Here is a 57671-nt window from a genome sequence, read left to right as displayed (position 1 = left end):
GCCGACATTTTTCATCAAAACTGCTTTAAAAACGGGATGCTGCCGATCCGCCTTCCTTATGACACGTGGAAGGAGCTTGCTGCACATTATGAACATCAGTCGCTGCCTTTGACAGTCGACCTCGAAAAGCAGACGATTACGGATCACGGCGGGAAGCAGATTGCATTCGACGTTGATCCGCACTGGAAGGAAATGCTTTTGAACGGCTATGACGAAATCTCATTAACGCTGCTATTGGAAGATGAGATTGAACAATTTGAAAAACAGAGAAGCCCCTGGCTGCAAGTTTAAAAAAGCTGTCCGATTTTTTCGGAAGCTTTTTTTGCTGAAAGGGGCAGAAACGGTTCTTTCTTGTGTTTAGCGGGCCGGGTTGGTACACTTGATAAAAATAAGTGCCTGAAAGGAACTTAAGCATGAAGCGTGACAAGAAAAATTCAAAGATCATCCCGTTCCCTAACGTGAAAGAGCGGTTAGTGCATAAAGGGATGTCCGCCCTAAAAGAAAAAAATTACCATGAAGCACTGCGGCTGTTTTCAGAGGCGAGGAATTACGATGAAGAGGAATCTGACATTTATCTCGGAATGGCAATATGCTTTCTGGAAATCGGCGAGCTTGAAGAAGCGAGGGGCATCTGTGAAAAAATGCTCAAGGAGGGCCAGGGTCACTATTTTACGGTTTTACAGGTCTATATGACGATTTTAATTCAGCTTAGACAGTATGATAAAGTAAAGGAAACGATCGAAGCCGTTCTTGAGGAAAACAAGCTGCCCCCCGAAAGCGCTGAACAGTTTTATAAACTGCTCGAATTCAGCCGCAAGATGACCGAAGAGCCGGAGGCGGAGGACATCATAGAGGATCCGTCAGACGCCGAGGGCTACGACCGTGAGAAAGTTTTAAACGACACCGGCGAGCAGGTGAAGCTGATCCATGCGCTGAAAGACCGGAATCTCTCGAAATACGCCGGTTTATTGAAAACGATTCTGCAGCATCCGAACGGGCATCCGGTCGTAAAGACGATGATCCTTCAGCTCCTGGCCGAGTCGGACTATGAAAAACCGACGCTCGTCACAAAATTTGGCGAATCGATGACAATCAATCCGAAAGAAACGGTCAAGCCTGATGACATGCCGATTTTAAAACACGTCCTGAACGTCCTTGACGATACGCTCGGAAATGAGAATCCCTCGCTGTATCAGGCGGTTGAAGAATTGTGGCGCAGGCATCTCTATGTGCTGTATCCGTTTCAGCCGAAATACTCGAACCGCGAGCTTTGGGCCGCCGCGCTTCATAAGGTCGGATATGAAATGCACGGCATCGACATTGACAAAAGCGAGCTTCACATTCTCTATGATTTCAATGACGGACAGCTTGAAGAAGCGTGCGCGATGATCAAAGACATAGAAGAAATTTCTTACTTGTAAATGTTGAAAGCAGCAGGCATTGTGTTATAATAAAGTGGTTGCATTTATGAAACGGAAGGCGATTGTTCCGTTTGCCGCTAAAGATTCATTATTTATCTTTGCATACATAATGATGGCTCATGAGGAAGAACTAAGCTGACGGCAGGATCAATGTTTTGATGGACGAAGCCGCGTGCTTGTTTTAAAATGGAAAACCGACACAACCTGAATAGATTTTGGAGGGAAACACATGTCAGTAAAATGGGAAAAGCAAGAAGGAAACGAAGGCGTTTTAACGGTTGAGGTTGATGCTGATACCTTTAATAAAGCCCTTGATGATGCATTCAAAAAAGTAGTGAAGCAAGTATCCATTCCTGGATTCCGTAAAGGAAAAGTGCCGCGCGGCTTGTTTGAGCAGCGTTTCGGTGTTGAAGCGCTTTATCAGGACGCACTGGACATCCTGCTTCCTGTCGAATATCCGAAAGCGGTTGAAGAAGCGGGTATTGAGCCTGTTGACCGTCCGGAAATCGATGTTGAAAAAATCGAAAAAGGCGAGAACCTGATCTTCACTGCGAAAGTAACGGTTAAACCTGAAGTGAAGCTTGGCGAATACAAAGGGCTCGGCGTTGAAAAAGACGATACTGCCGTAACGGATGAAGACGTACAAAACGAACTGAAGTCTCTTCAAGAGCGCCAGGCAGAGCTTGTCGTCAAAGAAGACGGAAAAGTGGAAGAAGGAGACACCGTTGTTCTTGATTTCGAAGGATTCGTTGACGGCGAAGCTTTCGAAGGCGGAAAAGCGGAGAACTATTCTCTGGAAGTCGGTTCAGGCTCTTTCATTCCGGGCTTTGAAGACCAGCTTGTCGGACTGGAAGCCGGCGCTGAAAAAGACGTTGAAGTCACATTCCCTGAAGAATATCATGCTGAAGAATTGGCCGGCAAACCAGCCGTCTTCAAAGTGAAAATTCATGAAATCAAGGCGAAAGAGCTTCCTGAGCTTGATGACGAGTTCGCGAAAGACGTCGATGAAGAAGTCGAAACGCTTGCCGAACTGACTGAGAAAACGAAAAAACGCCTTGAAGAAGCGAAAGAAAACGAAGCGGATGCAAAATTGCGCGAGGAGCTTGTTTTGAAGGCTTCTGAAAATGCTGAGATCGACATTCCTCAAGCGATGATCGATACAGAGCTTGACCGCATGATGAAAGAATTCGAACAGCGTCTGCAAATGCAAGGCATGAACCTTGATCTTTACTTCCAATTCTCAGGCCAGGATGAAAACGCGCTGAAAGAGCAAATGAAAGAAGATGCCGAAAAACGCGTAAAATCAAACTTGACGCTTGAAGCCATCGCAAAAGCCGAAGACCTTCAAGTTTCTGACGAGGAAGTCGAAGAAGAGCTTTCTAAAATGGCTGAAGCGTATAACATGCCTGTTGAAAACATCAAACAAGCGATCGGTTCTACAGACGGCATGAAAGAGGATTTAAAAATTCGCAAAGCAATTGATTTTCTTGTAGAAAACCGTTAATATGTTTCATAATCATAGTTTATATAAAACAGGGCGCGAGTGTTTCGTGCCTTGTTTTATACAATTTTGACTTATCGGCCCTTCTTTTGGAAAGGATAGATAATGTCAAGCGGATCAACATACATATTGAATATGCCGGAAAGGCAAACACAATGTTATCGCCTTTTTGGAAAGTGTGGTAAAATGCAATACATAATGGAACGAATGTTTTACAGCGTATGTTTCTTTTAACGAAGAAACGGATATGACAAGGATATAAGGGGTGAAAGAATGTTTAAATTCAACGAGGAAAAAGGACAATTGAAATGCTCGTTTTGCGGAAAAACCCAAGATCAGGTACGCAAGCTTGTCGCCGGACCAGGCGTATATATATGTGATGAGTGCATCGAACTTTGCACTGAGATCGTCGAAGAGGAGCTCGGCAATGAAGAAGAAGTGGAGTTTAAAGATGTTCCGAAGCCGCAGGAAATCCGTGAAATTCTTGATGAATACGTAATCGGCCAGGACCAGGCGAAAAAATCCCTTGCCGTAGCCGTTTACAATCACTATAAACGGATTAACTCCAACAGCAAAGTCGACGATGTCGAGCTGTCGAAGAGCAACATTTCCATGATCGGACCGACAGGAAGCGGAAAAACGCTTCTTGCCCAAACGCTTGCACGCATCTTAAATGTGCCGTTTGCGATCGCTGACGCTACCTCCCTGACGGAGGCGGGCTATGTCGGTGAAGACGTGGAAAACATTTTGCTGAAGCTGATCCAGGCGGCTGACTATGACGTGGAAAAAGCCGAAAAAGGCATTATCTACATCGATGAAATTGACAAAGTCGCGAGAAAGTCGGAGAACCCTTCGATTACGCGCGATGTTTCAGGTGAAGGCGTCCAGCAGGCGCTTCTGAAAATTCTTGAAGGCACGGTTGCCAGCGTTCCGCCTCAAGGCGGAAGAAAGCACCCGCATCAAGAATTCATCCAAATTGACACGACCAATATCCTGTTCATCTGCGGCGGGGCTTTTGACGGAATCGAGCAGATTATCAAACGCCGTCTCGGTCAGAAAGTCATCGGTTTCGGCGCCGACAACAAGCACGAAGACCTTGAGAAAGAAGCGCTGTTGTCCAAAGTGCTTCCTGAAGATTTGCTTCGCTTCGGCTTAATTCCGGAATTCATCGGCCGGCTTCCGATTATCGCCAGCCTTGAACCGCTTGATGAAAAAGCGCTGGTTGAAATTTTGACAAAACCGAAAAATGCACTTGTAAAACAATACGCGAAAATGCTTGAACTGGATAATGTGGAGCTTGTCTTCGAAGAAGAAGCTCTCAAAGCAATCGCCAAAAAAGCGATCGAACGCAAAACAGGTGCGCGCGGACTTCGTTCCATTATCGAAGGAATCATGCTTGACGTGATGTTTGACCTGCCGTCACGCGACGATATCGAAAAATGCGTGATTACGGCAGAAACCGTCACTGACGGCGAGCCGCCGCGTCTGATTATGAAAGACGGCACCGTCGCCACCGAAGACAAAAAAACGTCGGCATAATGCTTACATCCCCCTGAAGCTTCAGGGGGTTTTTGTTTGGCCAAAATTATCCCTTCCGAAACGTTTATTCCCTCTCCCAACAGGAAATACTAACAGACATAGATCAGATACGGGAGGGACCATCAGTTGAGCTGGACGAGCATTGCACTTTTTGTACAATTATTTTTCGGGATTATCATCGGATTATATTTTTGGAATCTGCTTAAAAACCAAAGAACGCAAAAGGTTACGATAGACAGAGAATCCAAAAAAGAGATGGAACAGCTCCGGAAAATGAGATCAATCCATTTATCAGAACCTTTATCAGAAAAAGTCCGGCCGACAAGCTTTCATGACATTGTCGGCCAGGAAGACGGAATCAAAGCGCTGAAAGCCGCTCTTTGCGGACCGAATCCTCAGCACGTGATCATCTACGGCCCTCCGGGGGTCGGAAAAACGGCAGCCGCCCGGCTCGTCCTGGAAGAAGCAAAAAAAAATAAACGTTCTCCTTTTCGGGATTCTTCCGTTTTTGTGGAGCTTGACGCAACGACGGCCCGATTTGATGAGCGGGGAATTGCCGACCCTTTAATCGGTTCGGTTCATGACCCGATTTACCAGGGAGCCGGCGCGATGGGACAGGCGGGAATTCCGCAGCCGAAACAAGGGGCCGTCACACATGCCCATGGAGGCGTTTTATTTATCGATGAAATCGGAGAGCTTCATCCGATTCAAATGAATAAAATGCTGAAAGTGCTGGAAGATCGGAAAGTCTTTCTGGAAAGCGCCTATTACAGCGAAGAAAACACGCAAATCCCGAAGCATATTCACGATATTTTTCAAAACGGGCTGCCGGCGGACTTCAGACTGATCGGCGCGACGACGAGAATGCCCGAGGAAATTCCTCCCGCCATCCGCTCGCGCTGCCTTGAAGTGTTTTTCCGCGACCTTGAAAGGCACGAATTGAAAACCGTCGCGAAAAAAGCGGCTGAAAAAATTAAAAAACACGTAACAGACGAAGGGCTCGACCTTTTGACATGCTATGCGAGGAACGGGCGCGAAGTCGTCAATATGATGCAGATCGCCGCCGGGATGGCGCTTACTGAAGACCGCGACCACGTCACTCTCGAGGATATCGAATGGGTGATCCATTCCAGCCAGCTGACGCCGAAATATGAGCAAAAAATCGGAGGTAAGCCGCAGATCGGCATCGTCAACGGTCTTGCGGTACACGGTCCGAACAGCGGCTCTTTGCTAGAGATCGAAGTTACTGTCAATCAAGCCGCTGATAAAGGATCGATCAATATTACCGGCATTGCCGAAGAAGAAAATATCGGCAATCAGTCAAAATCGATCCGCCGGAAAAGCATGGCGAAAGGGTCTGTTGAAAACGTCATGACCGTCCTCAGGACAATGGGGGTAAAAGCTTCAGATTATGACATCCACATTAATTTCCCGGGCGGAATCCCGGTTGACGGGCCGTCGGCTGGAATTGCGATGGCCGCGGGCATTTTTTCGGCAATCCACAAAATCCCGATCGACCATACGATCGCGATGACTGGTGAAATCAGCCTGCACGGCCGGGTTAAACCGATCGGCGGCGTGATTCCGAAAATTAAAGCTGCCAAGCATGCGGGCGCGAAGACGGTCATTATCCCGCATGAAAATGTCCAGTCCATCTTAAAGCAGATCGAAGGCATTCGCATCGTTCCCGTCAAAACGCTTCAGGAAGTGCTTGACCTTTCATTGGTCAATCCGCCTTCAGAAATGCCGGACGGCGTAAAGATCAAAAAAGAATCCGTATAATCCTCATCACTTTTCGGTGAGGATTTTTTAACGGGGCCGTATCCGGGCAAGTTTTCTTTGCGGAGGACATCTTTTCCTTTTTCAGAAGTGAAAGAAAGGGTATACTACAGGAGACCCTTTTAATTCGCGGGACTTACCATTGTACATCGATAAAAAAAGTGTATTATAATGTTTCTTACTAAAGTTACGGAGGTGTCAGTCAAAATGGCAGATGAAACGAAACGAAGCATCCCGCTCCTCCCTTTAAGAGGTTTACTCGTCTATCCGACCATGGTGTTGCACCTTGATGTAGGACGCGAAAAGTCGGTGCAGGCGCTTGAACAGTCTATGATGAATGACCATATGATTTTTCTTGCAACACAAAAGGACATATCGATAGACGAACCGGATGAAGAAGAAATCTTCCCATTCGGGACCTACACGAAAATCAAGCAGATGCTGAAGCTTCCGAACGGAACGATCCGCGTTTTAGTGGAAGGCATTCAGCGCGCCCGAATCGTTGAATACCATGATTTGGATGATTATACATCGGTTACGATCGAGCGAATCGAAGAGGATACTGAAAAAGATGTTGAAGATGAAGCACTAATGCGCACCCTGCTCGACCACTTTGATCAATACATAAAGATTTCCAAAAAAATATCGGCTGAAACGTTTGCCGCGGTAACAGACATTGAAGAGCCCGGGAGAATGGCCGATATCGTCGCTTCCCACCTTCCGCTTAAGTTAAAGGACAAGCAGGAAGTGCTGGAAACAATCGATGTGAAAGCAAGGCTGAATAAAGTGATCGACCTGATTCACAATGAAAAAGAAGTCTTGGAGATTGAGAAAAAAATCGGGCAGCGCGTGAAGCGTTCAATGGAAAGAACGCAAAAGGAATACTACCTCCGCGAGCAAATGAAAGCCATCCAAAAAGAGCTTGGAGACAAAGAAGGAAAAGCGGGCGAGGTTCAAAAGCTTACGGATAAAATCGAAGAGGCCGGTATGCCGGACCATGTGAAAGAAACGGCATTCAAAGAGCTGAACCGGTACGAAAAAATCCCGTCAAGCTCTGCAGAAAGTTCGGTGATCCGCAATTACATCGAATGGCTGATTTCGCTGCCGTGGAATGATGCAACAGAAGACAGGCTTGATATTCACCTTGCCGGCAAAATTCTTGATGAAGAGCATCACGGCCTTGAGAAAGTCAAGGAGCGGGTTCTTGAGTACTTAGCCGTCCAAAAGCTGACAAAGTCATTAAAAGGACCGATTTTGTGTTTGGCCGGACCTCCCGGCGTCGGAAAAACTTCCCTTGCAAAATCGATCGCTAAATCGCTCGGGCGGAAATTCGTCCGCATTTCGCTTGGCGGCGTCAGGGATGAATCCGAAATCCGCGGCCACCGCCGGACGTATGTCGGGGCGATGCCCGGCCGGATCATTCAGGGAATGAAAAAAGCGGGCAAAATCAATCCAGTATTTCTGCTGGATGAAATTGATAAGATGGCCTCAGATTTCAGGGGCGACCCTGCTTCAGCGATGCTTGAAGTGCTCGATCCTGAGCAAAATCACACGTTCAGCGACCATTATATAGAAGAAACGTTTGACTTATCGAAGGTTTTGTTTATCGCGACAGCGAATAATCTGGCGACAATTCCTGCTCCGCTTAGAGATAGAATGGAAATCATTACGATCGCGGGCTATACCGAAGTGGAGAAGGTGGAAATCGTCAAAGACCATCTTCTGCCGAAGCAGATCAAGGAGCATGGGCTGAAAAAATCAAACCTGCAAATGCGGGACCAGGCCGTACTTGATGTCATCCGCTATTATACGAGGGAAGCCGGGGTGCGGAACCTTGAGCGCCAAATTACCGCGATCTGCAGAAAAGCGGCAAAGCTGATCGTCTCAGGAGAAAGAAAAAGAATCACGGTCACAGAGAAAAATCTCGAGGACTATCTAGGAAAACGGATCTTCAGATACGGGCAAGCGGAGCTGGATGACCAAATCGGCGTCGTGACGGGGCTTGCTTATACAACAGCCGGGGGTGATACGCTTTCTATTGAAGTGTCGCTTTCACCGGGTAAAGGCAAGCTGATCTTAACCGGAAAACTCGGCGATGTCATGAGGGAATCGGCGCAGGCTGCATTCAGCTATGTCCGTTCAAAAGCGGAAGAATTAAAGATCAGTCCGGATTTTCATGAAAAGCATGACATTCACATCCATGTTCCCGAAGGCGCGGTTCCGAAGGACGGCCCGTCCGCCGGCATCACGATGGCGACCGCTCTCGTTTCTGCACTGACGGGCCGCCCGGTTTCCCGCAATGTCGGCATGACCGGGGAAATTACGCTGAGAGGCCGGGTGCTTCCGATCGGCGGCCTGAAAGAAAAAGCGCTCGCCGCGCATCGGGCCGGACTGAAAAACATCATCATACCGAAAGATAATGAAAAAGACATTGAGGACATTCCGGAGAGCGTGCGGGAAGGATTGAATTTTATACCCGTCTCTCATCTGGATGAAGTCCTTAAGCAAGCGCTAGTGGGAGTAGAGAAATGAAAGTAACAAAATCAGAAATCGTCATCAGCGCGGTGAAACCCGAGCAGTACCCTGAAGGGGGGCTGCCGGAGATCGCGCTTGCCGGGAGATCCAATGTCGGGAAATCATCATTCATTAATACAATGATCAACCGGAAAAATTTAGCGAGAACGTCTTCAAAGCCCGGCAAAACACAGACGCTCAACTTCTATATCATCAATGATGTGCTCCATTTCGTCGACGTTCCGGGCTACGGGTTTGCAAAAGTGTCCAAGACCGAGCGCGAAGCGTGGGGCCGGATGATCGAGACGTATTTGACGTCGCGAGAAGAACTGAAAGCAGTCGTACAAATCGTCGACCTCAGACACGCGCCTTCGCAGGATGATGTCATGATGTATGACTTTTTAAAGCATTATGATATTCCGGTGATTGTCATTGCGACAAAGGCTGATAAGATCCCTAAGGGAAAATGGGATAAGCATGCAAAAGTCGTCAGGCAGACGCTGGATATTGAAGATGGAGACAAACTGATTCTGTTTTCCTCGGAAACGAAAAAAGGAAAGCAGGAAGCATGGGCCGCAATTGAACAAATGATCAGCGGCTGAAAAAAAGCACTTGCGTCAAGGATGCAGGTGCTTTTTTGCGGAATAAATTATTTTCTTTTTAAGAATAATAAGAGCAGACTGACTGCAATCAGTGCGGCCGGCCAGTATGCTTCTACATAGGATGTTTCAATTTTAAGCGATTGGAGCCAGGCGATGATCCGGTTGAAAAAATAAAGATACAGCGCAAAGGCGATCATCAAAAAACTTTCAAATTGATATTCTTTCGTGCGAAGCGATCTGATGAACAGGGCGCATCCGGCAATCAGGACGACTGCGGTGAAATCGTCGGCTTGTCCGAAAAGCTCCTGTTTAAAGGCGAAATAACTGCCGATTGCGGCAAGCAGCAAGCCGGCAAAAAAATGAACGTTATCGGCTTCTTTGTGCCCCTGATATAAAAATGCCAGGCCGACGAGAGCGGCTAAAACAGACCATTCCCCTTGTCCGTCAAAGAGGCTGATTTGTCCGGAACGCAATATTGCGTAAATCGATACGGCGAGGAACAGGCACGGGAGCAAAATCGATTTCTTTTTCAAAATATCACCTTCTCGTTGTAAAGAAAATAGGAAAGCAATTTCTACTATAACACAACATTTTTTTAAAATCTGTTCACATTTTGTGAAGAGAAAATAGTGAATATATGTTATAATCGTTATGAATAATAAATTCTATATTATAATAATTCTAATCTAGATAGATGTTGGGGGTGCAAGCAGGAATTATGCATATACTTGTTGTGGGATTGGATTACAAATCGGCCCCTGTTCATATACGCGAAAAATTAACGTTTCAGCCCAGCGATTTGGGGCGTGCCATGTCGCAGTTAAAAGAAGAGAAAAGCATACTCGAAAACATCATCGTGTCGACATGCAACCGAACAGAACTGTATGCTGTCGTAGATCAGTTGCACACCGGACGCTATTATATGAAAAGGTTTTTGGCGGATTGGTTCGGCATGGACAAAGAAGACATGTCGCCTTACTTGAAATATTATGAAAATGACGGAGCGGTTGAACATCTGTTCCGTGTATCGTGCGGCCTTGATTCAATGATCATCGGCGAAACGCAGATTTTGGGCCAAGTGCGCACAAGCTTCAAGCTCGCTCAGGAAGAGAAGACGATTGGTACCGTTTTCAACTATTTGTTTAAACAGGCTGTCACCGTTGCCAAACGCTGCCACGCTGAGACGGACATCGCATCAAATGCGGTATCTGTCAGCTATGCCGCCGTTGAGCTGGCGAAAAAAATCTTCGGCAGCCTTGCGGATAAGCACGTTCTCATTCTCGGAGCGGGCAAAATGGGAGAGCTTGCCGTACAAAACCTTCACGGGCAAGGAATCGGACAGGTTACGGTCATCAACAGAACATTTTCAAAGGCAAAAGAGCTGGCCGGCCGCTTTTCAGGCGAGGCAAAGAGCCTGAACGAGCTGCAATGCGCTCTGACGGAAGCTGACATTCTCATCAGCTCGACCGGTGCAAACGGCTACGTCATTACAAAAGGAATGATCGAACAGGTCAACAAGCTTCGGAAAGGCTGTCCGCTTTTCATGGTGGATATCGCTGTGCCGCGCGACCTTGATCCTGCGCTTCAAGACGTGGAAGGCGTCTTTTTGTATGACATCGACGATCTTGAAGGCATCGTCGAGGAAAACTTGAAAGAGCGCCAGGCCGTGGCTGAAGAAGTCGAGCTCATCATCGAGGCTGAAATCGTTGCCTTTAAGCAATGGCTCAATACGCTCGGAGTCGTTCCGGTCATCTCGGCATTGAGGGAGAAGGCCCTCGCGATCCAGTCTGAAACGATGCAGAGCATTGAGCGCAAGCTGCCTCATTTAAGTACGAGGGAAAAGAAGCTTTTAAATAAACATACGAAAAGCATCATCAACCAGCTTTTGCGCGATCCGATTTTAAAAGCGAAAGAGTTTGCCTCAGAATCGGATGCAGAGGAAAAGCTCAGCCTGTTCACACAGATTTTTGATATTGAAGAAGCGGCTTTCGCGAATGAAAAGAAACAAGATGAGCGCCAGCTGGTTCAAGGCTTTACAAAACAGCATCAGCAGGGCTTCACCTCTATCGCGAGTGAGTGACGTCATGACGGATACACTGCTAGCAAGGCTTAATGAAGGCACGATCGTGTTATATGCGCTCAGCGTTCTCTTTTATTTTATAGATTTTCTACAGCACAACCGGAAGGCAGGCAGAGCGGCCTTCTGGTTGCTTTCTATTGTCTGGATTCTTCAGACGGTGTATCTTTTTTATTTTATGTGGTATACCGAGGCGTTTCCTGTGCTGAATAATGTGCAGGGTCTTTATTTTTATGCCTGGGTGCTTGTCACGCTGTCCCTTGTATTGACAAAGCTCTTGAAGGTGGATTTTCTCGTCTTTTTCACAAACGTGATCGGCTTTTCCATGGTTGCGATTCATACGTTTACACCGACTGCACAGCAGTCGGCGGAGCTTTCGGGCAGGCTGGTGTCAGAGCTTCTGATCATTCATATTACGATGGCGATTCTCTCATACGGAGCATTTTCTTTGTCATTTGTCTTTTCAATGCTTTATCTTTTTCAGTACAATTTATTGAAAAAGAAAAAGTGGGGAAAATGGCTTTTGAGAATCGAGGATTTGGCAAAGCTTGATTACATGGCGTACGTCCTTAATATCATCGGCGTGCCCATGCTCCTCTTGAGCCTGATACTCGGAATCATCTGGTCATATGTGTCGCTTGAGACCCTGTACTGGACGGACCCGAAAGTGCTCGGCTCCATCGTGCTTCTCTTTTTATATGGTTATTATTTATTTATCAGGATCGTCAAAGAGCTGCAGGGGAGGATCGCGGCTATGTGGAATACCGCGTCTTTTCTTGTTCTCTTAATCAATTTCTTTTTACTAGGCAGCTTTTCACAATTTCATTGGTTTAGTTAAAACGGTTGCCCGTACGGAAATGGGAGGAAGAACATATGAGAAATATCATCGTAGGCTCAAGAAGAAGCAAATTGGCGATGACCCAGACGAAATGGGTAATCAAAAAACTGGAGGAACTGCATCCGAATGTTACATTTGAAATAAAGGAAATCGTGACGAAAGGCGACCGGATTCTTGACGTCACCTTGTCAAAGGTCGGCGGAAAAGGCCTTTTCGTTAAAGAAATCGAGCAGGCCATGCTTTCGGGAGAAATTGATATGGCCGTTCACAGTATGAAAGACATGCCGTCCGCGCTTCCGGAGGGCCTTGTGATCGGATGCGTTCCGAAGCGGGAGGATGTCCGCGACGCGCTGATTTCAAAAAAACGTCAAACACTCGCAGAGCTTCCGCAGGGGGCGGTTGTCGGCACAAGCAGCCTGCGGAGAAGCGCCCAGCTTTTGCAGATCCGTCCCGACCTTGAGATTAAATGGATCAGAGGGAATATCGACACAAGGCTCAAAAAGCTTGAGACAGAGGAGTATGACGCGATTATTTTAGCGGCTGCCGGCCTTTCGAGAATGGGATGGAAAGACGATGTCGTGACGGAGTTTCTTGAGCCTGAGAGCTGCCTGCCTGCAGTCGGGCAAGGCGCGTTGGCGATTGAGTGCAGAGCTGCGGACGAAGAGCTGCTAGGCCTGTTATCCGGGCTGAATGACCGTTACACAGAACAGACTGTCACCGCTGAACGCGCTTTTCTTCATGCGATGGAAGGCGGCTGTCAAATTCCGATTGCGGGTTTTGCCGTGATGAATAAAGAAGATATCATCGAACTGACCGGTCTTGTCGCCTCTCCGGACGGCAAAACGGTATACAGGGAAAAGACGGGCGGGACAGATCCCGCAGCCGTCGGCAAAGAGTGCGCCGGACGGATGGCGCAAAAAGGAGCCAAGGCTTTAATTGACCGGGTCAAACAGGAGCTGGACGATCATGAATCGTGATCTTCCTCTGCAGGGAAAGAAGGTGCTCGTCACCCGCAATAAAGCGCAAGCCCGGTCATTTGGAAAAAAGGTGAAGGATTTGGGAGGAGAAGCGGTATTAACCTCTTTGATCTCGTTCCGGCCTGCTCTCTTTTCTGATCGGGCCCCGCAATTTCAAGCGGACATCGGCCGGGCGGACTGGCTTGTCTTTACGAGCGTAAACGGAGCGAAATTCTTTTTTTCTTACATGGAAGATCACGGAATCAGGATTTCGGCCGCATCCAAGGCGAAGGTTGCCGCTGTCGGCGAAAAGACCGCCCGATATTTAGAAGACAGGAATGTCGGGGTTGACCTTATTCCGGAACGTTACGTCGCTGAAGAGCTGGCTGAAGCGCTGCGGCAAAAAATCGGGCCGAGTGACAAGGTAGCGGTTTTGAAAGGGAATTTATCGCGCGATGTTATAAAAGAAACCCTTACTCCGCTCGGCATTGACATTTCGGAGTGGGTTTTGTATGAAACCGTCCCTGATACGGATGGAATGCGTCTGCTCAAAAGTGCGGCGTCGCGTGAAGCGTTTGATTTCGTGACGTTTACGAGCTCTTCGACCGTACATGCGTTTATGAGCATGTTGAAAGAGGAGAGCAAAAGGTGGGCTGAAAAAGGCACATCCTTTATCAGCATCGGGCCTTTGACGAAAAAGGCGCTCTCGGAATACGGGATCCCTTCAACTATGCCGGAGGTTTATACAATTGACGGAATGCTGGATGCGATGTGCAGCATTTCAAGAAAAGGAGAATGACAAATGAAAGCATCATTTCACAGACACCGCCGTCTGCGGACAACGGCAGGCATGCGGAAGCTTGTCAGAGAAACCGAATTAAAAGCGTCAGACTTTATTTATCCGATTTTTGCAATCGAAGGAGAGAACATTAAAAGTGAAGTGCCTTCAATGCCCGGCGTGTATCAGCTGTCACTGGACAGACTGAACGAAGAACTTGAAGAAGTCGCAAGCCTCGGCATTCAATCGGTTATCGTTTTCGGCGTGCCGGAACATAAAGATGCTGTCGGAAGTGGAGCATATCATGACCATGGTATCGTCCAAAAAGCGATCGCAAAAATAAAAGAGGACTTCCCGGAGCTTGTCGTAGTCGCCGATACGTGCCTTTGCGAATATACGGATCACGGCCACTGCGGCCTCGTCGAGAACGGCGAAATCTTAAACGACGAATCGCTCGCTCTCTTGGCGAAGACGGCGGTCAGCCAGGCCAGGGCCGGCGCTGACATCATCGCGCCGTCCAACATGATGGACGGGTTCGTTGCCGCCATCAGGGAGGCGCTTGATGAAGAAGGATTTACGAACGTGCCGATTATGTCTTACGCTGTAAAATATGCGAGTGCGTTTTACGGGCCGTTCCGCGATGCAGCGGGAAGCAGCCCGCAGTTCGGAGACCGGAAAACGTATCAAATGGATTACGCCAACCGTCTGGAAGCCATCAGAGAAGCAAAATCCGATGTTGAAGAAGGCGCCGATTTTCTGATCGTCAAACCGACTCTCTCCTATTTGGATATCGTCCGCGACGTGAAAAACGAGTTCAATCTGCCTGTCGTAGGATATAATGTGAGCGGAGAATATTCGATCGTAAAAGCGGGAGGCCAAAACGGCTGGATCGATGAAAAAGCGCTTGTCCTTGAAATGCTGACAAGCATGAAACGGGCAGGCTGTGATTTGATCATCACGTATTTTGCAAAAGATGCAGCAAAATGGATTGCAGAATAACGAAAATCGACTGGAGGTTTTAGCGAATGCGGAGCTATGAAAAATCTAAAGCGGCTTTCAAAAAAGCCCAGCAAGTGCTGCCGGGCGGAGTAAACAGTCCGGTCCGCGCGTTTAAATCGGTAAACATGGATCCGATTTTCATGGAACGGGGCAAAGGTTCGAAGATCTATGATATCGACGGAAACGAATATATTGATTACGTCTTATCATGGGGTCCGCTCATTTTGGGACACAGCAACGAACAAGTTGTGAAAAGCATTCAAGAGACTGCGCAAAACGGGACAAGCTTCGGTGCGCCGACCGAGCTGGAAACAGAGCTCGCTGAGCTTGTCATTGAACGCGTCCCTTCCATAGAAATCGTCCGGATGGTCAGCTCGGGAACCGAAGCGACGATGAGCGCATTAAGGCTTGCACGGGGATACACGGGCCGGAATAAAATCGTGAAATTTGAAGGCTGTTACCACGGGCACGGCGATTCGCTGCTCATCAAGGCGGGCTCCGGAGTCGCGACGCTCGGCTTGCCTGACAGCCCGGGTGTTCCTGAAAGCATTGCCAAAAATACGATTACAGTTCCTTACAATGATCTCGAAACGATGAAGCTTGTCTTCCAAGAGTTCGGAGACGACATCGCCGGTGTTATCGTTGAGCCTGTAGCAGGCAACATGGGTGTCGTTCCGCCTGTTAAAGGGTTCCTTGAAGGGCTCCGCGAGCTTACCGAAACATATGGTGCGCTGTTGATCTTTGACGAGGTTATGACGGGCTTCAGGGTCGATTATAATTGCGCCCAAGGCTATTTCGGCGTGACGCCTGATTTGACGTGTCTCGGAAAAGTGATCGGCGGCGGGCTTCCAGTCGGCGCGTACGGAGGAAAAGCTGAAATCATGGAGAAAATCGCGCCGAGCGGACCGATTTATCAGGCCGGCACATTGTCCGGCAACCCGCTTGCCATGACAGCCGGGCTCGAAACATTGAAGCAGCTGACGCCTGATTCTTATCGGGAATTTTCACGGAAAGCGGATCTTCTTGAAAAAGGAATTTCTGAAGCCGCCCGGAAAAACGGCATCCCGCATACGTTTAACCGGGCGGGATCGATGATCGGCTTCTTTTTCACAGACGGGCCTGTCATCAATTATGAAACCGCCAGACAGTCTGACCTCAGCCTGTTTGCCGACTATTACAAAGGCATGGCGGATGAAGGCGTGTTCCTGCCGCCGTCACAGTTTGAAGGGCTGTTTTTGTCAACCGCCCACACGGATGAAGACATTGAACATACGATCAGAGCGGTTGAACGGGTGTTCAGCGCGATCAGCCGCAAAAAGTAAAGAACGAAGGAGGCTGCCGGCATTGCCGGCGGCCCTTTTTTTTATGTTCATATTTTGCCGTTTTTTTTCATACATCTTTACTGACATCTAATTTTAAAAATTAGGTGAAGGGAGGATATCAGTTTGCCGCAAAACCACCGTTTGCAATTTTCTGTGGAAGAGTCGATCTGTTTTCAAAAAGGACAGGAAGTATCGGAATTGTTATCGATATCATTGGATCCTGACATTTCCGTTCAGGAAGTGAATGATTACGTATCAATACGCGGGTCATTAGAGCTGACAGGCGAATACAACATAGATCAAACCCGGGAGTATGCTGAGCTGCCTGCGACAAGCCGATTTGTGGAAGACGTAAAATTGAAAGGGGACGGAAGCGCCGAGCTGACGCATTGCTTTCCCGTAGATATTACGATTCCGAAAAACAAGGTGAATCATTTAAACGATGTATTTGTGTTTATTGATGCTTTCGATTATCAGCTGACAGATGCCCGCATGCTGACGATTCAGGCGGACTTGGCGATTGAAGGCCTGCTGAATGTGAGCGGGGAAGAAGAGGAGAAAAACGGGGCGCACACCCCGCCGGTCCTGGGGGAAATTCCTCAGTATGAAGAAGAACCTGAACCTGCGTACCGGTCTTATCCGGATGAAGAAGACGATCCTGAAGAAAAGACGTTTTCCATTAGCCTAGACGCTCCGTACGATGACCAGGAAGTAGAAGAAGAAACATACGAAGATGAAGATGAAACCGATGAACAAACGGTTCCGATTTATCAATCGTTTCTCGGAGAATCCGGAAACGAAGCAAAACCGTTTTTTGCCGCTTCATTGTCCGCTGCGGAAAGAACGAAGCGCGAGCTGGAAACGCAAAAGGAAACTGAGGAAGTAAGAGAAGAGGTAAAAACAGAACGGAATATGGAAGAAAGCAGCAGGGATGCAAAAGCGGAACTGAGAATGGAGGAAAGCAGCAGGGACGCAAAAGCAGAACCGAGAATGGAAGAAAGCAGCGGGGACGCAAAAGCGGAACCGAGAATGGAAGAAAGCGAGGCGGCGGAAGAGACGGCGGAACCGTTATACAGGTCTTATTCCGATTCTGAAGAAACAAAGGAAACACCGTTTTTCGGCGTTCCTCCTATTCTGCATGATGAAGAAGAGCAGGAGGAAAGGGAGTCCTTTGAAATTGAAGTAAAACAGGAAACAGCAGAAGAAGAACCGGAGCCGAGCCATTCCATCGTAATTCCGGAATACTCTTTTCATGAGCAGGAAGAGCCTGAAGAAGAACGGGATGACAACGCGGAAGAAGAAACGAAAGAGAACGATAACGCGCTCTATTTAACGAAACTGTTTACAAAACAAGGGGAGGAGGAGTTTGCGCGAATGAGGATGTGCATCGTTCAGCAAAATGATACAATCGACCTTCTGTGCGAACGTTACGGCATTAATGCCCAGCAGCTCATCCGGATGAATTCCCTTTCTCTTGATGAAGAATTAAAGGAAGGACAAATCCTTTATATTCCCGATTATCAAAACAGCCATGCCTGATGCGTGGTGAGCAGAAATGGAAGATATCCAGTCTGTTTTGCATGAATACGGGCTTGCCGCTCAATATGTTGAGCCCGTCAGTCGAAAAGTGTGGAAAGTATATACGAACCACGGCGTATTCGCCCTGAAAAAACTGGTCGCTTCAAGGAATGCCCGTTTTACGGAGCAGATGATCATCCTTGAGGAGAAGGGCTACAGAAATTTCGTTCCCGTTTACAGAAACCGATCAGGGGAATTTTTGACCGGTGCGGGTGCTGATGTCTGCTATTTAATGCCGTGGCTTTCGCTTCAAAAAGAGGAAGAGCGCGATCAAAAGCACGAATATTTATTTCAGGAAATCGCTCTTATTCATCAGAAAACGGAAAAAGAAACCGATATAAGGCAAGAGGATACGCTCGGGCACTATGAACGGACAAAACGAAAATGGGAAGCGCAAAAACAAAGATATGAAGAGTTTCTCACAGTGGCGGAAAAAGAATGGTACATGTCGCCATTTCAGCTTCAGGCCGCGATGTATTACAAAGAGACGCTGTCCGCCGTCGATTTTGCGCTTGAACGTCTTGATGAGTGGTACGAAGCCATCAAAGGTAAGGAGTCTTCCAGACTCGTCTTAAACCACGGGCAATTGTCCGTCCGCCACTTTCTGTATAATGATATGGGCACGGGCTACTTTACCAACTTTGAGAAGGCGGGATACGGGCCGCCTGCAAATGACCTGATCGTATTTTTTACGAGAATGTTTAAGACAAATCCCGTCATGTGCCCGGAATGTGTAAGCTGGTTTTATACGTATCACAAAGTCTACCCTTTGCGCGATGAAGAAATCAGCTTGTTTTTAAGCTATATGGCTTATCCGGCAGCCGTATTTGACGAGCTGAAACGCTATCAGACGGGAAAACGCTCCGGAGAGAAAGAAGAATGCACAAGACTGCTGAAGGCGTATTGGCAAATGAAAAATGCGGAGCCGCTCGTAATGGGCATCCATCAAACAGAAGAAAACCGAAAACTCCAGGCAGAAACAGAGTCCCCATCATCATGATGCGGACTTTTCTGCTTGCAGCAGGCCTTGCCTGTTTTATATCCAGTCAAGGTGAAAGGCGCATGCAAGGAATATGAGAATACCCAACAGGAGAACATCAAACGTCGTTGGAAAGAAAAGGGTTCGAATGCCTTGAAAGATCGTAAGCGGGAGGATGACTTGAACACCGACAAGCTTTATCTGTTTCAGCCACGGCTGGAGCGAGTGAATGTTGAACTTTTTCCGCACCTTATGCCTCCTCTCCTTTTCGTTACAGCATCATATGAGAAAACGAAGCTTGTGTGCATGGCCCAATCTTGTATAAAACGGGAGAAAAACGGCAAAGATGATTGACGAAAATGAAAAAGATTTAGTAATATAAGAACAAGAAAAAAGTACGTGCTGAAAAATCAATGATCACCCGCTTTGAATGGGAAGAGTACAAAAACAGACGCTTACAGAGAGGGACTCCTAGAGCTGAAAGGTTTCCCAGCCAGTCTTTTTTGGAAGGTCGCCCAGGAGCGCAATTTCTTGAACATAAAAGTAGAGAAATTCGGGAAAGGCCCGTTATCCCATTAAGTGCGTGAATGCCTCATTCGGCGTTCATGAAAAAAGGTGGTACCGCGAGAGAGTTCTCTTCGTCCTTTTAACAGGATAAAGAGGACTCTTTTTCTATTGATCAGCCGTTTATATTGCTGGAGGTTTGAAAATGGATAAACAAGAACTGACGATGCCGACAAAATACGATCCGGCCAAAGTCGAAAAAGACAGATACGAATATTGGGTGAACGGCAAGTTTTTTGAAGCTGCAAACGACTCTGACAAAGAGCCGTATACCGTTGTCATTCCACCGCCGAATGTGACAGGGAAGCTGCATTTGGGACACGCGTGGGATTCGACGCTGCAGGATATCGTCACGAGAATGAAGCGGATGCAGGGGTATGACGTGCTGTGGCTTCCGGGAATGGACCACGCCGGAATTGCGACACAGGCAAAGGTTGAAGCCAAGCTGCGCGAGGAAGGAAAAACCCGCTATGATCTGGGGCGTGAAAAATTTCTCGAGGAAACGTGGAAATGGAAAGAGGAATACGCCGATTTCATTCGCAGCCAATGGGCAAAGCTCGGTCTTGGCCTCGATTACTCAAGAGAGCGGTTCACTCTTGATGAAGGGCTCTCAAAAGCGGTTCGCGAAGTCTTTGTGAAGCTTTATGAAAAAGGGCTGATTTACCGGGGAGAATATATCATCAACTGGGACCCGGCCACAAAAACGGCTCTGAGCGACATCGAAGTCATCTATAAAGACGTTCAAGGTGCATTCTACCATATGCGCTATCCGCTGAAAGACGGCTCAGGCTCGATTGAGATCGCGACGACCCGTCCGGAAACGATGCTCGGAGATACGGCGGTTGCGGTTCATCCGGAAGATGAACGGTACAAACACCTAATCGGAAAAACGGTCGTTCTGCCGATCACGGGAAGAGAAATTCCGATTGTCGCTGATGATTACGTCGACATGGAATTTGGTTCAGGTGCGGTGAAAATCACGCCGGCTCATGATCCGAACGACTTTGAGATCGGAAACCGCCACAATCTGGAGCGGATTCTCGTTATGAATGAAGACGGAACGATGAACGATAATGCCCTTCAATATAAAGGCATGGACCGTTTTGAATGCCGCAAAGCGATTGTGAAAGACCTACAGGAACAGGGCGTTCTTTTCAAAATCGAAGAGCATATGCATTCCGTCGGTCACAGCGAGCGCAGCGGCGCAGTCGTTGAACCGTACCTTTCAACGCAATGGTTCGTCCAAATGCAGCCGCTGGCCGATGCGGCAATCGAATTGCAAAAAAGCGAAGGCAAAGTCAATTTCGTACCGGAGCGGTTTGAAAAAACATACCTTCACTGGATGGAAAATATCCGCGACTGGTGTATTTCACGCCAGCTTTGGTGGGGCCACCGGATTCCGGCCTGGTATCATAAAGAAACGGGTGAAGTCTACGTCGGCGTTGAAGCGCCTGAGGATGCCGAAAACTGGGAGCAGGACAAAGATGTTCTTGACACGTGGTTCAGTTCGGCTCTGTGGCCGTTTTCGACGATGGGCTGGCCTGATGTCGATGAGGAAGATTTCAAGCGCTACTATCCGACTAACGTTCTTGTTACAGGATATGACATCATTTTCTTCTGGGTGTCCAGAATGATTTTCCAAGGCATCGAGTTTACGGGCGAGCGTCCGTTCAAAGACGTCTTGATTCACGGATTGATCCGAGACGACCTAGGCCGCAAGATGAGCAAATCGCTCGGAAACGGGGTCGATCCTATGGAAGTCATCGAAAAGTATGGAGCCGATTCACTCCGCTATTTCCTGGCGACCGGAAGCTCGCCTGGACAGGATTTGCGCTTCAGCTTTGAAAAGGTCGAATCTACATGGAACTTCGCAAACAAGATTTGGAATGCCTCAAGGTTTGCGTTGATGAACATGGACGGTATGACGTATGAAGAACTCGATTTATCAGGTGAAAAATCGGTTGCAGATAAATGGATTTTAACGAGATTAAACGAAACGATCGAAACGGTGACACATCTTGCAGAAAAATACGAATTCGGCGAAGTCGGCCGCCATCTCTACAACTTTATTTGGGACGATTTCTGCGACTGGTACATCGAAATGGCCAAACTTCCGCTTTACGGCGATGATGAAGCGGCCAAAAAGACGACACGCTCCGTTTTGGCGTATGTACTGGATCAGACGATGCGCCTCCTGCATCCGTTCATGCCATTTTTAACAGAGGAGATTTGGCAGCACCTTCCTCATGAAGGTGAATCGATTACGGTTGCGAAGTGGCCTGAAGTCGTCAAAGCATATTCCGACGAAGAGGCTGCGGCAAATATGAAGCTTCTCGTTGAAGTGATCCGTGCAGTGCGGAATATCCGCAGTGAAGTCAATACACCGCTCAGCAAACAGATCGAGCTTTATATCAAAACGAGCTCGCCTGAAGTCGCCGGGCGCCTTGAAGAAAACCGCTCTTACGTGGAACGCTTTACAAACCCGAGCGTGCTTGAAATCGGAACGGACGTCAAGACGATTGATAAAGCGATGACTGCCGTTGTATCAGGGGCAGAGTTGATTTTGCCGCTTGAAGGGCTGATCAACATTGACGAAGAAATCAGCCGCCTTGAAAAAGAGCTCGGTAAATTGAACAAAGAAGTCGAACGGGTTCAGAAGAAATTAAGCAATTTAGGCTTTATGAAAAAAGCGCCGCAGCACGTCATCGACGAAGAGCGGGCGAAAGAAGCCGATTATACAGCAAAACGCGAAGCCGTCGAAAAAAGGATCGCCGAATTGAAAAACTAAAAAAGGAAAAGCGAGGTGTTTTTCGGTCTTCACAAGGCCGGAAAACACCTTCATCATTGAAGGGAGGGAACAGGCTTGTTCAACACGTTTGAAGAAGCGCTAAGCTGGTTGAACGGAAGGCTGAAATTCGGCATCAAGCCGGGGCTGGAACGAATGGAGTGGCTGCTTGATGCGCTCGGGCACCCGGAGAAAAAAATGAAAGCTGTGCACGTTGCCGGAACAAACGGAAAAGGGTCGACGATCGCCTTTATCCGCTCGATAATGCAGGAAGCCGGATATACGGCGGGCACGTTCACTTCCCCTTATATCGTAACCTTCAACGAACGGATCAGCGTGGACGGCATTCCGATTTCAGATGAGGAGTGGACGGCGCTTTTCAATGAAATCGCACCGCTCGTCCTGGAGCTGGAAAAAACCGAACTTGGGGCGGCCACCGAATTTGAAATCATCACCGCTTGTGCATTTTTATATTTTGCTGCATACCGCAAGACCGATTTTGTTATTTTTGAAACGGGCCTTGGCGGCCGCCTTGATTCGACGAATGTCGTCGAACCGATATTGACGGTCATCACCTCGATCGGCCGCGACCACACCGCGATCTTGGGAGATACACTGGAAGAGATCGCGGCTGAAAAAGCGGGAATCATCAAGCAGGGCGTGCCCGTGTTAACAGCTGTTCATCAGCGTGAAGCTGCCGGTGTGATCAAACGCAAAGCTGCGGAAAAATGCGCTCCGTATATATCCCTTCAGGAGACTTGCGACATATACGGGGAGCTCTCTCTGCCGGATGGCGAACGGTTTTCGCTAAAGACGCCTGAGCAGCAGTACGAACAGCTTGAAACCGGCCTGATCGGCACCCATCAGCGGCAAAATGCTTCTTTGGCGGTTCTTGCAGCTGAATGGCTCGCCGCGGAAAATTACGCCGATATCAGCCGGGAAGCGCTTCGTGCCGGTTTGAAAAAAGCGGAATGGGCCGGCCGCTTTGAAAAAGTGCTGGAACAGCCGCTTACATATATTGACGGCGCTCATAACAAAGAAGGCGTCGGCCGTCTGACCGAGACGATAGCCGCTCACTTTGGGGATCGGAACATCCACGTTTGTTTCAGCGCCTTAAAAGACAAGCCCTATCAGGATATGATCCGCGAAATAGAGGCGTTTGCATCTTCGGTTCATTTTACATCGTTTGATTTTCCGAGAGCCGAATCCGCTCAAAAACTGTACGAGCAAAGCCGGGCCCGCTATAAAACCTGCGGCGAAAACATCGACTCCGTGTTTCGGTTTATCGAAGAAAAAGCTGCGGATGAAAAAGCCGTCGTGATCATTACGGGCTCGCTCTACTTTATTTCCGCCGTCAGAGCGGCATTGAAACGATAAAAGGCAAAAATGCGTTTTTAGCTTAGGCTGAAGGCGCATTTTTATATTTTCGCGAACAGCGGCCCTCTCCAAGGTTTGCTAAAATGGAAGCCCCTGGCCTGCCGGAAGATCCGGGCCGGGAAATCCTGCGAGAGGCTGATGTTCGTTGATGTACTTTTTCATAACCGGTTTGGTGCTAGGCTCTTTTTTTAATGCGGCAGGCCGCCGCATCCCTCAAAAAACCTCATTGCTCGCTCCGCGTTCCGCCTGCCCCGTCTGCCGCCGCCCATTGACTTTTCTTGAGCTGATACCGGTGCTGTCCTACGTCTTGCAGAGAGGAAAGTGCAGAGGGTGCAAGTGCTCCATTTCGATCGTCTATCCGGCCGTTGAGCTGACGGCGGCTTTTCTGTTTCCCTTTGCATGGCTGCAGATGGGCGGAGAGGGAGAGCTTGTCATGGCGCTTTTGCTCATTTCTTTGCTGCTGATCGCTTTTGTCTCAGATGTGACGTATATGGTCATACCCGATGCCGTACTTTGTGTTTTTCTGCCTATTTTCGTTGCCGGGCGTTTATTGATTCCGCTTGACCCTTGGCATTCGAGCATAACGGGGGCGGCTTGCGGATGCCTGCTGCCGCTCTTTACGGCTGCTGTGACGAAAGGGGGCATCGGCGGGGGCGATGTGAAGCTGTTTGCCGTCCTTGGCGTCGTCCTGGGAGCCAAGCTGATCGTGCTCGTGTTTTTCCTGTCCGCCGCCTGCGGAACGGTGATCGGGCTTACAGCCATGGCTTGCGGAAAGCTCAAGCGAAGGGATCCCTTTCCGTTTGCGCCCGCCATTTTGATCGGAACGCTGACAGGCTATTTTTACGGCGATCAGCTGATCGATTTGTACGTCCAAATGACGGCATAAAAAATTTGACGAAACCTTTTTGAACGAGACGACAAAAGTCTTGTTCTTTTTTTTTCGGGCTGTGATACAGTGTGGACAATAAGAGGGACAAGCCTTCAGGAGATCTCCTCCTTCCTTTTGGCTCCCTCTGTTTCTAACGGGATACTGCTATGCTCATCATACAATCAAAAACAGAAAGCGAGGGATGTACATTGAAAAAACGGAAAAGCAAGAAAATTTCGGCCGGGAACACGCCTAAAGAAGATCCGCTCAAAGTGATGATCAACGGAAAGGAAGAGACGATATACGGCACGGCGAAAGCAGAGGCGCAGGAAAAACATAAGGAAAAGAAACTGACCTTTTCGAATTGGGAAGAAAAGCGGAAGGCGGAGCAGGAGATATCCGCTTCAAAGGAGGACAGAAAACCCGAAACGGACGAATTTACATGGGCTGAGCCGGATGAGGAAGAGGCCGTTTTTAAAGACGATCCAAAAGTGGTGACGCCTTATCAAAAGAAACATGAAGCCAAAGGCAGTCAAAAGGCGAAACGAACGTTTTCTTACCCCGTTAAGCGTTTCGCGATGACGATTATTTTCGCTGTTTTGCTCGGCACAGGCCTCGGCGTTTTTGCTCTCAACCTTGCATCAGATAAAGGAGAAGTGCCGGCATCGGGCAGTCTTGGCGCGAATGCGGAAGACGGCGGGGCGGTCAAAGCCGGGGACAGCGATGGCGAAAAACAGGCGGCTGGCAAAGCCGGTGCGGATTTTAAAGGCTTTGCCGTGCAGGCGGGCAAATTCTCTTCAAAAGAAGGGGCGGAAACGATGGCTTCTCAAATCGTTGAAAAAGGATATGCCGCTGTTCCGCTGGCAAAAGATGACGGATATTACGTGATCGCCGGCATAACCGGTGAAAAGCAGATGACTTCTCAGCTCGGACAGATTTTGATCGATCACGATCTTGATGCGTGGGGCGGAAAAGAGCTGTCGGTTTCGCTTGATTCCGATTTGTCCCCGGCTTTTAAAGAAGCGGCAGAGCTGTCGGCAAAAGCGATTCTCGGCGCCGAGGTAACCGCGAAAAACGTCGCCGATCTCAAAGCGGAAATTGATGGAATAAAGCCAAATGGAGACTCGGAAAAGATAAAAGAGGGCATACTAAAGGCCGTGAATCTGCTGGAAAAACCGACAGCGGCAAACGGCTGGAAAAGCCAGCAGCTATTGCTCAGCCAAATGAAATAATCATTTGAACCAGCCGATGGGCTGGTTTTTTTGATTTATCGATTTTTGTCATCAAAAAGTTATTTTTCTGAAATTGTGGCTGAGGCTTTCTTTTGGTAGGATAAAACAAGTATCTTTATTTCTTAAGCAAAAAACCCGTGAAAGGATGGCTTCCCATGACACAGCCGCTTATTTTAGCTTCACAATCACCCCGCAGAAAGGAACTCCTCGACCTCCTGCACATTCCATACCGCGTCGTGGCGAGCAACGCAGAAGAAAAATTAAACCGAAACTTTTCGCCGGAAGAGAACGTCAAATGGTTGGCGGAACAAAAAGTGCGAAAAGTAGCCGAGCAATATCCTGATGCTGTCGTGCTTGGCGCCGACACCATAGTTTGTTTTGAAGGCGTTTGTCTGGGCAAGCCGAAAGATGCCGGGGAAGCCGGAAGGATGCTGAAAATGCTTTCCGGACAAACCCATTCGGTGCTGACGGGTGTCTGCATCAAGTCAAACAGCAAATGCGAAACATTTTTTGAGGAAACCGAAGTCACCTTTTGGCCTCTCGAAGATAAAGAAATCAGCGCCTATATTGATACGGGCGAACCGTTTGATAAAGCAGGTTCATACGGAATACAGGGAAAGGGCGCGCTCTTCGTCAAACATATTAAGGGCGATTACTACACGGTTGTGGGGCTGCCTATTTCCAAAACGATGAGAATGCTGAAGCGGTTTGGTCTGCACTCCTATTGATGAACCGAACGGGAAGGGGAATCACAGGGAGGGTTTTATCATTAGCGATCAGCCATTAAAATTAAGAGATTTTCCGGAAGATGAAAGGCCTCGCGAACGGCTCTTGAACATGGGCGCCGAAAGCCTGTCAAATCATGAATTGCTGGCGGTTCTTTTAAGAACCGGAACAAAAAAAGAATCGGTTCTCCAGCTTTCAAGCCGCCTTCTTCAGACGTTCGACGGCCTGCGTTTATTAAAAGAAGCATCTGTTGAAGAGCTTTCAAGCATCTCGGGCATCGGCCGCGCGAAAGCCGTTCAAATATTGGCGGCTCTCGAACTCGGCCGGCGCATTCATAAGCTTGTGTACGAAGAGCGGCATGTGATCCGCTTTCCTGAGGATGCAGCGAATTTGCTGATGGAAGATATGCGTTTTTTGTCTCAGGAACACTTCGTCTGTCTCTACCTGAATTCTAAAAATCAGGTAATCCACAAACGCACCGTCTTTATCGGCAGCCTGAACTCTTCCATTGTCCATCCGCGGGAAGTGTTTAAGGAGGCTTTGAAGCGGTCAGCCGCTTCTTTTATCTGCGTGCACAACCATCCTTCGGGAGACCCGGCACCGAGCAGCGAAGATATCGATGTTACAAGGCGTCTCAATGAATGCGGACAGCTCATCGGAATCGAATTGCTCGACCATATTATCATCGGCGATCAAAAATTTGTGAGCTTAAAAGAAAAAGGATATTTGTAACACTTTTTTTTTCATTAAATTAAGCTATAATAGAATTTATGGTTTTTGCTTAGGAATTTGTTTTAAGAAAGGAAGATACATACAAATGTTTGGAATTGGTGCGAGAGACCTTGGAATAGATTTGGGAACAGCGAATACGCTTGTCTTTGTCAAAGGAAAAGGAATTGTCGTTAGGGAGCCTTCTGTCGTTGCGCTTCAAACGGACACAAAGCAAATTGTCGCAGTCGGTAATGACGCGAAAAATATGATCGGACGGACTCCGGGAAATGTCGTTGCGCTCCGCCCGATGAAAGACGGAGTCATCGCTGATTATGAAACAACGGCAACGATGATGAAGCATTATATTAGCAAAGCTGTGAAAAACAAAGGATTGTTTGCAAGAAAACCTTATGTAATGGTCTGTGTTCCATCCGGAATTACAGCGGTAGAACAGCGCGCGGTTATCGATGCCACACGCCAGGCGGGCGCAAGAGACGCCTATCCGATTGAAGAACCGTTTGCCGCGGCGATCGGCGCAAACCTGCCTGTTTGGGAGCCGACCGGAAGCATGGTTGTTGACATCGGCGGAGGAACGACCGAAGTCGCGATTATTTCCCTTGGAGGAATTGTCACTTCCCAATCCATCCGTGTAGCCGGGGATGAGATGGACGAGGCGATTATCTCTTATATCAGAAAAACGTACAATCTGATGATCGGGGATCGCACTGCCGAAGCTATCAAACTCGAAATCGGCTCGGCCGAAGCAAGTGAAAACGGAGAAAGCATGGAAATCCGCGGCCGCGATCTTTTAACAGGACTGCCGAAAACGATTGAAATCACCGAGAAAGAAATTACGGCGGCGCTTCGCGATACTGTGTCTGCAATCGTAGACGCCGTGAAAAATACGCTGGAAAAAACACCGCCTGAACTTGCGGCTGACATTATGGACCGCGGAATCGTCCTGACGGGCGGAGGCGCGCTTCTTCGCCATTTGGATAAAGTCATCAGCGAAGAAACGAAAATGCCGGTTATCATTGCGGAAGACCCTCTTGACTGTGTAGCGATCGGAACAGGTAAAGCACTCGAACAAATTCATCTATTTAAAGGGAAAAATTAAGGACACAGTGAAATAGAAGAGGTGTATAATCATGCCGCAGTTTTTTACGAATAAACGGTTGATGCTTTTACTCCTTTGTATCATCATTTTGGTGGCAATGATTGGATTTTCGTTGAAGAACGACCGTAATGCAACTTGGCCCGAAAAATTCATTGGCGATACAACTGGTGTATTCCAAACCATTTTTCATACGCCCGCTCAGTTTTTTTCGGGCTTCTTTGAAAATGTAGAAGACTTAAAAAACACTTATGATGAAAACGAGCGCCTGCGGAAGAAGCTTGACGGCCAGACTCAGTATGAAGCAAAGCTTCAGGAACTCGAAAACGAAAACAAGTCCCTTCGCAAGGAGCTAGGCCATTTGAAGTCGATCAGAGACTATAATCCGATACTGGCGACTGTCATCGCCAGAAACCCGGATAAATATGAATGGTGGAACATGATCACGATTAACAAAGGCTCCAAGCATGGCGTGAAAAAAGACATGGCGGTCACAGACGAAAACGGCAACCTGATCGGTAAAATCGACAGCACAAAAGTGAATAGCTTCACTTCCACTGTCCAGCTTTTAAGCGCGACGGACAGAAACAACCGAATTTCGACCATCGTTTCGGCTAATAAAGGCAAAAAAACGGTAAACGGCATTATCAACGGATATGATTCTGACAAAAAGGCGCTGTCCATGGAAATTATTGATCCTGATAAAGAAAGGGATATCAAAAAAGGCGACCTGGTTGAAACCTCCGGGGCAGGCGGAGTATTTCCAAAAGGCTTAACGGTCGGAAAGGTGACAGAGGTCGAACCCGATTCTTACGGTTTGACAAAAATCGCTTACGTGAAGCCGGCTGCTGATTTGTATAATCTTGATAATGTCATTGTCGTTGATCGTACACTCGACACGGTGAATGAGGAGGAGGGAGGATCGTGAAGCGGTTCCTTCTTCCTGTCATCATGATGTTTGTCCTGGCGTCTGAAAGCGTTTATGCAGATTTTGTCAGATTGCCTTTTATCGGCGATGATCTGCAGCTGATTCCGCGTTTTCTGCTGCTCGTCTTAGTTTTTATGACGGCTTACGTCAATCAGTCGTTTGCCATTACATATGGATTTATATTCGGACTGCTATACGATATTAACTATACCGACCTTTTAGGGGTATACATGTTTGGTTTTGCCGGTATTTGTTATTTAACGTCAAAGGCGTTTAAAGTGCTGCAGACGAACGCGCTTGTCGTGATCTTCATATCGGTTCTTGCCGTCTGTGTCCTTGAGTTTTATCAATACGGCGTACAGATGTTAATACGGCCGGAGATCATGCCGTTCCATCAATTTGTGCTGGAAAGGCTGCTTCCTACTCTCGGATTAAACGCGGTTGCGGGAATTTTGCTCATTTACCCGTTCAAAGCGTTTTTTACCAGTCTTAAGAAAGAGCTTCGGGAAGAGTAAAAAAAGGATTTTATCAGCCGATGTCGAAATGAGTATGATGTTGAGGTGAACACCGTGAAGACCCAAAAGCAGCAATACGTAACAATTAAAGGAACGAAAAATGGATTGACGCTTCATCTTGATGACACATGCTCTTTTGAAGAATTACTGAACGGTCTTCAGGATATGCTGTCACTCGAACATTATATGGATGGAAAAGGCCAGAAAATCAGTGTTCTCGTAAAGCTTGGCCACCGCTATGTGACGAAGGAACAAGAAGCCAGGCTGACCGAAGTGATCACTGAGAAGCAAAATCTGTTTATCCAGTCCATCGAAAGTGAAGTCATGACCAAAACAGAAGCCGACCGCTTAAAAAAAGAAAGCGAGGTCATTTCGGTCGCCAAAATCGTTCGCTCGGGACAAGTCCTGGAAACAGATGGCGATTTGCTTCTCATCGGGGATGTGAACCCGGGAGGAATGGTGAAGGCCGGAGGAAATATTTTTGTCCTCGGCTCTTTAAGAGGGATTGCCCACGCTGGTTTTAACGGAAATAAACGAGCTGTTATTGCGGCTTCCGATATGAGACCGACTCAATTACGCATAAATCATGTGCTCAATCGCTCCCCAGACCACATCCAAGAAGGGAACGACATGGAATGTGCTTATTTAGACGAAGAAGAGAATATGGTCATTGACCGCCTTCAACAATTGGCTCATTTGAGACCTAGTTTAACAAGGCTTGAGGGAGGAATGTAAAGTTGGGTGAAGCTATCGTAATAACCTCGGGGAAAGGCGGAGTAGGCAAAACGACGACATCCGCGAATCTTGGCACCGCTTTGGCCATCTTGGGAAAGCGGGTATGTCTTGTTGACACAGACATCGGCCTGCGCAATCTCGATGTCGTCATGGGCCTTGAGAATCGAATTATCTATGATCTGGTGGATGTCGTTGAAGAAAGATGCAAGATCCATCAGGCGCTTGTAAAGGATAAACGCTTTGATGACCTGCTTTATTTGCTTCCGGCGGCACAGACAAGCGACAAATCGGCGGTTCTGCCGGAGCAGATGGTCAAATTAATCCAGCAGTTAAAACAGGATTTTGACTATATCGTTATTGACTGTCCGGCAGGAATTGAGCAGGGATATAAAAATGCGGTTTCCGGCGCTGACAAAGCCATTGTCGTGACGACACCGGAAATTTCAGCCGTTCGTGACGCCGATCGGATTATCGGACTTCTCGAGAAAGAGGAGAACATTGAGCCGCCCCGTCTGATCATCAACCGGATCCGCAATCACTTAATGAAAAACGGCGATACGCTTGACGTTGACGAAGTGATTCAGCATTTATCCATCGAATTGATCGGCATCGTCGCCGATGATGATGAAGTCATTAAGGCATCCAACAACGGAGAGCCGGTTGTCATGGACCCCAACAACAAGGCTTCCATCGCATACCGGAACATCGCCCGCCGCGTTCTCGGCGAATCCGTGCCTTTACAGTCATTTGAAGAAGAGCATAAAGGCGTGTTTGCCAGAATTAAATCGTTCTTCGGCGTGCGCGCATAATGCCAAAAAGCAATCTCAAGTTATGAGATTGCTTTTTTCATAGCATTTATTCTCTACCTTCATGTTCCACATAATGTTTCAGTATGGAGAGCTTGTTGTCCCAATACCGGTCGAAATAGGAGAGCCACTCCTGCAATTCGATCAGCGGTTCGGGATGAAGCCTGTACAGCTTCTCCCTTCCCGCTTTTCGTTCGCTCACAAGCCGCGCATCAGACAAAATCCGCAAATGCTTGGAGACGGCCGTCCTTGTTATCGGAAAATGGCTGCTGATATCGGTAATGGGCATTTCCCGATCAGCGAGAAGCTTCAGCAGCTTCCTCCTCGTCGGATCGGCGACCGCCCGAAACACATCATGTTTTTGCGCTGATGAAGACACTAGCCTTCAACTGCCATGCGAAGCCTTTGATTGACGAGCCCTTCCCAGCCGCCGTTCATCCTGTCGCGGACGTCCGAATTGTTTGCTCCCGCTTTTGGAACGATTTCTTCCGGCTCTCCCCAGCCGGAGTGAATCAAAGTAAACTCAGTGCCGCCGCCGGCTGTCTCTTTTAATTCAAAGGTCACGATCCAGCCTGACGTGTCCCAGGTGAAAGAGAGGCGATGCGGAGCTTCAAGCTCAATCACTTTGCACGGTGAAGGTCCATATGGCGACTGCAGGGTGAATTCATGGCCGATTTCAGGCTGAAAATTGTTCGCCATGAACCAGGCGGCAATTCCCTCGCTTGTCGCAACCGCTTCCCATACTTTTTGAATCGGCGCATGAAATGTGACCCTTTTATGTATATCAGGCACATGGCTGTTTTGTTCTTTCATTCGAATACCTCCGTCATGAAAAATATGAAACCAAAAGGTTTCGTTTTTTTATTATACGAAACCTTTTGGTTTCATGTCAATAATATCGGTATAAATGCTGTGGACAAGACATATCATGGTACAAACCAACGTGAATGTAAAGGATGAGGGGTATGAGTCACAGAGCAGATGAAATCCGCAAAAGAATCGCGAAAAAGCGAAAACGGAAAACGCCGGCAAATGGACCGGGCCGCCCTGACAGATCAAAGCGCCCGCTGCCACCGCCCGCCTGGACAGCCTTTCCGGAGGATGATAAACATGAGGAGTTCCCCGCATATGAAGGGGGTTCAACTTTGATAAACGGAAAGCATCCGCTTGTAAAGGCCGATGCATTCATCATAAAATGCCTCCTGTCAGCATGCCTCGTTCTTGTGTCTGCCATTGCTTATAAAGGCCATTTTGAATCCGTGAAGCAGGTCAAACCGGTGATCGGCCGGATGTTCACAGAAGAATTTCAATTTGCGGCCCTTGGACATTGGTATGAATCAAAGTTCGGACACCCGCTTTCGCTGTTTCAGCCGAAAAGCGGAAAGCAGTCAGAGCAAATGGAGGTCAACCAGGAGCTTGTCACCCCTGCGATGGGGAAAGTTCAGCAGAAATTTTCCGGAGAGGGGATCAAAGTCGAAACCGAAAGCGAAACGATTGAGAGCATGAAAGAGGGCTATGTCATTGAAGTGGAAAAAAGCCCGGAGACAGGCCTGACGGTTGTCATCCAGCATGCCGATAACAGCTACACCTATTACGGACAGTTGAAAAAGGTCGATGTCGCTTTATACGATTTCGTCGATAAAGGAGCCAAGCTCGGAACGATTCAGCAAAATAAAGACCATAAAGGCGTCTATTATTTTGCAATTAAACAAGGAGACGAATTTGTCGATCCGATACAGGTGATATCGTTTGATGAATAGATGGACAGAGCTCATCGCAAAGCTTCATATCCATCCCCTGCTCTGGCTGGTGATGGCGCTCGCTTTAATGACCGGGCATATTAAAGCGTTATTTTGCTTAATGATCGTCATTTTGGTTCATGAGCTTGGCCATGCCGCAGCAGCCGTCTATTTTTCCTGGAGGATCAAACGGATTTTTCTGCTTCCTTTCGGGGGAGCCCTTGAGGTTGACGAGCATGGAAACAGACCGTTAAAAGAAGAACTTGCCGTCGTTTGCGCTGGGCCGGTACAGCACATATGGCTTCAGTCAGCCGCTTGGCTGATGTCTGCCAATTCGCTCCTCGAACCGAAAATGTTTGATATGTTTACATTTTACAACTTGACGATCCTGCTGATGAATCTGTTTCCCGTCTGGCCGCTGGACGGGGGGAAGCTGTTGTTTCTGCTTTTTTCGAAATATTTGCCGTATCAAAAGGCGCAGCAAATGATCCTGTCCGTATCGTGTGGCGGCTGTGCACTGTTCATGATAGCGGTTTTGGCGGTTTCTCCAATGCAGCTGAGCGCCTGGGTGCTGCTCGTATTTCTATCCGTCTCCCTTTACCGGGAATACAGAAGCAGGCATTACGCCCATATCCGTTTTCTGCTTGAACGCTATTACGGAAAAGAGCGGGAAGTCCGCCGGCTTGCACCGCTCACCGTTTGCGCGGATGAGCGCATATACGACGTCATGTTGATGTTCAGGAGAGGCTGCAAGCATCCGATTATCATTGAAAAAGACGGGGAAAAGCTGAGCCAGCTCGATGAAAATGAAGTTCTTCACGCCTATTTCGCCGATAAACGAACGACGTCTTCAATGGGAGAGCTTCTGTCGGTTTATTGAAAACTGTATTGACATTCGTCTGTGATTCTGGTATATTTTTTAATGTTATGGATGTAGCACCCGTGCTACAACCGCTCAGCGCAGGCGCTAAGTGCTTGATAAAGCCCCCTGCTGACTGGCGAGTCTTAGTTTATTAGGAGGTGCAGAGATGTACGCAATTATTCAAACAGGCGGAAAACAAATCAAAGTTGAAGAAGGTCAAACTGTATACGTTGAAAAGCTTGCTGCTGAAGTCGGCGAAACAGTTACTTTTGACAACGTATTGTTTGTCGGCGGTGAAAACGTTAAAGTTGGAAACCCTACGGTTGAAGGCGCTACGGTAACAGGCAAAGTTGAAAAACAAGGCCGCGCTAAAAAAATTACCGTATTTAAGTACAAGCCGAAGAAAAACCAACATAAAAAACAAGGTCATCGTCAGCCTTACACAAAAGTCGTAATTGAAAAAATTAACGCTTAAGGCGTGTAGGATATGATTCAGGCAACAATTACAAGATCCCGGCTGGACGGGGACATTTTGTCCTTTGAAATGACGGGGCATGCGAATTTTGCTGAACATGGACACGATCTCGTTTGTGCCGGAGCATCTGCCGTTGCCTTCGGAGCGGTCAATGCTGTCATCGCACTGGCCGGCATTGATCCGATCCTCGATCTTGGGGAAGACGGGGGATATTTGTCTTTCCGGTTCCCTGATGAGACAGATCAGGAAGCGCGGAGCAAAGCCCAGTTGCTTCTTGAAGGCATGATCGTTTCCCTGCAAACGATCGAACGGGATTACAAAGGTTACTTACGAGTAACAGAGAACAAAATATAGGAGGTGAGCTACATGCTAAGACTAGATCTTCAGTTTTTCGCTTCTAAAAAAGGAGTAGGTTCAACGAAAAACGGACGTGACTCTGAGGCTAAACGTTTAGGTGCTAAACGTGCTGACGGTCAATTCGTAACAGGCGGTTCCATCCTTTACCGTCAACGCGGAACAAAAATTTACCCAGGTGAAAACGTGGGCCGCGGCGGAGATGACACTCTATTTGCGAAAATCGACGGAACTGTTAAATTCGAACGTTTCGGCCGTGACCGCAAAAAAGTGAGCGTATATCCTGTAGCCTAACCTTTAAACGAAACTCCGGTCGTTCTGACCGGAGTTTTTTTTACATATCAATTTCAATCCCGGACACGCTATCCGGCAAATGCCGGGATTCCGCTGGAGATTCCGCATAAACGTGTTTCATTTATACTGTCTTCTCTGTTATAATTCAAAGTACAAACCGGATCAGACTCCTAAAAAGAGACCAAACGATTGGGAGTGCCAAAATGGAAGAAATATCGAAAAAACGAGAAAAGAATATCGATGACACGGCTTTGACTCATGAGCTTATCCATCTGCTCAGCCACTCAAGGCACGACTGGATGAATAAACTTCAATTGATTAAAGGAAACCTAACATTAAAGAAATATGACCGCGTGTTTGAGATCATTGATGAAGTGGTCATTGAGGCTCAGCATGAATCAAAGCTTTCAAACCTGAAAATACCGCGGTTTGCTTACGATTTGCTCACGTTTAACTGGACGGCTCATTCGCTGACGCTTGAATATGAGGTGATCGGAGAAGTCAGGGATCTCTCGGCTTATGATGAAAAGCTGGTGATTCTCATCAGAAAGCTGTTTCGGATTTTTGACGAATGCGTTTCAAAAGAGAGCGAAAACCATTTGACCGTCACGCTGCAAACGGACGGACCCGAGGGAAGCCTCGTCATTTATCTCGACTTTCACGGCGCCTTGACAGAGCTTATCGGCTTTGAAGAATTTCAGAAATCACCTGAAGATTTTTATGAAATCAGGCGGCTCGATGTTTCAGAGCGTGAATGTCTTGCTGAAATCCACGTCAAGTAAACGCGGTTTTAAAGGAATAGAACGGAGGACATTATGTTTGTTGATCAGGTAAAAGTATATGTTAAAGGCGGAGACGGAGGCAACGGAATGGTTGCGTTCCGCCGCGAAAAGTATGTGCCGAAAGGAGGCCCTGCGGGGGGAGACGGCGGAAAAGGCGGAGACGTCGTGTTTAAAGTCGACGAAGGTCTCAGCACGCTGATGGATTTTCGCTATCAGAGGCATTTCAAGGCTGCCCGCGGAGAGCATGGCATGTCCAAAAACCAGCACGGCAGAAATGCGGAGGATATGGTTGTCAAAGTTCCGCCGGGCACCGTTGTCATTGATGATGATACGAAACAGGTGATCGCCGATTTGACGGAACACGGACAGGAAGCCGTCATTGCCAAAGGCGGCCGAGGAGGCCGCGGCAACACACGGTTTGCGACACCGGCAAATCCGGCGCCGCAGCTTTCGGAAAACGGCGAACCGGGCAAAGAACGCTACGTCGTTCTTGAATTAAAGGTGTTGGCCGATGTCGGGCTTGTCGGCTTTCCGAGCGTCGGAAAGTCAACGCTTTTGTCTGTCGTTTCTTCAGCCAAGCCGAAAATCGCCGATTATCACTTTACGACGCTTGCTCCGAACCTCGGCATGGTGGAAACCGATGACGGCCGCAGCTTTGTGATGGCTGACCTTCCGGGGCTCATTGAAGGCGCTCATGAAGGAGTCGGCCTTGGCCATCAGTTCTTGAGACATATCGAGAGAACGCGTGTCATCGTTCATGTGATTGACATGTCAGGCCTTGAAGGGCGCGATCCTTACGAGGATTATGTGACAATCAACAAGGAGCTTGAGCAGTACAATCTCAGGCTGACAGAACGGCCGCAGATTATCGTCGCCAATAAGATGGATATGCCTGAGGCGGAAGAAAACCTGAAGGCTTTTAAAGAAAAACTCACAGACGATCACCCCGTTTTCCCGATCAGCGCCGTTACAAGACAGGGATTGAGAGATCTGCTGTTTGAGATCGCCAATCGTTTGGAAACAACGCCGGAATTCCCGCTGTATGACGAGGAAGAACTGACAGAAAACAGGGTCATGTACAAATTGGAAGACGAAGAGGCGCCGTTCGAAATTACCCGTGATTCTGACGGAACCTTCGTCCTGAGCGGAGCCAAGCTCGAACGCTTATTTAAAATGACAGATTTCTCAAGGGACGAGTCCGTCAAGCGGTTTGCGAGACAGCTTCGCGGCATGGGCGTTGATGATGCATTGCGCGCACGCGGGGCAAAAGACGGGGATACGATACGTTTGCTTGAATTTGAATTTGAATTCATTGATTGATCGTGCCGGAGAGTTTGCGATGCAAACTCTCCGACATTCATTAGGATACAGGGTTTTTAAAAGGAGAGAAGAGCCATTGAAAGAGGAGACCTTTTATCTTGTCAGGGAAGACGTGCTGCCCGAAGCCATGCGGAAAACGCTCGAGGTCAAAAAGCTGATCGAACGGAAGAAAGCTGAGTCTGTAGCAGAAGCCGTCCAAAAAGTTGATTTAAGCAGGAGCGCTTTTTACAAGTACAGAGATGCGGTTTTTCCTTTTTATACAATGGTCAAAGAACAAATCATCACACTTTTTTTCCATTTGGAAGACCGTTCGGGAACATTATCGCATCTGCTGCAGGTTGTGGCTGATTCAGGGTGCAACGTGCTGTCGATTCACCAGACCATCCCCCTTCAAGGAAGAGCCAATGTTACATTATCGCTCAGCACGAGGGGGATGGCTGAAAATGTTGATTTGCTTATGAACAAATTAAGAAAGCTGGAATTCGTAGAAAAGGTCGAAATACTAGGTTCAGGCGCTTAAGGGAGAGAAGTGTATATACCATGAACATGAAAGTCGGTTATTTAGGTCCAGAAGCAACATTTACCCATTTGGCCGTGTGCTCTTGTTTTGCAGAGGCCAAACAGCAAGCATATAATACGATACCTGCCTGTATGGACGCAGCCATGAGCGGTGAAATCGATCTTGCCGTTGTTCCGCTGGAAAACGCGATCGAAGGATCGGTGAACATGACGATCGATTATTTAATCCATGAACAGCCTCTTTATATTGTCGGGGAAATCACGGCGCCGATCCGCCAGCATTTGCTGGTGCACCCTTCAAGAAAAGAAGAATGGACGAACATCGAGAAAATCTATTCACATTCACACGCGATTGCGCAATGCCACAAGTTTTTGCACCGCCAGTTTGATTCGGTTCCTTTCGAATACGCGACTTCAACGGGAGCCGCGGCAAAATACGTGAGCGAGAACCCGGATAAAAACATCGCGGTGATCGCCAATGAAATGGCGGCGAAAACGTATCGATTAGACATTGTAAAGAGGGACATCCACGACTACGAATATAATCATACGAGATTTGTGATGCTCCATCCGGATCAGCATGCTTCCGTTCAAGTCAATCCGGAATTAACATCAAGGCCGAAGACGACTTTGATGGTGACCCTTCCTTCGGACAGATCAGGGGCGCTTCATCAAGTACTGTCCGCTTTCGCTTGGAGAAATTTGAATCTTTCTAAAATTGAATCCAGGCCGACAAAAACAGGATTGGGAAATTACTTTTTTATCATTGATATCGAAATGGCGCTAGACGACGTCCTTATCCCAGGTGCCGCTGCAGAGCTCGAAGCATTGGGCTGCAAAGTGAAGGTGCTCGGGACGTACAATGCCTATGCCTTATAATGAAAAGGTCCTTGTGCCATCAGGCAAAGGGACCTTTTTTCGTTTATTCTTGAATTAAGATGCCGGCTTTCTTCAGCGCATCGCAAGCCTGTTCGATTTTCTCTTCGCCGTCTGCCTCCAGCGTGTGAAGGTGTATGCCGTTTGTCAGCTGTGACAAGTATGCGGCGTTTGTCGAAGAAATTTTTTTCACGAAATCTGCGACTTCCTTTCTCGTACTGACCCTGATGGATGCTGTCAGATCGCCATACACGGGATGCTCGATCGTAACATCCTTTACCGTCACCCCAAAATCGACGATCATGTTCAGTTCTTCTTCCGTTTTGCCGGGGTCGTGGTCGCAGGCGATGATGCGTTTGACCGGCTGTTTGTCAGAGGCTTGCGCCCGCAAATACATATATCCTTGACTCGTTGCAATAATCGGTTCATTTTTTGCTTTTAATAAGGATATATCCTGTACGATCACCTGTCTTGAAACAGAAGCTTTTTTCGCCAGCTCGCTGCCCGTCAGAGGTTTCTCAGATTCTTTAAGCCATGCGAGCAGGTGTTTTCGCCGCTCAGCTCCCGTAAGTTTTAATCCGTCTGTCAATCCGATGGTCTCCTTTCTCATGTTTTCATCTTTTCAAATACGTCCAGCAGTTTATCTACGTGCTCTTTTGTCGTCTCATATCCGAACGAAATTCGAATAAAGCGAAGGGCCTGCTCCTTTGGAACGCGGAGAGCCTTCATCGTGTTTGACGGCTCTTGATGGCCCGCGGAACACGCGCTTCCCGTTGAAATGCAAATGCCGCGCCTGTTACATTCCAGCATAACATATTGTCCTTCAAAGGAATGAAAAAAACAACCTAAAATATGCGGAAGCACTTTGTGACCGGCCGAATCGGAGACGGCGAGGGAGACGGGAAGGCATCGTTCCTGCAAGCGCCTCAAAAAATAGCCGCGAAGCTTTTGGTGTTTTTCAAAAACGGCGTCCATCCTGCCGGCCGTCTTTTCAGCCGCCGTAATAAATGCGCCGATTCCGGGCACATTGACGGTTCCGCTGCGAAAACCGTCCTCATGCAGAGTTCCGGGATAAACCGGCTTCCAGCCCACGCTCGGCCGAATATAAACTGCGCCGATTCCTTTAGGGCCGTATACTTTATGGCTTGAAACCGATAAAGCATCCACACCGAGTTCTTCAACGTTTACCGGGATTTTGGCAAACGTCTGAACGGCATCGCTGTGCAGGAGAACGCCCCGTTTATGCAAAAAGGAGGACAATTCAGCGAGCGGCTGGATGATTCCTGTTTCTGAATTGGCATGCTGTATCGAGACAAGCCCTGTGTCAGGACGGAGGTGCCGTTCCAATATATCGGCCGTGATCACCCCGTTTGCGTCAGGCTTCATCGTGCTGACTTCGTATCCGAGCGCGGTCAGATGCCGCTTTAAAATATGCATGGACTGATGCTCCATTTCTGTCATGATAAAATGGCGTTTTCCTGAAGGCAGACCGTTCAATATCGAATGGACGGCCAACATATTCGATTCGGTGCCGCCGCTCGTAAAATAAATGCCTTCAGCCTTGCCTGAGATGATCTCTGCCAGCTTAGCCCGGCAGTAATGCAACACGCTTTCCGCTTTTCCGCCGGCGTCATGGAGGCTGCTTGAATTTCCGTAAACCTCTCTGCTCAATTGTTCAAACGCTTGCAGGGCATCGCTTAAGACAGGGGTTGTCGCTGCATAGTCAAGGTATATCATGATTATCGTCTCCATTATAAAAAATGCTTGAGTTTATTTTATCTATGTGTAAATATAGGTGTCAAGACACATGTAAATTTACGGGAGGAATCATCATGTCTTCTCAGACCATTGTTGTGGTCGGCGCCGGAGCGGCTGCGCTGTCGTTTGCTGCCGCGATGCCGCCTTCATATGAAGTCATCGTCATCACCAAAAGCTCGGTGCATGACAGCAATTCGATGCTCGCCCAAGGCGGTATTGCCGCCTCTGTACTGCCGCAGGACTCAACTGCGGCGCACGCTGAGGATACATTGTACGCCGGAGGCGGCCACAATCATATTGAAACAGTCAATGATGCTATCGTAGACGGACGCAGATTCGTGATGGAGCTGATCAGCCAAGCCTTTCCTTTTGACAAGGACCCAAACGGGCGGCTTCAGCTCGGCAGGGAGGGGGCCCACTCGGCCAGCCGGATTTTGCATGCCGGCGGAGACGCGACGGGACGGATGCTTGTCCGGCATCTCATCAGCCGGCTTCATTCGAATGTCATCCTGAAGGAATACGAAGCCGCTTGTGAGCTATGGATCGATAACGGCCGCTGTGCAGGCGTCTGGACAAAAGATCAGGCGGGCTCGGTGCGTCTCAGGAAGGCGGATCATGTGGTGCTGGCGGCCGGAGGGTGCGGAAACCTTTTTCAAATGCACACGAACAACCGCTCAGTGACAAGCGACGGCCTTTCATTGGCATACCGGGCCGGAGCCTGCCTGACCGATTTGGAATTTGTCCAATTTCACCCTACGCTGCTCGCGAAAAACGGGCGAGCGTACGGACTGGTTTCAGAGGCCGTCCGCGGAGAGGGGGCCGTCCTGATTGATGAAAACGGCCATAGGATCATGGAAGGTGTACATCCGTTAAAGGATTTGGCGCCCCGCGACATCGTAGCGCGTGCGATTCATGATTACCAGAAGCAGGGAAGCCGCGTATTTTTGGATATCCGCGAAATTACGGACTTTCATCAGCGGTTTCCGACAGTCACTACTCTTTGCGATCAAGCGGGAATCTCATTTGAAGAGGGCCGGCTTCCCGTATCGCCCGGCATGCATTTTTTAATGGGCGGCATATCTGTGAACAGGTGGGGGGAAACGTCAGTGCCGCACCTTTATGCCATCGGAGAAGCGGCGTGCACCGGTTTTCACGGCGCCAACCGGCTGGCGAGCAATTCTCTTCTGGAATGCCTCGTTTTCGGAAAAAGAGCGGCAGAACGCATCCAAACCGAAACGACTGGAACGTCTCTCAGCGCAAAACGGCCAAGCTTGAAAGAGATTGCATTTGCCGTGCCTGAATGCAGCCTTGAAGACATCCGTAAAAACATGACCGATCATGTTTCGATTATCAGAACGGCGGATGAACTGAAGAAGGTGAAAAAATGGTTTGAAGAGATGCCGGTTCAGATGATAAATGTGAAAGAAATCACAGAGGAAGCGCTTGAATTGGCCCATTTGTGGCAGACGGCCAGATTGATGACAGATTCCGCCTTGCTGCGGACGGAAAGCAGAGGCGGGCATTTTCGCTCTGATTTTCCTTTTCGGGATGATGCGGGATGGAAAGGCAAACAGATCGTTCATTCAAAAGGAAGCATAACGATAAGACAAAACGAAGGGATTGTGAACAATGCAGCAGCTCACGCTTAATCGCATGCTCGAACAATTTTTCAAAGAAGACGTCGCCTGGGGAGATCTCACGTCCCAGGCCATTTTTGCCGAAGATCAGGAATGCGAGGCTTTCATTTCTGCGAAGGAAAACGGCTTGTTTGCAGGGGCGATGGTTGTAAAGGAAGGCTTTGGACTGATCGATAGCAAAATCGCCGTCGACATCGATAAAAATGACGGTGATCCCGTTGAAAAAGGGGAAGTAATCGCCAGGCTCAAAGGACCGGCAGCCTCGCTTTTGACAGGCGAGCGGGTCGTTTTAAACCTCATTCAGCGAATGTCAGGCATCGCCACGCTGACAAAGCAGTCGGTCTCGCGTTTAAATGACCCTGAGATCAGAATATGTGACACGAGAAAGACGACTCCCGGGCTCCGCATGCTTGAAAAACACGCCGTCAAAACGGGCGGCGGCGCAAATCACCGCTTTGGACTCGACGGAGGGGTCATGATCAAAGACAACCATATCGCCGCCTGCGGCTCGATCCGAAAAGCCGTCGAAAAAGCGAGGGCAGCCTGCGGGCCCATGATCAAGATCGAAGTGGAAATCGAGTCAGAGAAAGAGCTCGCCGAGGCGATCGAAGCTGAAGCGGATATCATTATGTTTGACAACTGTTCTCCGGAGACGGTTCGGAAATTTGCGGACATGACGCCTCCGGGCATTATAACGGAAGCATCGGGCGGCATTACGTTCGAAAATTTGCCGTTTTACAGGGGGACAGGAGTTGACTACATATCACTGGGTTATTTGACGCATTCAGCGAAAGCCCTTGATATCAGCCTGAATGTCAATTTAAAGAAAATGGGAGAGATAACAAAATGTCGATTTTAAACATGATGAACAACATGAACGAAAAGATGATGATGCCCGGCTCTTATAAAGAGCTGCCTGAAGAGGAAATGAAGAAGAGAATTTTGCATATCAAAGAGAAATACGGAGAAAAGCTGTTTATCCCTGGCCATCACTATCAAAAAGATGAAGTCATCCAATTTGCGGACGCCACAGGGGATTCATTGCAGCTCGCACAAGTGGCGCAGCACAACAACAAAGCGGAATATATTGCGTTTTGCGGGGTGCATTTTATGGCAGAAACCGCAGACATGCTGACGGAAAACAATCAGGTCGTCGTTTTGCCAGATATGAGAGCCGGCTGTTCAATGGCCGATATGGCCAACATGCAGCAAACAAACAAGGCATGGGAAAAGCTGACGGACATCTTCGGGGAGACGGTCATTCCGCTGACATATGTGAATTCGACGGCTGAAATTAAAGCTTTTACCGGAAGAAACGGGGGAGCTGCAGTCACATCATCGAACGCCAAACATATACTGAGATGGGCGCTTACACAAAAGGAGCGGATTTTATTTCTTCCGGATCAGCATCTGGGGCGCAATACGGCATATGATCTCGGCATTCCCCTCAGCCGGATGGCAGTTTGGGATCCAATTGAAGAAAAGCTGCTGTACAAAGGGGATGTGCAGGAGATAAAGGTTATTTTGTGGAGGGGGCATTGTTCAGTCCACGAAAAATTTACCGTGGATAATATTAAAAACGTAAAAGAACGCGATCCCGCCATCAATGTCATTGTTCATCCCGAATGTACGCACGAAGTCGTGATGCAGAGCGATTTCAGCGGTTCTACGAAATACATCATCGACACCATCAACAAGGCTGAACCGGGGAGCAAGTGGGCGATTGGAACAGAGATGAACCTTGTACAGAGAATCATCAGCGAGCATCCTGACAAACAAATCGAATCTCTCAATCCGGACATGTGCCCGTGCTTGACGATGAACAGAATCGACATGCCGCATCTGCTGTGGTCATTAGAGCAAATCGATAAAGGCGAACCTGTAGGTGTAATAAAAGTTGAAGAAGACATCGCAAAAGATGCCGTCAGCGCTCTCAACAGGATGCTAAGCATCAGCTGACGCCGAAGAACAAGTTTTTATCATAACCCCTTCTATTTCCGCATAAATTTGTGAGGAAACATATTTGTTATTCTAATGCGTTCGTTCACGTTTTTGCATAGGAGGGGAAAACGTTGAAAATTCATATTGTCCAAAAGGGCGACTCCCTGGAAAAAATTGCAGAAAGATACGAAGTAGACTTTCAGGAACTGAAGAAATTAAATTCTCAACTGAGCAACCCGGATCTGATCATGCCCGGAATGAAAATAAAAGTACCGTCTGGAGGAGTGCCGGTCAAAAAAGAAGAAGAACAGCTCAATATGCGTAAGGAATTGCCTAAAAAGAAGGAATTGCCGAAAAAGGAGCTTCCCAAAAAGGAACTTCCAAAAATGGAGCACCCATTTGCACAAGAAAAGCCTAAAGAAAAAGTGGAAATCGAAGACGTAAAGATGAAAGAAAAGCCTTCAATCCCGTACGTTCCGCCTGTCCCCAATCTGGGGCAGCCAGGTTTGCCGGAAGGCGATATTTCCAATCTTTATCAAAATGTAAACCAGCTCCATCAGCCGTTTGTACCTCCAAAACCTTATGAACATCAAGAGAAAGAGTCAAACATGTATTTTCCATGGACAAATGAGGAGGAGAGTAAAATGGAAAACGTCAACTATCCAAACGTTCCGAACCCTCAGCACGCAGGAGCGGCAGCTGAGGAACCCCCTGCATATCACGGGATGCCGAACGTAGCATCAGCCGGATATTATCATCATCCGCACTACTTTCACCACTATCCGTATTATCCGGGTTGCTTGATTCCGGTTTCACCGGTATTGCCGGGTTCTGGTTTGTGCCATCCGTGGTATCCTGCCCACATGCATTATATGCCTTATCCGCATCATGGCTATGTATCTCCGGCAGAATATGGAGGCGGAGAAAACGTCGGACACGACAATGCCGGCCATCATCACACCCACCATCATCAGCCCATGACGGCTCCGGCCTACATGCCGTCTTACGGAGCTTATCCGGGTCAAACGTACCCTTCATTTGCGCCGCCGAATGTCGGACACACGGGTGACCCGAACATTGCGCACGCCGGTGAAGAAGACTGCGGATGCGGACCGGGGCAATATTCGGGAGGCATTCCGACAGGCTACCCAGGCGGCATGCCATTCGGACAAATGCCCGGACAAATGCCGCAAATGGGTGCACCTTACGGAACAGGAGCATACGGACAGCAGCCGGCTGGAGGGCAAATGTTTGGAAGACCGGAAGAGGATGAAGACTGATTTCATTCGGGACGATGATATATCGTTCCTTTTTTAATGTTGTCTTTCCTTTAAGCGCTTCATACCAAAAAGAGCATATTGTCTATAACTGTCAAGGGTAACTCCCGGCATCCCGCACATCCTAAAAATGAGCGTCATGCTCAAAAATTAAAGCGGTTTTCACGGGGGGTTCAACCATTGGATAATAAGCTGAAAGTGTTCTCTAGTATCTTGCTTTTAACGGCGGGTCTTTCAGCATGCGGTTATAACAATGCCATGGATACGAGAAACAATACGCGCACGGTCGGATACTATTCAAACGATCCGGAGCGTGATGCCGGTTACGATCAAGACGGTCCTGTAACCGACATGATGGAAAATATGAACGGCCGAAACGGCACAACGAACGTATCGTATAACAATCGCATTCCGACCGGAGATGGAACCTACAGCAGGGGAGACATGAATTATCACAACCATTTGGTAAATGCGGCCAACACCGGATATAACACGCCGAAAAACCGCGCCATCTCACGGAACATCACCGAACGTGTCAATAAAATGGACGATATTAACGAAAGCCAGGCGGTTGTAACAGACCAAACGGTCATTATCGCCGTGCGGGCCAACAAAAGGCTGACGAATGATGATAAAAATCAAATCAGAAAAACGGCTAAAGACTTTGCCGGCAATCGTACCGTTCAAATCACAGCCGATGATGGTACATTCACCAGACTTCGGGAAATGAATAACAATTTCCAAAACGTATGGAACCGCGGGGACACCACGAACGAGCATTTGAACCGCCTGCGGAACCAGTGACAGACAAAATGCCGGGCTCAGACGTCCCGGCATTTTTCCCGTTTTCTTTACAAAACCGGGCAAAAACGTTTAAAGTGATACATAGAGACGACACAATTTGTTTGGAGGTAGAAAGACATGGCTGGCCATTCTAAATGGAAAAACATTCAGAAACGAAAAAATGCCCAAGATGCAAAACGGGGCAAAATTTTCATGAAGCTTGCCAAAGAAATCTATGTTGCGGCAAGAGGGGGCGGATCTGATCCGGAATCCAACGCAAGCCTGCGTCTCGCAATTGATAAAGCCAAAGGGGCAAACATGCCGAATGACAACATTGACCGTGCGATCAAAAAGGCGGCCGGAAACCAGGACGGCAGCCACTATGAGGAAATTACCTATGAAGGCTACGGCCCTTCCGGTGTCGCTGTAATGGTCAAATGTTTAACAGATAACAAAAACCGTACGGCGACAAACGTCAGAACCGCTTTCAGCAAAAACGGCGGCAGCCTAGGAGAGACGGGCTGCGTTTCTTACATGTTCAATCGAAAAGGATATATTGCCATCGAGCGTGAGGAACTTGATACAGATGAAGATGAATTCATGCTCGAAGCCATTGATATAGGCGCTGATGAGCTTGAAACGAGCGATGAACTGTTTGAAATATATACAGAACCGGAGCAATTTGAGGAGATCAAAAAGGAATTGGAAAACCGCGGGTATCAGCCTGTGACAGCTGAAATCACAATGGTCCCGGAGACGTATGCCGAAATTGATGAACCGGTTCAGGAAAAAATCGAAAAACTCGTTGATGCGCTTGAAGATGATGATGATGTCCAGGAAGTGTATACCAACGTTCATTAAATAAAAAGGACGCTTTAATGAAAGGGCGTCCTTTTCCTATGTTTTTAACCATTTCAAAACCGCTCCCGAACAGCAGCGGAGACAAGATTGGTTTTGGATCATATATTATGAGGGAGATTGGCATAAAGGGAAAGGAGGGTGTATAAATGGCTGAAAATTTCCAAAATGACATCCCGGCTGTTAATGTAGAGCAATTGAATGCACAAACGGCCCAAATCCTTGAGCAGGTCAACAATATGATCTCTGGCTTTGGCCAGTCCATTTCTGACTTGGTTCAGCAGAACGGCAATGTCGATTTAAGCAATGTCGACTGGACAAACAATCAAAACTTAGAGCTGAACCAATCCATTCAAAACCTTGTCAACGATTATATCCAAAGTATCAACAGTCTGAATTCCCAGCTGAACGGAACGCTCGGTCAAGCCATTGACGGAACGATTGTACAGAAAAATAACGACGAATAGGAAATCGTTGGCTTGGGTTTGTCGGCAAAGCTGATATAGCATTGCCGGCATTTTTTATAGATGAACGGCTGCGGAGACATCCGCAGCTTTTTTGTATTAAATGCTTTTTTTCATGCCGCAGCGTCTGCATTCCCGCAAGAATTGCCCGTTTTTTACTGAGCTTTTGAAGAGCGTGTAATCACAATTGTCACAGCGGCCGTGACGGACATCAGGATACTGATTGTAGTCGTAAACTATTGTCAAATCATACCCTTTTGTTTCAAATTCTGATTCTATCATATTTTTCACCTGCGCTTTTATAATCAGCTAATAGGATAACAGAAGGAGATGAAAAATGAAATATACTTTGCCGTTAAACATGACCGCGATTCGTCGCTTTTTTATCAAACCGTATACCCCGTTTGCAGAAATCGGGCTCAGATTCACGGAGAATGCGGCGTCAGAAAACAACGGAGTTGGCCGGGATATTTTCTTATCGGATTTTCCTCATAACAATTATCCATCTTTCAAACTACTGAAAAAGAATTGTTTTAATAAAAATATTTAAATTTTTATTTTTTATCGAACTTATTCATAATTGAATGAGCAATATGTAAAGCGTAAAATAACTGTGTCACAAAAAAGTCAAAAAACATATAACAGGCAGGCATGGAGGACATGCCCTTATACTTGTAAGATAAGCTGTAAAAGGGGAAGAAAACATGAAGAAGAAAGTGTTCATCTATTTGGCGATCGCTGCTGTGATGATAAATGGCGTCTGCAGATGGGTGGAGAAAACGTCCAGAGAGGAATTTCAGCGCCAGGCAGGGGACAGGTATGCCAATTTCGAGGAACTAAAAGCGCATGAAAAAAACAATTATAGCATCGACTATCATGAAGAAGCCGGTAGCGATTGTCTCATTTTTTCTCCCCACGGAGGAAGGATTGAAGGCGGGGTCAGCGAGCTTGTCCGCGCGTTTAACAACGATTTCTCAACATATTTATTTGAAGGGAAAAAAGATGAGAACAATTCAAATTTGCACCTGACGAGCACAAATTTTGATGAGCCGCTGGCCATGCAAAAAATAAAAGAATATCGCTACACGATCGCGTTTCACGGATATTCGGGAGACCGGCCGCATACTTTGGTCGGAGGCACGGACAGAAGGCTGGCGAAAGCCATCGTCAGATCGCTCGAAAAATCAGATTTTTCTGCCGAACTGGTGGAAAAGGACGGAAAATTCGCCGGAACGCACCCTGAGAATATCAACAATGAAAGCCAAAGCGGGTTGAGCGTGCAGCTGGAAATCAGCACCGCGCAGCGCAAAGAATTTTTCGGGAATTTTTCCTATAAAAAAAGAGCAGAAACAAAAACGCGGACGTTTTATCGATACGTCCGTGCGGTTCGAAAAGTATTGGAAGACAAATGTTAAGGCTCAAGCTTAATTTATTCCTGAGGAAAAACATGTTATTCTATGATTGATCTGCCACATCAAAAAGGGGGAATTCGAAAATGACGCGCAAAAACAGCATCATTAAGGAATTTTTATCACACCGTACAGTGACGGAAGAATTGATTCAAAAAATCGACGAAAAACATCTGGACTACAAACCGACTGAAACATCAATGTCTGCGAAAGAATTGGCTGTTCATATTCTCGATTCTTTCTATAAGTTTGCTTTGACGGCTAAGGAAGGGAACCCGGCCGCGTTTAAACAAAAGGCGGAAGAGGCGGACGGAAGCCTTGCCGAGCTTGCGAAAACGTATACCGAGAAAACGAACAAGCTGCTCGAATCTTTTACTGATGAGGACTTGGACCGTGAAATCGATCTGACGACGACATTCGGCATGAAAGTGACAGCTGAACAGCTTATTCAATTTGCGATCGGCCATGAGATCCACCACAAAGGCAACCTGTTCGTCTATGTCCGTGAAATGGGGCATACAGACCTGCCGTTATACGTCAAAATCCGCTGATCTCTCAAAAAACGCAGTCATAAAGAATACGATAGCGGCGCGGTGAGCACATTATGGATAAAACCTAAAGGAGGATGCCATGATGAATACACAGCGCGCCCAGGAAATCGTAGAATCGCCGGTGATGGTCGACGTCACCTACAACGGCCGGCCGATTTATATTCAGCATGTCGATCAGCAGAATGAAACCGCGAGAATTTATCCGCTCGGCCAGCCTGAAAACGAACAGGAAGTGCCGCTGGCGAGCCTAAAAGAGCAGTAAAAAAATCCCCTTCGTTCCGAAGGGGATTTTCTTTTGCCGTTAAAAGCGGGTCCGCTTCAATCAAATTCGAGTATGAATTTTAGACTCAGCCATATGAAAAAACACTCGAATAGCGCGAGTGTTTTTTCGTTAATTGATGATTTTGATGATCCCTTTGAAAGCCCATCTCAGCAAATAAAACAAAGGCTCGATCAGGTCTGCGAAAGGAAAAAAATCCCACTTATCATGCTTTTGTTTACGCTTTTTCTTATTCTCCAATTTCGCTTCTCCTTTCATAAAAAGGCATACGGCTGAAGCGCCGGATGGGTTTCACTTCTTTTGCTTTATGAAAGAAATTTATTTTTTCTGGCGGTCCATTGTTTTTGCAGCCAGCTTCGTTTGTAAAGAAAAGCGATCATTTCCATCCAGCATTTTGGGAGTTTTTGCGGGAATCCGTTTTTTTTATAAAAGATTTGATAAGCTGTTTTTAAGTCATCCCACTGTGTGCATTGTTTCGTTTGCGTAAATCTGGCGACATCGATGACCTTTACTTGTCCTGACGGCGTCAAGATCAGATTGCGGAGGTGAATGTCAGACGGATTTAATCCGGCCAGACGCGCATCGTGTAAAGCGCGGTCGACTTCCATCACCATTTCATCATCGATAGGAATGCCTTGATGTAAACACTCATAAAACGTATGGCCCTTAATATACTCCATTAAAATATATGAGCGGCCCGTTTCATAAATATCCGGATAATAGGAAGACCCTGACAGCCTTTTGTATATCTCCGCTTCTTTTTCGGCGGTTTTTTGAAATTCGGGGAAAAAGACCTTCAGCGCCATCTCTTTTCCCTGATCATTCAATTTAAAAACATAAGCGCTTCTTCCTTTCCCGATTAGTGTTATGTCATCAGGTTTTTGGACAAGCTTGTTAAATCTTTTTTTCGTGTCATATACGACGGCTTCTGCAAGGGTTTGCGCTTTCGTCACGTTACGTTCACCTTCTTTTTTTAGGGGCTCAAAAAAGAAAACTCTATATTGTTGTTTATACATGAGAATGGGCGACTTTGCATCCTAAATGCTTGAAATCAAGATGATTCACTGGAAAAGTAACAATTGTAAACAGCCTGTAAAATAATTCTCCGCTGCCTCATGCGCATTTTATTATAAACTGCAGAAAGCGGTTAAATTCCAAACGCGTTGGTCAAACTATGGGTAAATTCGTGAAGGCAAAAAGAAGGTGATGTAATGAACAGCCGGAAAACGAGGAAGAAAATCGGTTTTATTCTTGGCGGTTTGTCTCTTGCTGTCGTTTTTACCTTTCAGCATAAAGCTTCGGCAAACGATCCGGCCGCGGATCAAAAAGTTCATATCCAGTTTGAAAAAGTGTATTTGGACGGCGATGTAGGCATCGAAAATCGAGAAGAAACCATCGGCAAAGCGGAGGATGTGAAAGCCGCGTACAAAGGATGGCGGCTTGTTGACCAAAAAAAGGGCTTTATCCTGCTTCGCAAGCAAGTCGATGACATCTCCCCGCTCAGCAAAACGAACGGTTACATCGGCGTGACAGAAGAAGGCGTCATTTCGACGTTTCACGGACGTCCTGACGTTTTATCAGAGCCGATACAATCCTTTTTTCAGATTGATATAAAACGGCTTGAAAGCCGCATGGCTGAGGATCTTCAAAAAGGCATTCCATATCGGACGAAAAAGGAATTCGAGCACGTCATTGAGGCTGTGAAATCGTCCGGGAGCGAGCATCATGTAAAGGATATGAAGACATGACACCGTTATGTCTTTTTTTAAGTGATTAGAATAACCGAACTTCTTCCGTCTTAGCGAACATATGTTAACTTTTTCATTCTAGCTTTGCCTGTTTTATGTTACAATGAAGAGCAGTCAAAGAGGTGAATGAACGTTGATCGAATTTGTCAAGGGGACCGTTGCGTACGTATCTCCCCAATATATCGTTATTGAAAACGGCGGAATCGGATACCAGATCTTTGCGCCGAATCCGTTTATTTATAAAGAAAACAACGAAGAAACGATTTATACATATCATTACATCAGGGAAGACGCGTCTTCTCTGTACGGGTTTTCAACAAGGGAAGAAAGAATGCTGTTTGCAAAGCTGCTTGATGTCACGGGAATCGGCCCTAAAGGAGCGCTTGCTATCCTTGCTTCCGGCGATCCCGGGGCAGTCATTGAAGCGATTGAAAATGAGGATGAAGCCTTTCTCGTCAAATTCCCCGGTGTCGGAAAGAAAACAGCGAGACAGATCATTCTCGATCTAAAAGGGAAATTGGCGGACGTCGCCCCGGCGATGGCGGCAAGCCTGTTCAATCATGTGGAGCGGGAACAGGCGCATGAAGCCGCAACCGCCCTTGAGGAAGCGCTCGAAGCGTTAAGCGCGCTCGGCTACTCCGACCGCGAGATTAAAAAAGTGCAGCCTCACCTGAAAAAAGAAGAGGCGCTTTCGACAGATCAATATGTCAAAAAAGCACTGCAAAAACTATTAAAGTAAGGTGATGTTCATGGATGAGCGGCTCGTATCAAGTGAACTAGACAACCATGAATCAGCGATTGAGCAAAGTTTGCGGCCGCAAAAACTGGCTCAGTACATCGGCCAGGAAAAGGTCAAAGATAACCTCAGAATCTTCATCGAAGCTGCGAAAATGAGGGAGGAGACGCTGGACCATGTCCTGCTGTACGGACCACCCGGACTGGGGAAAACGACGCTTGCCGCAATCATCGCAAACGAAATGGGAGTGAACATCCGCACGACATCGGGACCCGCGATCGAACGCCCCGGCGATTTGGCGGCGATCCTGACGGCGCTTGAACCTGGCGATGTCTTATTCATTGACGAAATCCACCGGCTGCATCGTTCGATAGAAGAAGTTCTGTATCCGGCAATGGAAGATTTCTGTCTTGATATCGTCATCGGAAAAGGGCCGTCCGCCCGTTCTGTCAGGCTCGACCTTCCGCCTTTTACGCTCGTCGGCGCGACCACAAGGGTGGGGCTATTGACAGCGCCTCTCAGAGACAGGTTCGGCGTTTTGTCAAGGCTTGAGTATTATACGCAAGACGAGCTGTCAGACATCGTCGAGAGAACGGCGGAACTGTTCGGAGTCGACATCGACCCCCTATCCGCCCGGGAGATCGCAAGGCGGTCAAGGGGGACGCCGCGGATTGCCAACAGGCTCTTAAGAAGGGTCAGGGATTTTGCCCAGGTCCTCGGCAACAGCTCCATAACGGAAGAGGTGGCGGTTGACGCGCTTGAGCGCCTTCAAGTTGACAGGCTCGGACTCGACCACATCGACCGCAAGCTTTTAATGGGCATGATCGAAAAATTTGGCGGCGGTCCTGTAGGCATCGATACGATCTCAGCCACGATCGGGGAGGAATCCCATACGATTGAAGATGTGTATGAGCCGTATCTTCTTCAAATCGGTTTCATCCAAAGGACTCCGCGGGGACGCATCGTGACGCCTGACGTTTACACCCATTTTAAAATGGAGGTTCCAAAGACATGACTGACTTTCCAAAAATGCTGATGCTGCTTGGCGCTGCCATTTTTGCCGTCGGTTTATTCATGCAAGTCATCGGCAAACTGCCGGGGGATATTTTTGTAAAAAAAGGGAATGTGACGTTTTTCTTTCCAGTTGTCACATGTATTGTCATCAGCATCATCCTGTCCGTATTGTTCTCGATCTTCGGACGGATGAAGTGAGGCATAAGTACAGATAGAATAAGGTGAAAAAAATGAAAGTAGATTTGTTTGATTTTGACCTGCCGGAGCGTCTCATCGCCCAGGTTCCACTAAAAGAGCGGGACGCTTCGCGGCTGATGGTCCTTGACAAAAAAACGGGGGACATTACCCACAGTACTTTTAAGCACATCATCGATTTTTTGAACCCGGGCGATTTACTCGTGCTGAACGATACGAGGGTTCTGCCTGCGCGCCTGTTCGGCATCAAAGAAGAAACGGGTGCCAAGGTTGAAGTCCTGCTGCTAAAGCAGGAGGAAGGCGACGTGTGGGAGACGCTTGTCAAACCCGCCAAGCGGGTAAAAAAGGGCACAGTCCTGACGTTCGGCGACGGCCGTCTGACGGCGGTCTGCAAGGAAGAGCTCGATCACGGAGGAAGAAAAATCGAGTTCCGCTATGAAGGGATTTTTTACGAAGTGCTTGATTCGCTCGGGGAAATGCCGCTACCTCCTTACATTAAAGAACAGCTCGATGATAAGGAGCGCTACCAAACGGTGTACTCCAAGAAACAAGGTTCTGCTGCTGCGCCGACGGCCGGTCTGCATTTTACGGAAGAGATTTTAAAAGCGCTCGAGGAAAAAGGCGTGCAGATTGCGTTTATCACGCTTCACGTCGGACTCGGGACATTCAGGCCCGTCAGTGCGGAAAATGTGGAAGAGCATGATATGCATGCGGAGTTTTATGAAATGACGGAAGAAACGGCCGCGATCTTAAACCGTGTCAAAGAGGACGGGGGACGGATTATTTCCGTCGGTACGACATCGACGAGAACCCTTGAAACGATCGCATCTGAGAATGACGGGCGCTTCAAGGAAGCAAGAGGCTGGACGTCCATCTTTATTTATCCGGGATATACGTTTAAGGCAATAGACGGGATGATTACGAACTTCCACCTTCCAAAATCGTCCCTTATCATGCTTGTCAGCGCGCTTGCGGGCAGGGAGCACATCCTTTCCGCTTACAGAACGGCCGTTGAACACGAATACCGCTTCTTCAGCTTTGGAGATGCCATGTTGATTCAATAAATTTCAAAAGATTGGAGGGCTCATATTTTGTCGCAGCAACCGATACGCTATGAGTTCATAAAAGCATGCAAACAAACAGGAGCCAGGCTGGGGAAAGTGCATACCCCCCACGGCTCATTCGAAACGCCGGCATTCATGCCGGTAGGAACGCTAGCCACCGTGAAAACGATGTCGCCCGAAGAACTGAAAGAAATGGGCGCCGGCATTATTTTAAGCAACACGTACCACCTGTGGCTGAGGCCGGGACATGAGATCGTCAAAGAAGCGGGCGGCCTTCACAAGTTTATGAATTGGGACCGCGCCATTCTGACCGATTCCGGGGGCTTCCAGGTGTTTTCATTGAGCGAATTCCGCAAAATTGAAGAGGAAGGCGTTCATTTCCGCAATCATTTAAACGGGGATAAGCTGTTTTTATCTCCGGAGAAAGCGATGGAGATTCAGAACGCCCTCGGCTCCGATATCATGATGGCTTTTGACGAATGCCCGCCTTATCCGGCAGAATACGATTATATGAAAAAGTCGGTTGAACGGACGAGCCGCTGGGCGGAACGGTGCCTTGCCGCTCATAAACGGCCTGGCGACCAAGGGCTGTTCGGAATCGTTCAGGGCGGCGAATATGAAAATTTAAGAAAACAAAGTGCAAAAGACTTGATTTCCCTTGATTTCCCGGGCTATGCTATAGGTGGACTATCCGTCGGCGAACCAAAGGATGTCATGAACCGCGTATTGGAGTTTACGACGCCTCTGCTTCCTGCGGACAAACCGAGGTATTTGATGGGAGTAGGCTCGCCTGATTCTCTTATTGACGGCGCCATACGCGGCGTTGATATGTTTGACTGTGTGCTGCCGACGAGAATCGCGCGAAACGGAACGCTCATGACGAGCGAAGGGCGGCTCGTCGTCAAAAATGCCAAGTATGAAAGGGATTTCAGACCGATTGACGAACATTGCGACTGCTATACGTGCCGCAATTATTCGCGGGCGTACATCAGGCATTTGATCCGCTGCAATGAAACGTTTGGAATTCGTTTAACTTCTTATCATAATCTTTATTTTCTGTTAAAATTAATGGGGCAAGTGAGAGATGCCATTCGTGAAGATCGTTTAGGTGATTTCCGTGAAGAGTTCTTTGAGCGGTACGGATTTAATAAACCGAATGCTAAAAGTTTCTAGCCACATAAACGAGGTAAGCGATCAAACCAATTGAAAGGGGTGAAAAAAATAATGGAGATGCTTGGGACATTACTTCCGATTATTTTAATGTTTGCGGTTCTTTATTTCCTGTTGATCCGCCCTCAGCAAAAGCAGCAGAAAGCTGTCCGTCAAATGCAGGAGGAGCTGAAAAAAGGGGATAAGGTCGTAACGATCGGCGGCCTGCACGGTATCGTCGATTCGCTTGACGAAGACAAAGTTGTGATCAAAACCGGCGATGGTACCCGCCTGACATTCGACCGCCGCGCAATCAGAGAGGCGGCAGCCGAATAGGGAACGATAAGCCTGCTTATACATAAGCAAAAGCGAGGGAGCGGAAATTCATCCGCTCCCTCGCTTTTTCTCAGCCTCCCTAGGCGCGGCTCCCGTGAAGATTGACCCCGAATATCCCGCCCAGCGCGCTGACGCCCATGAATCCGGCATGGTACAGCACCTGCTTGACATTGAAAGCCTCGCCGAATCCCAAATATTGAAACAAAAGCACCGTAAGCGAGAAACAAAGGGCTGTCAACGCCCCGATCAGCCATCCTTTTTCCTTTGCTTTCCCTCCCGAAATAAAGCCGCCGATGAACAACGTAATAAAAGATATGGCGGTAATGAACCAGCTGAATGAGCTTTCCGTTAATGATGTTAATGTTAGTAAAAGAGATACTACAAGGCTTCCCGCAAACATGAGCGCAAACATCACGACTAAGCTGTACAGAATCCCTTTGCCTACTTGTTTTGGCTCGTTCATCACATACCTCCTTTCTGGAAATGGATGGGCTCGTCTTTTTAAATGTATTCCGGCCGGTCCCGAAATAGACTAAGTCCTTCCCTGCTTTTTGTACATAAAAGCACGTTTTTAACAAACGCTATGACATAAAGATTCAGAAAAAGGAGGCGGCCGTCTTGGAAGAGGTCATCACTCTTGTATTTCGGACGATCTTTTTGTATGTCCTCATTCTCGTCCTGTTCCGCTTAATGGGAAAAAGAGAAATAGGAGAGCTGAGCATACTGGATCTCGTCGTGTTCATCATGATGGCCGAAATTGCCGTTTTGGCCATTGAAAAAATCGACGACAACATTTTTCATACGATTGTGCCGATCCTTGTATTGACACTGATTCAAGTATTTTTTTCATACTTGTCGCTGAAAAGCCAAAAAATCCGCCATCTTCTCGATGGAAAACCGACGATTATCATCGACCGCGGAAAGATTGACGAACGGGCGATGAGAAGCCAGCGCTATAACTTCGACGACCTCTTGACACAGCTGAGAGAAAAGAACATCGAGCGGATTGCGGATGTAGCATATGCGATATTGGAGCCGACCGGCGAGCTTTCGGTGTTTACAAAAGACCGTACAGACAGCCGGATTGAACTGCCGCTTATTGTTGACGGAATCGTTCAACATGAACATTTGGAACAGATCGGGAAAGATCGCAGATGGCTTGAGCGAATGCTCGAAAAAAAGGGGTACCGCAGCCTTTCCGGCATTTCTTTCTGCACGTATCACAACGGCTCTTTTTTTATTGACCTTAAAGATGAACACAAACCGTAAACAAGCTACGAAATCCAGCGGCCGAACGGAGGAAACCGCTGGATTTCCTCTTTTTTGATAAGCCTGAACGCGATCAATAGGAACATATACAGAAAGCTCGAAAGCATGACACAAAAGAGAAGACGCACCGGTTCGGACTGCTCAAGGAAAAGGTGCTGTTTCATCCACAAGCTCAACCATCCGGATAGGAAAATGACGGCAAACGACATCATGTATTCCTTCAGATTGATGCTGATGGGGAGGACTTTGCTGACCGTCGCCGCATGCAGAAGCGTAACGAGGATCATGCCGGTGACGATTGCCAGTGCAGCCCCCATGATGCCGAGCGAAGGCCGTGAAGCAAGCACGAAAATCAGCCCCGTTTTGACGACCGCCCCGACCAGGCTGTTCATCATCGCCGCACCGGCCAAATTTAACGCCTGCAAAACGGCCTGGAGAGGCCCTTGGAAGTAATAAAATAAAAAGAACGGAGCCATGACTTTGACATAGATGGATGCGTTTGCCGATCCATACATGACGCTGACAAGCTCATCCGCATATGAAAACAAGATCACGACCGAAATTCCCCCGCTTAACATACAAAGCCTCATCGCCTGTTCGAGCCGGTATTCGACGATGTGCATTTTTTTCTGTTCAATCCCTTCGCTGATGGCGGGAACGAGCGCCGTTGACAACGAATACGTGATAAAGCTCGGAAGGGTGAGCAGCGTCAAGGCGAATCCCGTCAGCTCCCCGTA

The 57671-nt window shown here is 47.8% G+C and carries 64 protein-coding genes, 1 pseudogene and 2 other annotated features (1 of these 67 cut by a window edge); of the genes and pseudogenes, 54 read left to right on the top strand and 11 right to left on the bottom strand.

Features of this window, described 5'->3' with window-relative positions; genetic code table 11:
- From leuD to yihA, 7 genes are all read left to right on the top strand, one after another.
- Positions 1-291, top strand: partial view of a 3-isopropylmalate dehydratase small subunit gene (gene leuD, locus V7126_RS04800; RefSeq protein ID WP_046132043.1) — the 3' end only. It extends 309 nt beyond the left edge of the window; only the last 291 of its 600 coding nucleotides appear in the window; its start codon lies beyond the left edge, outside the window; it ends in the stop codon at positions 289-291.
- A 122-nt stretch (positions 292-413) separates the two neighbouring features.
- Positions 414-1421 carry a DNA damage checkpoint antagonist DdcA gene (gene ddcA / locus V7126_RS04795; protein WP_046132044.1) on the top strand — a complete coding sequence of 336 codons (1008 nt, stop codon included), beginning with the start codon at positions 414-416 and terminating at the stop codon, positions 1419-1421.
- A 229-nt stretch (positions 1422-1650) separates the two neighbouring features.
- Entirely contained in the window at positions 1651-2925 is a 1275-nt protein-coding gene (gene tig / locus V7126_RS04790) for a trigger factor (RefSeq protein WP_046132045.1), read from the top strand.
- A gap of 270 nt (positions 2926-3195) precedes the next feature.
- On the top strand, positions 3196-4461 hold the full coding sequence (clpX, locus tag V7126_RS04785) for an ATP-dependent protease ATP-binding subunit ClpX (protein ID WP_046132046.1): 1266 nt from the start codon (positions 3196-3198) through the stop codon (positions 4459-4461).
- A gap of 126 nt (positions 4462-4587) precedes the next feature.
- A complete protein-coding gene (gene lonB / locus V7126_RS04780; RefSeq protein ID WP_046132047.1) occupies positions 4588-6243 on the top strand; it encodes an ATP-dependent protease LonB in 1656 nt (551 codons plus the stop codon).
- A gap of 204 nt (positions 6244-6447) precedes the next feature.
- On the top strand, positions 6448-8772 hold the full coding sequence (lon, locus tag V7126_RS04775) for an endopeptidase La (protein WP_335497001.1): 2325 nt from the start codon (positions 6448-6450) through the stop codon (positions 8770-8772).
- A complete protein-coding gene (gene yihA, locus V7126_RS04770; protein ID WP_335496998.1) occupies positions 8769-9356 on the top strand; it encodes a ribosome biogenesis GTP-binding protein YihA/YsxC in 588 nt (195 codons plus the stop codon). Before lon ends, yihA begins: the two co-directional genes overlap by 4 nt.
- Before the next feature lie 47 nt (positions 9357-9403).
- Here yihA and V7126_RS04765 read toward each other — a convergent pair whose 3' ends face one another.
- Positions 9404-9889 carry an FUSC family protein gene (locus V7126_RS04765; protein ID WP_046132050.1) on the bottom strand — a complete coding sequence of 162 codons (486 nt, stop codon included), beginning with the start codon at positions 9887-9889 and terminating at the stop codon, positions 9404-9406.
- Positions 9890-10074: 185 nt separating this feature from the next.
- On the opposite strand from V7126_RS04765, the gene hemA reads away from it, so the two are divergent.
- The 8 genes from hemA to ysxE all read left to right on the top strand — a co-directional run bounded on the left by hemA (position 10075) and on the right by ysxE (position 18904).
- Complete coding sequence (gene hemA, locus V7126_RS04760; protein ID WP_335496993.1) at positions 10075-11436, top strand: glutamyl-tRNA reductase; 1362 nt, start codon at positions 10075-10077, stop codon at positions 11434-11436.
- 4 nt (positions 11437-11440) lie between these two features.
- Positions 11441-12271 (top strand): cytochrome c biogenesis protein, encoded by an 831-nt coding sequence (locus tag V7126_RS04755; RefSeq protein ID WP_046132052.1) that lies wholly within the window; start codon positions 11441-11443, stop codon positions 12269-12271.
- 35 nt (positions 12272-12306) lie between these two features.
- On the top strand, positions 12307-13248 hold the full coding sequence (hemC, locus tag V7126_RS04750; RefSeq protein WP_335496990.1) for a hydroxymethylbilane synthase: 942 nt from the start codon (positions 12307-12309) through the stop codon (positions 13246-13248).
- Entirely contained in the window at positions 13238-14026 is a 789-nt protein-coding gene (locus V7126_RS04745) for a uroporphyrinogen-III synthase (RefSeq protein WP_335496987.1), read from the top strand. Before hemC ends, V7126_RS04745 begins: the two co-directional genes overlap by 11 nt.
- 3 nt (positions 14027-14029) lie before the next feature.
- The gene (hemB, locus tag V7126_RS04740) at positions 14030-15004 is read left to right on the top strand and encodes a porphobilinogen synthase (protein ID WP_335496985.1); all 975 of its coding nucleotides are present in this window, start codon (positions 14030-14032) and stop codon (positions 15002-15004) included.
- A gap of 26 nt (positions 15005-15030) precedes the next feature.
- The gene (hemL, locus tag V7126_RS04735; protein ID WP_046132056.1) at positions 15031-16326 is read left to right on the top strand and encodes a glutamate-1-semialdehyde 2,1-aminomutase; all 1296 of its coding nucleotides are present in this window, start codon (positions 15031-15033) and stop codon (positions 16324-16326) included.
- 123 nt (positions 16327-16449) lie between these two features.
- Positions 16450-17865: a LysM peptidoglycan-binding domain-containing protein gene (locus V7126_RS04730; protein WP_175075668.1), complete on the top strand. Its 1416-nt coding sequence runs from the start codon at positions 16450-16452 to the stop codon at positions 17863-17865.
- Between the two features lie 16 nt (positions 17866-17881).
- Positions 17882-18904, top strand: coding sequence for a spore coat protein YsxE (ysxE, locus tag V7126_RS04725; RefSeq protein WP_046132058.1), 1023 nt, complete (start codon positions 17882-17884; stop codon positions 18902-18904).
- A 36-nt stretch (positions 18905-18940) separates the two neighbouring features.
- On the opposite strand, the gene V7126_RS04720 is transcribed toward ysxE, so the two are convergent.
- Positions 18941-19132, bottom strand: coding sequence for a hypothetical protein (locus V7126_RS04720; protein WP_082094150.1), 192 nt, complete (start codon positions 19130-19132; stop codon positions 18941-18943).
- A 168-nt stretch (positions 19133-19300) separates the two neighbouring features.
- Positions 19301-19532, top strand: a binding site (T-box leader).
- A 60-nt stretch (positions 19533-19592) separates the two neighbouring features.
- Here V7126_RS04720 and V7126_RS04715 point away from each other — a divergent pair.
- The 11 genes from V7126_RS04715 to minD all read left to right on the top strand — a co-directional run bounded on the left by V7126_RS04715 (position 19593) and on the right by minD (position 31247).
- Entirely contained in the window at positions 19593-22235 is a 2643-nt protein-coding gene (locus tag V7126_RS04715) for a valine--tRNA ligase (protein WP_175075667.1), read from the top strand.
- A gap of 75 nt (positions 22236-22310) precedes the next feature.
- Positions 22311-23609 (top strand): bifunctional folylpolyglutamate synthase/dihydrofolate synthase, encoded by a 1299-nt coding sequence (locus V7126_RS04710; protein WP_175075666.1) that lies wholly within the window; start codon positions 22311-22313, stop codon positions 23607-23609.
- Between the two features lie 148 nt (positions 23610-23757).
- On the top strand, positions 23758-24495 hold the full coding sequence (locus V7126_RS04705) for a prepilin peptidase (protein WP_175075665.1): 738 nt from the start codon (positions 23758-23760) through the stop codon (positions 24493-24495).
- Between the two features lie 191 nt (positions 24496-24686).
- Complete coding sequence (locus tag V7126_RS04700; RefSeq protein ID WP_175075664.1) at positions 24687-25709, top strand: SPOR domain-containing protein; 1023 nt, start codon at positions 24687-24689, stop codon at positions 25707-25709.
- 155 nt (positions 25710-25864) lie between these two features.
- Positions 25865-26437, top strand: a complete 573-nt coding sequence (locus tag V7126_RS04695) for a Maf family protein (RefSeq protein WP_046132062.1) — start codon at positions 25865-25867, stop codon at positions 26435-26437.
- 37 nt (positions 26438-26474) lie between these two features.
- Entirely contained in the window at positions 26475-27167 is a 693-nt protein-coding gene (gene radC / locus V7126_RS04690; protein ID WP_175075742.1) for a RadC family protein, read from the top strand.
- Between the two features lie 85 nt (positions 27168-27252).
- Positions 27253-28263: a rod shape-determining protein gene (locus V7126_RS04685; RefSeq protein WP_046132063.1), complete on the top strand. Its 1011-nt coding sequence runs from the start codon at positions 27253-27255 to the stop codon at positions 28261-28263.
- 31 nt (positions 28264-28294) lie between these two features.
- Entirely contained in the window at positions 28295-29188 is an 894-nt protein-coding gene (gene mreC, locus V7126_RS04680; protein ID WP_046132064.1) for a rod shape-determining protein MreC, read from the top strand.
- On the top strand, positions 29185-29703 hold the full coding sequence (mreD, locus tag V7126_RS04675) for a rod shape-determining protein MreD (protein ID WP_175075663.1): 519 nt from the start codon (positions 29185-29187) through the stop codon (positions 29701-29703). The genes mreC and mreD overlap by 4 nt, the downstream gene beginning before the upstream one ends.
- Before the next feature lie 54 nt (positions 29704-29757).
- Entirely contained in the window at positions 29758-30438 is a 681-nt protein-coding gene (minC, locus tag V7126_RS04670; protein ID WP_046132066.1) for a septum site-determining protein MinC, read from the top strand.
- A 2-nt stretch (positions 30439-30440) separates the two neighbouring features.
- A complete protein-coding gene (minD, locus tag V7126_RS04665; protein WP_175075662.1) occupies positions 30441-31247 on the top strand; it encodes a septum site-determining protein MinD in 807 nt (268 codons plus the stop codon).
- 46 nt (positions 31248-31293) lie between these two features.
- On the opposite strand, the gene V7126_RS04660 is transcribed toward minD, so the two are convergent.
- Both V7126_RS04660 and V7126_RS04655 read right to left on the bottom strand, forming a co-directional pair.
- A complete protein-coding gene (locus V7126_RS04660; protein ID WP_175075661.1) occupies positions 31294-31623 on the bottom strand; it encodes an ArsR/SmtB family transcription factor in 330 nt (109 codons plus the stop codon).
- On the bottom strand, positions 31623-32057 hold the full coding sequence (locus V7126_RS04655; RefSeq protein WP_175075660.1) for an SRPBCC family protein: 435 nt from the start codon (positions 32055-32057) through the stop codon (positions 31623-31625). Before V7126_RS04655 ends, V7126_RS04660 begins: the two co-directional genes overlap by 1 nt.
- Positions 32058-32209: 152 nt before the next feature.
- Here V7126_RS04655 and V7126_RS04650 point away from each other — a divergent pair, with 152 nt between their 5' ends.
- From V7126_RS04650 to pheA, 9 genes are all read left to right on the top strand, one after another.
- Entirely contained in the window at positions 32210-33004 is a 795-nt protein-coding gene (locus tag V7126_RS04650) for a peptidoglycan DD-metalloendopeptidase family protein (RefSeq protein WP_175075659.1), read from the top strand.
- A complete protein-coding gene (locus tag V7126_RS04645; protein ID WP_046132071.1) occupies positions 32997-33863 on the top strand; it encodes a M50 family metallopeptidase in 867 nt (288 codons plus the stop codon). The genes V7126_RS04650 and V7126_RS04645 overlap by 8 nt, the downstream gene beginning before the upstream one ends.
- Positions 33864-33922: 59 nt before the next feature.
- Positions 33923-33999, top strand: a sequence feature (ribosomal protein L21 leader region).
- A 12-nt stretch (positions 34000-34011) separates the two neighbouring features.
- Positions 34012-34320 (top strand): 50S ribosomal protein L21, encoded by a 309-nt coding sequence (gene rplU / locus V7126_RS04640; RefSeq protein ID WP_046132072.1) that lies wholly within the window; start codon positions 34012-34014, stop codon positions 34318-34320.
- 12 nt (positions 34321-34332) lie between these two features.
- Positions 34333-34674, top strand: coding sequence for a ribosomal-processing cysteine protease Prp (locus tag V7126_RS04635; protein WP_175075658.1), 342 nt, complete (start codon positions 34333-34335; stop codon positions 34672-34674).
- Positions 34675-34686: 12 nt separating this feature from the next.
- Positions 34687-34968, top strand: coding sequence for a 50S ribosomal protein L27 (gene rpmA / locus V7126_RS04630; RefSeq protein ID WP_006637844.1), 282 nt, complete (start codon positions 34687-34689; stop codon positions 34966-34968).
- A gap of 203 nt (positions 34969-35171) precedes the next feature.
- Entirely contained in the window at positions 35172-35750 is a 579-nt protein-coding gene (locus tag V7126_RS04625; protein ID WP_046132074.1) for a sporulation initiation phosphotransferase B, read from the top strand.
- A 33-nt stretch (positions 35751-35783) separates the two neighbouring features.
- Positions 35784-37070, top strand: a complete 1287-nt coding sequence (gene obgE / locus V7126_RS04620; protein ID WP_046132075.1) for a GTPase ObgE — start codon at positions 35784-35786, stop codon at positions 37068-37070.
- Positions 37071-37146: 76 nt separating this feature from the next.
- A complete protein-coding gene (locus tag V7126_RS04615) occupies positions 37147-37590 on the top strand; it encodes an ACT domain-containing protein (RefSeq protein WP_175075657.1) in 444 nt (147 codons plus the stop codon).
- Between the two features lie 26 nt (positions 37591-37616).
- Positions 37617-38468 carry a prephenate dehydratase gene (pheA, locus tag V7126_RS04610; RefSeq protein WP_046132151.1) on the top strand — a complete coding sequence of 284 codons (852 nt, stop codon included), beginning with the start codon at positions 37617-37619 and terminating at the stop codon, positions 38466-38468.
- A gap of 43 nt (positions 38469-38511) precedes the next feature.
- On the opposite strand, the gene V7126_RS04605 is transcribed toward pheA, so the two are convergent.
- Together V7126_RS04605 and V7126_RS04600 are read right to left on the bottom strand one after the other, a co-directional pair.
- Positions 38512-39054 (bottom strand): transcription repressor NadR, encoded by a 543-nt coding sequence (locus V7126_RS04605; protein ID WP_046132077.1) that lies wholly within the window; start codon positions 39052-39054, stop codon positions 38512-38514.
- Positions 39023-40202: pseudogene (locus V7126_RS04600) on the bottom strand (IscS subfamily cysteine desulfurase). The gene V7126_RS04605 and the pseudogene V7126_RS04600 overlap by 32 nt, the downstream one beginning before the upstream one ends.
- A 95-nt stretch (positions 40203-40297) precedes the next feature.
- Here V7126_RS04600 and nadB point away from each other — a divergent pair.
- The 7 genes from nadB to V7126_RS04565 all read left to right on the top strand — a co-directional run bounded on the left by nadB (position 40298) and on the right by V7126_RS04565 (position 47186).
- The gene (gene nadB / locus V7126_RS04595; RefSeq protein ID WP_175075655.1) at positions 40298-41872 is read left to right on the top strand and encodes an L-aspartate oxidase; all 1575 of its coding nucleotides are present in this window, start codon (positions 40298-40300) and stop codon (positions 41870-41872) included.
- A complete protein-coding gene (nadC, locus tag V7126_RS04590) occupies positions 41853-42719 on the top strand; it encodes a carboxylating nicotinate-nucleotide diphosphorylase (RefSeq protein WP_175075654.1) in 867 nt (288 codons plus the stop codon). Before nadB ends, nadC begins: the two co-directional genes overlap by 20 nt.
- Positions 42707-43819 (top strand): quinolinate synthase NadA, encoded by a 1113-nt coding sequence (nadA, locus tag V7126_RS04585; RefSeq protein WP_175075653.1) that lies wholly within the window; start codon positions 42707-42709, stop codon positions 43817-43819. The genes nadC and nadA overlap by 13 nt, the downstream gene beginning before the upstream one ends.
- A 113-nt stretch (positions 43820-43932) precedes the next feature.
- A complete protein-coding gene (gene safA / locus V7126_RS04580; protein ID WP_175075652.1) occupies positions 43933-45081 on the top strand; it encodes a SafA/ExsA family spore coat assembly protein in 1149 nt (382 codons plus the stop codon).
- A 177-nt stretch (positions 45082-45258) separates the two neighbouring features.
- Positions 45259-45882 carry a YhcN/YlaJ family sporulation lipoprotein gene (locus V7126_RS04575; protein ID WP_175075651.1) on the top strand — a complete coding sequence of 208 codons (624 nt, stop codon included), beginning with the start codon at positions 45259-45261 and terminating at the stop codon, positions 45880-45882.
- 117 nt (positions 45883-45999) lie between these two features.
- A complete protein-coding gene (locus V7126_RS04570; RefSeq protein WP_175075650.1) occupies positions 46000-46722 on the top strand; it encodes a YebC/PmpR family DNA-binding transcriptional regulator in 723 nt (240 codons plus the stop codon).
- A 146-nt stretch (positions 46723-46868) separates the two neighbouring features.
- The gene (locus tag V7126_RS04565; protein WP_175075649.1) at positions 46869-47186 is read left to right on the top strand and encodes a hypothetical protein; all 318 of its coding nucleotides are present in this window, start codon (positions 46869-46871) and stop codon (positions 47184-47186) included.
- 96 nt (positions 47187-47282) lie between these two features.
- Here V7126_RS04565 and V7126_RS04560 read toward each other — a convergent pair whose 3' ends face one another.
- Positions 47283-47462: a hypothetical protein gene (locus V7126_RS04560; RefSeq protein ID WP_046132152.1), complete on the bottom strand. Its 180-nt coding sequence runs from the start codon at positions 47460-47462 to the stop codon at positions 47283-47285.
- A gap of 58 nt (positions 47463-47520) precedes the next feature.
- Here V7126_RS04560 and V7126_RS04555 point away from each other — a divergent pair, with 58 nt between their 5' ends.
- The 4 genes from V7126_RS04555 to V7126_RS04540 all read left to right on the top strand — a co-directional run bounded on the left by V7126_RS04555 (position 47521) and on the right by V7126_RS04540 (position 49405).
- Entirely contained in the window at positions 47521-47733 is a 213-nt protein-coding gene (locus tag V7126_RS04555; RefSeq protein ID WP_216899096.1) for a hypothetical protein, read from the top strand.
- Between the two features lie 154 nt (positions 47734-47887).
- Complete coding sequence (locus V7126_RS04550; protein ID WP_175075648.1) at positions 47888-48598, top strand: poly-gamma-glutamate hydrolase family protein; 711 nt, start codon at positions 47888-47890, stop codon at positions 48596-48598.
- A gap of 80 nt (positions 48599-48678) precedes the next feature.
- Positions 48679-49143, top strand: coding sequence for a DinB family protein (locus tag V7126_RS04545; protein WP_046132088.1), 465 nt, complete (start codon positions 48679-48681; stop codon positions 49141-49143).
- A gap of 82 nt (positions 49144-49225) precedes the next feature.
- Positions 49226-49405 carry a small acid-soluble spore protein H gene (locus V7126_RS04540; RefSeq protein ID WP_046132089.1) on the top strand — a complete coding sequence of 60 codons (180 nt, stop codon included), beginning with the start codon at positions 49226-49228 and terminating at the stop codon, positions 49403-49405.
- A gap of 129 nt (positions 49406-49534) precedes the next feature.
- Here V7126_RS04540 and V7126_RS04535 read toward each other — a convergent pair whose 3' ends face one another.
- Both V7126_RS04535 and V7126_RS04530 read right to left on the bottom strand, forming a co-directional pair.
- A complete protein-coding gene (locus tag V7126_RS04535; protein WP_272901826.1) occupies positions 49535-49663 on the bottom strand; it encodes a hypothetical protein in 129 nt (42 codons plus the stop codon).
- A 65-nt stretch (positions 49664-49728) separates the two neighbouring features.
- A complete protein-coding gene (locus tag V7126_RS04530; RefSeq protein WP_175075647.1) occupies positions 49729-50376 on the bottom strand; it encodes a phosphotransferase in 648 nt (215 codons plus the stop codon).
- A 258-nt stretch (positions 50377-50634) separates the two neighbouring features.
- Between V7126_RS04530 and V7126_RS04525 the strand changes: the two genes are divergently transcribed.
- The 7 genes from V7126_RS04525 (at position 50635) to yajC (ending at position 55665) form a co-directional block, all read left to right on the top strand.
- Entirely contained in the window at positions 50635-51171 is a 537-nt protein-coding gene (locus tag V7126_RS04525; protein WP_046132091.1) for a BofC C-terminal domain-containing protein, read from the top strand.
- Between the two features lie 133 nt (positions 51172-51304).
- Positions 51305-51910, top strand: coding sequence for a Holliday junction branch migration protein RuvA (gene ruvA, locus V7126_RS04520; protein WP_046132092.1), 606 nt, complete (start codon positions 51305-51307; stop codon positions 51908-51910).
- 10 nt (positions 51911-51920) lie between these two features.
- Positions 51921-52922 (top strand): Holliday junction branch migration DNA helicase RuvB, encoded by a 1002-nt coding sequence (ruvB, locus tag V7126_RS04515; RefSeq protein ID WP_046132093.1) that lies wholly within the window; start codon positions 51921-51923, stop codon positions 52920-52922.
- A complete protein-coding gene (locus tag V7126_RS04510) occupies positions 52919-53119 on the top strand; it encodes a DUF2905 domain-containing protein (protein WP_046132094.1) in 201 nt (66 codons plus the stop codon). Before ruvB ends, V7126_RS04510 begins: the two co-directional genes overlap by 4 nt.
- Before the next feature lie 32 nt (positions 53120-53151).
- On the top strand, positions 53152-54180 hold the full coding sequence (gene queA / locus V7126_RS04505; protein WP_046132095.1) for a tRNA preQ1(34) S-adenosylmethionine ribosyltransferase-isomerase QueA: 1029 nt from the start codon (positions 53152-53154) through the stop codon (positions 54178-54180).
- Between the two features lie 27 nt (positions 54181-54207).
- A complete protein-coding gene (gene tgt, locus V7126_RS04500) occupies positions 54208-55353 on the top strand; it encodes a tRNA guanosine(34) transglycosylase Tgt (protein WP_046132096.1) in 1146 nt (381 codons plus the stop codon).
- A gap of 51 nt (positions 55354-55404) precedes the next feature.
- Positions 55405-55665 carry a preprotein translocase subunit YajC gene (gene yajC / locus V7126_RS04495; RefSeq protein WP_046132097.1) on the top strand — a complete coding sequence of 87 codons (261 nt, stop codon included), beginning with the start codon at positions 55405-55407 and terminating at the stop codon, positions 55663-55665.
- Between the two features lie 79 nt (positions 55666-55744).
- Here yajC and V7126_RS04490 read toward each other — a convergent pair whose 3' ends face one another.
- Positions 55745-56128, bottom strand: coding sequence for a TIGR04086 family membrane protein (locus tag V7126_RS04490; protein ID WP_046132098.1), 384 nt, complete (start codon positions 56126-56128; stop codon positions 55745-55747).
- Positions 56129-56283: 155 nt separating this feature from the next.
- On the opposite strand from V7126_RS04490, the gene V7126_RS04485 reads away from it, so the two are divergent.
- Positions 56284-56934: a DUF421 domain-containing protein gene (locus tag V7126_RS04485; RefSeq protein ID WP_175075646.1), complete on the top strand. Its 651-nt coding sequence runs from the start codon at positions 56284-56286 to the stop codon at positions 56932-56934.
- Between the two features lie 5 nt (positions 56935-56939).
- Here the strand turns inward: V7126_RS04485 and V7126_RS04480 are convergent.
- Positions 56940-57671: MATE family efflux transporter (locus V7126_RS04480; RefSeq protein ID WP_335496959.1), on the bottom strand; the 732-nt coding region annotated here is incomplete at its 5' end.

This window comes from Bacillus sp. JJ675, from assembly GCF_036963165.1.
GTDB lineage: Bacteria > Bacillota > Bacilli > Bacillales > Bacillaceae > Bacillus > Bacillus glycinifermentans.
This window is presented reverse-complemented; position numbering and strand designations above follow the sequence as displayed.

Coding starts and splice junctions, on each gene's coding strand:
- mreC (WP_046132064.1), top strand. CDS start 28,295: ATGCCGCAGTTTTTTACGAATAAACGGTTGATGCTTTTACTCCTTTGT.
- V7126_RS04745 (WP_335496987.1), top strand. CDS start 13,238: ATGAATCGTGATCTTCCTCTGCAGGGAAAGAAGGTGCTCGTCACCCGC.
- lon (WP_335497001.1), top strand. CDS start 6,448: ATGGCAGATGAAACGAAACGAAGCATCCCGCTCCTCCCTTTAAGAGGT.
- pheA (WP_046132151.1), top strand. CDS start 37,617: ATGAAAGTCGGTTATTTAGGTCCAGAAGCAACATTTACCCATTTGGCC.
- yihA (WP_335496998.1), top strand. CDS start 8,769: ATGAAAGTAACAAAATCAGAAATCGTCATCAGCGCGGTGAAACCCGAG.
- tig (WP_046132045.1), top strand. CDS start 1,651: ATGTCAGTAAAATGGGAAAAGCAAGAAGGAAACGAAGGCGTTTTAACG.
- V7126_RS04540 (WP_046132089.1), top strand. CDS start 49,226: ATGAATACACAGCGCGCCCAGGAAATCGTAGAATCGCCGGTGATGGTC.
- V7126_RS04645 (WP_046132071.1), top strand. CDS start 32,997: ATGAATAGATGGACAGAGCTCATCGCAAAGCTTCATATCCATCCCCTG.
- ruvB (WP_046132093.1), top strand. CDS start 51,921: ATGGATGAGCGGCTCGTATCAAGTGAACTAGACAACCATGAATCAGCG.
- queA (WP_046132095.1), top strand. CDS start 53,152: ATGAAAGTAGATTTGTTTGATTTTGACCTGCCGGAGCGTCTCATCGCC.
- nadB (WP_175075655.1), top strand. CDS start 40,298: ATGTCTTCTCAGACCATTGTTGTGGTCGGCGCCGGAGCGGCTGCGCTG.
- V7126_RS04565 (WP_175075649.1), top strand. CDS start 46,869: ATGGCTGAAAATTTCCAAAATGACATCCCGGCTGTTAATGTAGAGCAA.
- V7126_RS04755 (WP_046132052.1), top strand. CDS start 11,441: ATGACGGATACACTGCTAGCAAGGCTTAATGAAGGCACGATCGTGTTA.
- V7126_RS04570 (WP_175075650.1), top strand. CDS start 46,000: ATGGCTGGCCATTCTAAATGGAAAAACATTCAGAAACGAAAAAATGCC.
- V7126_RS04545 (WP_046132088.1), top strand. CDS start 48,679: ATGACGCGCAAAAACAGCATCATTAAGGAATTTTTATCACACCGTACA.
- V7126_RS04650 (WP_175075659.1), top strand. CDS start 32,210: ATGAGTCACAGAGCAGATGAAATCCGCAAAAGAATCGCGAAAAAGCGA.
- V7126_RS04525 (WP_046132091.1), top strand. CDS start 50,635: ATGAACAGCCGGAAAACGAGGAAGAAAATCGGTTTTATTCTTGGCGGT.
- rplU (WP_046132072.1), top strand. CDS start 34,012: ATGTACGCAATTATTCAAACAGGCGGAAAACAAATCAAAGTTGAAGAA.
- hemL (WP_046132056.1), top strand. CDS start 15,031: ATGCGGAGCTATGAAAAATCTAAAGCGGCTTTCAAAAAAGCCCAGCAA.
- V7126_RS04695 (WP_046132062.1), top strand. CDS start 25,865: ATGACACAGCCGCTTATTTTAGCTTCACAATCACCCCGCAGAAAGGAA.
- nadA (WP_175075653.1), top strand. CDS start 42,707: ATGTCGATTTTAAACATGATGAACAACATGAACGAAAAGATGATGATG.
- V7126_RS04550 (WP_175075648.1), top strand. CDS start 47,888: ATGAAGAAGAAAGTGTTCATCTATTTGGCGATCGCTGCTGTGATGATA.
- nadC (WP_175075654.1), top strand. CDS start 41,853: ATGCAGCAGCTCACGCTTAATCGCATGCTCGAACAATTTTTCAAAGAA.
- hemC (WP_335496990.1), top strand. CDS start 12,307: ATGAGAAATATCATCGTAGGCTCAAGAAGAAGCAAATTGGCGATGACC.
- V7126_RS04635 (WP_175075658.1), top strand. CDS start 34,333: ATGATTCAGGCAACAATTACAAGATCCCGGCTGGACGGGGACATTTTG.
- V7126_RS04555 (WP_216899096.1), top strand. CDS start 47,521: ATGAAATATACTTTGCCGTTAAACATGACCGCGATTCGTCGCTTTTTT.
- obgE (WP_046132075.1), top strand. CDS start 35,784: ATGTTTGTTGATCAGGTAAAAGTATATGTTAAAGGCGGAGACGGAGGC.
- rpmA (WP_006637844.1), top strand. CDS start 34,687: ATGCTAAGACTAGATCTTCAGTTTTTCGCTTCTAAAAAAGGAGTAGGT.
- V7126_RS04655 (WP_175075660.1), bottom strand. CDS start 32,057: ATGAAAGAACAAAACAGCCATGTGCCTGATATACATAAAAGGGTCACA.
- V7126_RS04625 (WP_046132074.1), top strand. CDS start 35,172: ATGGAAGAAATATCGAAAAAACGAGAAAAGAATATCGATGACACGGCT.
- hemB (WP_335496985.1), top strand. CDS start 14,030: ATGAAAGCATCATTTCACAGACACCGCCGTCTGCGGACAACGGCAGGC.
- V7126_RS04490 (WP_046132098.1), bottom strand. CDS start 56,128: ATGAACGAGCCAAAACAAGTAGGCAAAGGGATTCTGTACAGCTTAGTC.
- clpX (WP_046132046.1), top strand. CDS start 3,196: ATGTTTAAATTCAACGAGGAAAAAGGACAATTGAAATGCTCGTTTTGC.
- V7126_RS04705 (WP_175075665.1), top strand. CDS start 23,758: ATGTACTTTTTCATAACCGGTTTGGTGCTAGGCTCTTTTTTTAATGCG.
- ddcA (WP_046132044.1), top strand. CDS start 414: ATGAAGCGTGACAAGAAAAATTCAAAGATCATCCCGTTCCCTAACGTG.
- V7126_RS04715 (WP_175075667.1), top strand. CDS start 19,593: ATGGATAAACAAGAACTGACGATGCCGACAAAATACGATCCGGCCAAA.
- yajC (WP_046132097.1), top strand. CDS start 55,405: ATGGAGATGCTTGGGACATTACTTCCGATTATTTTAATGTTTGCGGTT.
- ysxE (WP_046132058.1), top strand. CDS start 17,882: ATGGAAGATATCCAGTCTGTTTTGCATGAATACGGGCTTGCCGCTCAA.
- V7126_RS04510 (WP_046132094.1), top strand. CDS start 52,919: ATGACTGACTTTCCAAAAATGCTGATGCTGCTTGGCGCTGCCATTTTT.
- hemA (WP_335496993.1), top strand. CDS start 10,075: ATGCATATACTTGTTGTGGGATTGGATTACAAATCGGCCCCTGTTCAT.
- V7126_RS04685 (WP_046132063.1), top strand. CDS start 27,253: ATGTTTGGAATTGGTGCGAGAGACCTTGGAATAGATTTGGGAACAGCG.